The organism is Amycolatopsis sp. CB00013 (assembly GCF_001905755.1).
GTDB classification, from domain to species: domain Bacteria; phylum Actinomycetota; class Actinomycetes; order Mycobacteriales; family Pseudonocardiaceae; genus Amycolatopsis; species Amycolatopsis japonica.
Genome location: NZ_LIWC01000007.1, coordinates 167692 through 223994 on the forward strand (window position 1 = coordinate 167692; position 56303 = coordinate 223994).

Annotated in this window: 56 protein-coding genes and 1 riboswitch (2 of these 57 only partly in view); of the genes, 31 read left to right on the forward strand and 25 right to left on the reverse strand. The window is 69.5% G+C overall.

What is annotated here, in order from left to right; genetic code table 11:
* The 9 genes from ileS to AMK34_RS37690 form a co-directional block, all read left to right on the forward strand.
* On the forward strand, positions 1–829 hold the end of the coding sequence (gene ileS, locus AMK34_RS37650) for an isoleucine--tRNA ligase (RefSeq protein ID WP_038510454.1). Its footprint begins 2333 nt before the window's first position; only the last 829 of its 3162 coding nucleotides appear in the window; the start codon falls outside the window, past its left edge; the stop codon is at positions 827–829.
* 214 nt (positions 830–1043) lie between these two features.
* Positions 1044–2645, forward strand: coding sequence for a penicillin-binding transpeptidase domain-containing protein (locus AMK34_RS37655; protein WP_073848522.1), 1602 nt, complete (start codon positions 1044–1046; stop codon positions 2643–2645).
* A gap of 43 nt (positions 2646–2688) precedes the next feature.
* A complete protein-coding gene (locus AMK34_RS37660) occupies positions 2689–3372 on the forward strand; it encodes an ArsR/SmtB family transcription factor (protein WP_037344921.1) in 684 nt (227 codons plus the stop codon).
* Positions 3373–3484: 112 nt separating this feature from the next.
* A complete protein-coding gene (locus AMK34_RS37665) occupies positions 3485–4963 on the forward strand; it encodes a potassium/proton antiporter (RefSeq protein WP_073848523.1) in 1479 nt (492 codons plus the stop codon).
* A 131-nt stretch (positions 4964–5094) separates the two neighbouring features.
* On the forward strand, positions 5095–5778 hold the full coding sequence (locus tag AMK34_RS37670) for a M23 family metallopeptidase (RefSeq protein ID WP_073848524.1): 684 nt from the start codon (positions 5095–5097) through the stop codon (positions 5776–5778).
* A gap of 128 nt (positions 5779–5906) precedes the next feature.
* Positions 5907–6021: riboswitch (SAM riboswitch) on the forward strand.
* 32 nt (positions 6022–6053) lie between these two features.
* On the forward strand, positions 6054–7397 hold the full coding sequence (locus tag AMK34_RS37675) for an aminotransferase class V-fold PLP-dependent enzyme (protein WP_038510469.1): 1344 nt from the start codon (positions 6054–6056) through the stop codon (positions 7395–7397).
* A gap of 19 nt (positions 7398–7416) precedes the next feature.
* Positions 7417–8004, forward strand: a complete 588-nt coding sequence (locus AMK34_RS37680) for a hypothetical protein (RefSeq protein WP_073848525.1) — start codon at positions 7417–7419, stop codon at positions 8002–8004.
* A gap of 24 nt (positions 8005–8028) precedes the next feature.
* Positions 8029–8592 (forward strand): signal peptidase II, encoded by a 564-nt coding sequence (lspA, locus tag AMK34_RS37685; protein WP_037344928.1) that lies wholly within the window; start codon positions 8029–8031, stop codon positions 8590–8592.
* Positions 8589–9515, forward strand: a complete 927-nt coding sequence (locus AMK34_RS37690) for an RluA family pseudouridine synthase (RefSeq protein WP_038510474.1) — start codon at positions 8589–8591, stop codon at positions 9513–9515. Before lspA ends, AMK34_RS37690 begins: the two co-directional genes overlap by 4 nt.
* Before the next feature lie 317 nt (positions 9516–9832).
* On the opposite strand, the gene AMK34_RS37695 is transcribed toward AMK34_RS37690, so the two are convergent.
* Positions 9833–10819 carry an AsnC family protein gene (locus AMK34_RS37695; RefSeq protein WP_073848526.1) on the reverse strand — a complete coding sequence of 329 codons (987 nt, stop codon included), beginning with the start codon at positions 10817–10819 and terminating at the stop codon, positions 9833–9835.
* A gap of 125 nt (positions 10820–10944) precedes the next feature.
* Between AMK34_RS37695 and AMK34_RS37700 the strand changes: the two genes are divergently transcribed.
* The 4 genes from AMK34_RS37700 to AMK34_RS37715 all read left to right on the forward strand — a co-directional run bounded on the left by AMK34_RS37700 (position 10945) and on the right by AMK34_RS37715 (position 16757).
* Positions 10945–14256, forward strand: coding sequence for a DUF885 domain-containing protein (locus AMK34_RS37700; RefSeq protein ID WP_073848527.1), 3312 nt, complete (start codon positions 10945–10947; stop codon positions 14254–14256).
* An 80-nt stretch (positions 14257–14336) separates the two neighbouring features.
* Positions 14337–15377, forward strand: coding sequence for an LLM class F420-dependent oxidoreductase (locus AMK34_RS37705; RefSeq protein WP_038510482.1), 1041 nt, complete (start codon positions 14337–14339; stop codon positions 15375–15377).
* Between the two features lie 204 nt (positions 15378–15581).
* A complete protein-coding gene (locus AMK34_RS37710) occupies positions 15582–16538 on the forward strand; it encodes a Ppx/GppA phosphatase family protein (RefSeq protein ID WP_038510484.1) in 957 nt (318 codons plus the stop codon).
* 39 nt (positions 16539–16577) lie between these two features.
* A complete protein-coding gene (locus AMK34_RS37715; protein WP_038510487.1) occupies positions 16578–16757 on the forward strand; it encodes a hypothetical protein in 180 nt (59 codons plus the stop codon).
* Between the two features lie 6 nt (positions 16758–16763).
* On the opposite strand, the gene AMK34_RS37720 is transcribed toward AMK34_RS37715, so the two are convergent.
* Genes AMK34_RS37720 through AMK34_RS37730 form a run of 3 tightly spaced genes read right to left on the reverse strand, consistent with a single transcriptional unit; the run spans position 16764 to position 20457 of the window.
* Entirely contained in the window at positions 16764–19064 is a 2301-nt protein-coding gene (locus AMK34_RS37720; protein ID WP_143202759.1) for a glycoside hydrolase family 65 protein, read from the reverse strand.
* A 56-nt stretch (positions 19065–19120) separates the two neighbouring features.
* Positions 19121–19855 (reverse strand): HAD family hydrolase, encoded by a 735-nt coding sequence (locus AMK34_RS37725; RefSeq protein WP_073848529.1) that lies wholly within the window; start codon positions 19853–19855, stop codon positions 19121–19123.
* A gap of 44 nt (positions 19856–19899) precedes the next feature.
* Positions 19900–20457 carry a TetR/AcrR family transcriptional regulator gene (locus AMK34_RS37730; protein ID WP_241832948.1) on the reverse strand — a complete coding sequence of 186 codons (558 nt, stop codon included), beginning with the start codon at positions 20455–20457 and terminating at the stop codon, positions 19900–19902.
* 71 nt (positions 20458–20528) lie between these two features.
* Here AMK34_RS37730 and AMK34_RS37735 point away from each other — a divergent pair, with 71 nt between their 5' ends.
* Complete coding sequence (locus tag AMK34_RS37735) at positions 20529–21035, forward strand: PaaI family thioesterase (RefSeq protein ID WP_016335907.1); 507 nt, start codon at positions 20529–20531, stop codon at positions 21033–21035.
* On the opposite strand, the gene AMK34_RS37740 is transcribed toward AMK34_RS37735, so the two are convergent.
* The 3 genes from AMK34_RS37740 to AMK34_RS37750 all read right to left on the reverse strand — a co-directional run bounded on the left by AMK34_RS37740 (position 21032) and on the right by AMK34_RS37750 (position 23569).
* Entirely contained in the window at positions 21032–21385 is a 354-nt protein-coding gene (locus AMK34_RS37740) for a nuclear transport factor 2 family protein (protein WP_073848530.1), read from the reverse strand. The two genes, AMK34_RS37735 and AMK34_RS37740, sit on opposite strands and share 4 nt — an antisense overlap.
* A gap of 44 nt (positions 21386–21429) precedes the next feature.
* A complete protein-coding gene (locus tag AMK34_RS37745) occupies positions 21430–22632 on the reverse strand; it encodes an ROK family transcriptional regulator (protein WP_037344942.1) in 1203 nt (400 codons plus the stop codon).
* 208 nt (positions 22633–22840) lie between these two features.
* On the reverse strand, positions 22841–23569 hold the full coding sequence (locus tag AMK34_RS37750) for a zf-HC2 domain-containing protein (RefSeq protein WP_073848531.1): 729 nt from the start codon (positions 23567–23569) through the stop codon (positions 22841–22843).
* A 58-nt stretch (positions 23570–23627) separates the two neighbouring features.
* Between AMK34_RS37750 and sigC the strand changes: the two genes are divergently transcribed.
* The 4 genes from sigC to AMK34_RS37770 all read left to right on the forward strand — a co-directional run bounded on the left by sigC (position 23628) and on the right by AMK34_RS37770 (position 28495).
* On the forward strand, positions 23628–24197 hold the full coding sequence (gene sigC / locus AMK34_RS37755; RefSeq protein ID WP_073848532.1) for an RNA polymerase sigma factor SigC: 570 nt from the start codon (positions 23628–23630) through the stop codon (positions 24195–24197).
* Positions 24198–24377: 180 nt separating this feature from the next.
* Complete coding sequence (locus AMK34_RS37760; protein WP_073848533.1) at positions 24378–26630, forward strand: xanthine dehydrogenase family protein molybdopterin-binding subunit; 2253 nt, start codon at positions 24378–24380, stop codon at positions 26628–26630.
* Between the two features lie 26 nt (positions 26631–26656).
* Positions 26657–27112: a (2Fe-2S)-binding protein gene (locus AMK34_RS37765; protein ID WP_073848534.1), complete on the forward strand. Its 456-nt coding sequence runs from the start codon at positions 26657–26659 to the stop codon at positions 27110–27112.
* Between the two features lie 141 nt (positions 27113–27253).
* On the forward strand, positions 27254–28495 hold the full coding sequence (locus tag AMK34_RS37770; RefSeq protein ID WP_037344945.1) for a PucR family transcriptional regulator: 1242 nt from the start codon (positions 27254–27256) through the stop codon (positions 28493–28495).
* On the opposite strand, the gene AMK34_RS37775 is transcribed toward AMK34_RS37770, so the two are convergent.
* Genes AMK34_RS37775 through AMK34_RS37790 form a run of 4 tightly spaced genes read right to left on the reverse strand, consistent with a single transcriptional unit; the run spans position 28492 to position 32514 of the window.
* Complete coding sequence (locus AMK34_RS37775; RefSeq protein ID WP_073848535.1) at positions 28492–29667, reverse strand: MFS transporter; 1176 nt, start codon at positions 29665–29667, stop codon at positions 28492–28494. The genes AMK34_RS37770 and AMK34_RS37775 overlap by 4 nt on opposite strands.
* A gap of 53 nt (positions 29668–29720) precedes the next feature.
* Positions 29721–30479 carry a class I SAM-dependent methyltransferase gene (locus AMK34_RS37780; RefSeq protein ID WP_073848537.1) on the reverse strand — a complete coding sequence of 253 codons (759 nt, stop codon included), beginning with the start codon at positions 30477–30479 and terminating at the stop codon, positions 29721–29723.
* A gap of 44 nt (positions 30480–30523) precedes the next feature.
* Positions 30524–31558: an L-glyceraldehyde 3-phosphate reductase gene (gene mgrA / locus AMK34_RS37785; RefSeq protein ID WP_037344950.1), complete on the reverse strand. Its 1035-nt coding sequence runs from the start codon at positions 31556–31558 to the stop codon at positions 30524–30526.
* Entirely contained in the window at positions 31555–32514 is a 960-nt protein-coding gene (locus tag AMK34_RS37790) for a helix-turn-helix transcriptional regulator (RefSeq protein ID WP_241832949.1), read from the reverse strand. Before AMK34_RS37790 ends, mgrA begins: the two co-directional genes overlap by 4 nt.
* 62 nt (positions 32515–32576) lie before the next feature.
* Between AMK34_RS37790 and AMK34_RS37795 the strand changes: the two genes are divergently transcribed.
* Genes AMK34_RS37795 through AMK34_RS37805 form a run of 3 tightly spaced genes read left to right on the forward strand, consistent with a single transcriptional unit; the run spans position 32577 to position 36274 of the window.
* A complete protein-coding gene (locus tag AMK34_RS37795; RefSeq protein WP_073848538.1) occupies positions 32577–34022 on the forward strand; it encodes an MFS transporter in 1446 nt (481 codons plus the stop codon).
* Positions 34023–34043: 21 nt separating this feature from the next.
* A complete protein-coding gene (locus tag AMK34_RS37800; protein ID WP_073848539.1) occupies positions 34044–34925 on the forward strand; it encodes an AAA family ATPase in 882 nt (293 codons plus the stop codon).
* Positions 34922–36274 (forward strand): vWA domain-containing protein, encoded by a 1353-nt coding sequence (locus tag AMK34_RS37805; protein WP_038510526.1) that lies wholly within the window; start codon positions 34922–34924, stop codon positions 36272–36274. The genes AMK34_RS37800 and AMK34_RS37805 overlap by 4 nt, the downstream gene beginning before the upstream one ends.
* Here the strand turns inward: AMK34_RS37805 and AMK34_RS37810 are convergent.
* Positions 36271–37092 (reverse strand): lytic transglycosylase domain-containing protein, encoded by an 822-nt coding sequence (locus tag AMK34_RS37810; protein WP_228694909.1) that lies wholly within the window; start codon positions 37090–37092, stop codon positions 36271–36273. The genes AMK34_RS37805 and AMK34_RS37810 overlap by 4 nt on opposite strands.
* 274 nt (positions 37093–37366) lie before the next feature.
* On the opposite strand from AMK34_RS37810, the gene AMK34_RS43655 reads away from it, so the two are divergent.
* Positions 37367–38791 carry a cellulase family glycosylhydrolase gene (locus AMK34_RS43655; RefSeq protein ID WP_073848540.1) on the forward strand — a complete coding sequence of 475 codons (1425 nt, stop codon included), beginning with the start codon at positions 37367–37369 and terminating at the stop codon, positions 38789–38791.
* 70 nt (positions 38792–38861) lie between these two features.
* On the opposite strand, the gene add is transcribed toward AMK34_RS43655, so the two are convergent.
* Complete coding sequence (add, locus tag AMK34_RS37820; RefSeq protein ID WP_073848541.1) at positions 38862–39836, reverse strand: adenosine deaminase; 975 nt, start codon at positions 39834–39836, stop codon at positions 38862–38864.
* A 142-nt stretch (positions 39837–39978) separates the two neighbouring features.
* Here add and AMK34_RS37825 point away from each other — a divergent pair, with 142 nt between their 5' ends.
* Positions 39979–40197 (forward strand): antitoxin, encoded by a 219-nt coding sequence (locus AMK34_RS37825; protein WP_038510531.1) that lies wholly within the window; start codon positions 39979–39981, stop codon positions 40195–40197.
* Here AMK34_RS37825 and recQ read toward each other — a convergent pair.
* Together recQ and AMK34_RS37835 are read right to left on the reverse strand one after the other, a co-directional pair.
* Positions 40194–42026 carry a DNA helicase RecQ gene (recQ, locus tag AMK34_RS37830; RefSeq protein WP_038510535.1) on the reverse strand — a complete coding sequence of 611 codons (1833 nt, stop codon included), beginning with the start codon at positions 42024–42026 and terminating at the stop codon, positions 40194–40196. The genes AMK34_RS37825 and recQ overlap by 4 nt on opposite strands.
* Positions 42027–42067: 41 nt before the next feature.
* On the reverse strand, positions 42068–42409 hold the full coding sequence (locus AMK34_RS37835; RefSeq protein WP_037344963.1) for an ArsR/SmtB family transcription factor: 342 nt from the start codon (positions 42407–42409) through the stop codon (positions 42068–42070).
* Between the two features lie 99 nt (positions 42410–42508).
* On the opposite strand from AMK34_RS37835, the gene AMK34_RS37840 reads away from it, so the two are divergent.
* On the forward strand, positions 42509–43021 hold the full coding sequence (locus tag AMK34_RS37840) for a mycothiol transferase (RefSeq protein WP_073848542.1): 513 nt from the start codon (positions 42509–42511) through the stop codon (positions 43019–43021).
* Between the two features lie 57 nt (positions 43022–43078).
* Positions 43079–43633, forward strand: a complete 555-nt coding sequence (locus tag AMK34_RS37845; RefSeq protein ID WP_241832950.1) for a hypothetical protein — start codon at positions 43079–43081, stop codon at positions 43631–43633.
* Here the strand turns inward: AMK34_RS37845 and AMK34_RS37850 are convergent.
* A complete protein-coding gene (locus tag AMK34_RS37850; protein WP_038510543.1) occupies positions 43630–44499 on the reverse strand; it encodes a hypothetical protein in 870 nt (289 codons plus the stop codon). The two genes, AMK34_RS37845 and AMK34_RS37850, sit on opposite strands and share 4 nt — an antisense overlap.
* 187 nt (positions 44500–44686) lie before the next feature.
* Here AMK34_RS37850 and AMK34_RS37855 point away from each other — a divergent pair, with 187 nt between their 5' ends.
* Complete coding sequence (locus tag AMK34_RS37855; RefSeq protein WP_073848544.1) at positions 44687–45637, forward strand: hypothetical protein; 951 nt, start codon at positions 44687–44689, stop codon at positions 45635–45637.
* Here AMK34_RS37855 and AMK34_RS37860 read toward each other — a convergent pair.
* From AMK34_RS37860 to pdxR, 5 genes are all read right to left on the reverse strand, one after another.
* A complete protein-coding gene (locus AMK34_RS37860; protein ID WP_073848545.1) occupies positions 45627–46253 on the reverse strand; it encodes a TetR/AcrR family transcriptional regulator in 627 nt (208 codons plus the stop codon). The two genes, AMK34_RS37855 and AMK34_RS37860, sit on opposite strands and share 11 nt — an antisense overlap.
* A 93-nt stretch (positions 46254–46346) precedes the next feature.
* On the reverse strand, positions 46347–46655 hold the full coding sequence (locus AMK34_RS37865; protein WP_073848547.1) for a cupin domain-containing protein: 309 nt from the start codon (positions 46653–46655) through the stop codon (positions 46347–46349).
* A gap of 36 nt (positions 46656–46691) precedes the next feature.
* Positions 46692–47720 carry a polyprenyl synthetase family protein gene (locus AMK34_RS37870; protein ID WP_241832951.1) on the reverse strand — a complete coding sequence of 343 codons (1029 nt, stop codon included), beginning with the start codon at positions 47718–47720 and terminating at the stop codon, positions 46692–46694.
* 84 nt (positions 47721–47804) lie between these two features.
* Complete coding sequence (locus AMK34_RS37875; protein WP_037344974.1) at positions 47805–48248, reverse strand: single-stranded DNA-binding protein; 444 nt, start codon at positions 48246–48248, stop codon at positions 47805–47807.
* Between the two features lie 154 nt (positions 48249–48402).
* A complete protein-coding gene (pdxR, locus tag AMK34_RS37880; RefSeq protein ID WP_073848550.1) occupies positions 48403–49824 on the reverse strand; it encodes a MocR-like pyridoxine biosynthesis transcription factor PdxR in 1422 nt (473 codons plus the stop codon).
* Between the two features lie 81 nt (positions 49825–49905).
* On the opposite strand from pdxR, the gene AMK34_RS37885 reads away from it, so the two are divergent.
* On the forward strand, positions 49906–51111 hold the full coding sequence (locus tag AMK34_RS37885) for an MFS transporter (RefSeq protein WP_073848551.1): 1206 nt from the start codon (positions 49906–49908) through the stop codon (positions 51109–51111).
* On the opposite strand, the gene AMK34_RS37890 is transcribed toward AMK34_RS37885, so the two are convergent.
* Positions 51089–51499, reverse strand: coding sequence for an NUDIX hydrolase (locus tag AMK34_RS37890; protein ID WP_073848552.1), 411 nt, complete (start codon positions 51497–51499; stop codon positions 51089–51091). The genes AMK34_RS37885 and AMK34_RS37890 overlap by 23 nt on opposite strands.
* Before the next feature lie 60 nt (positions 51500–51559).
* Here AMK34_RS37890 and AMK34_RS37895 point away from each other — a divergent pair, with 60 nt between their 5' ends.
* On the forward strand, positions 51560–52717 hold the full coding sequence (locus AMK34_RS37895) for an epoxide hydrolase family protein (protein WP_073848553.1): 1158 nt from the start codon (positions 51560–51562) through the stop codon (positions 52715–52717).
* On the opposite strand, the gene AMK34_RS37900 is transcribed toward AMK34_RS37895, so the two are convergent.
* Both AMK34_RS37900 and AMK34_RS37905 read right to left on the reverse strand, forming a co-directional pair.
* Positions 52710–53756 (reverse strand): winged helix DNA-binding domain-containing protein, encoded by a 1047-nt coding sequence (locus AMK34_RS37900; RefSeq protein WP_073848554.1) that lies wholly within the window; start codon positions 53754–53756, stop codon positions 52710–52712. The two genes, AMK34_RS37895 and AMK34_RS37900, sit on opposite strands and share 8 nt — an antisense overlap.
* The gene (locus AMK34_RS37905; RefSeq protein WP_073848556.1) at positions 53753–54739 is read right to left on the reverse strand and encodes a cation diffusion facilitator family transporter; all 987 of its coding nucleotides are present in this window, start codon (positions 54737–54739) and stop codon (positions 53753–53755) included. The genes AMK34_RS37900 and AMK34_RS37905 overlap by 4 nt, the downstream gene beginning before the upstream one ends.
* 75 nt (positions 54740–54814) lie before the next feature.
* Between AMK34_RS37905 and AMK34_RS37910 the strand changes: the two genes are divergently transcribed.
* The 3 genes from AMK34_RS37910 to AMK34_RS37920 are packed head-to-tail and all read left to right on the forward strand — an operon-like array spanning position 54815 to position 56213.
* Positions 54815–55186, forward strand: coding sequence for an ArsR/SmtB family transcription factor (locus AMK34_RS37910; protein WP_037344985.1), 372 nt, complete (start codon positions 54815–54817; stop codon positions 55184–55186).
* A 19-nt stretch (positions 55187–55205) separates the two neighbouring features.
* Positions 55206–55577 carry a DUF6153 family protein gene (locus AMK34_RS37915; protein ID WP_073848557.1) on the forward strand — a complete coding sequence of 124 codons (372 nt, stop codon included), beginning with the start codon at positions 55206–55208 and terminating at the stop codon, positions 55575–55577.
* A gap of 48 nt (positions 55578–55625) precedes the next feature.
* Complete coding sequence (locus AMK34_RS37920; RefSeq protein ID WP_073848559.1) at positions 55626–56213, forward strand: DUF305 domain-containing protein; 588 nt, start codon at positions 55626–55628, stop codon at positions 56211–56213.
* Between the two features lie 24 nt (positions 56214–56237).
* On the opposite strand, the gene AMK34_RS37925 is transcribed toward AMK34_RS37920, so the two are convergent.
* Positions 56238–56303: the final stretch of a helix-turn-helix domain-containing protein gene (locus tag AMK34_RS37925; RefSeq protein WP_038510583.1), read on the reverse strand. Its footprint extends 315 nt past the window's final position; the window shows 66 of its 381 coding nt (coding positions 316–381); the start codon falls outside the window, past its right edge; it ends in the stop codon at positions 56238–56240.

Consider the following 56303-nt stretch of genomic DNA (forward strand, 5'->3'; position numbering starts at 1 on the left):
GGTGGTGGCGCCGCTGCTGCCGCTGACCACGGAGGTCGTCTGGCGCGGGCTGACCGGCGGCCGTTCGGTGCATCTGGCCGACTGGCCGAACGCGCTCGACCTGCCCGCCGACGCGGCGCTGGTGACGGCGATGGACCGGGTGCGCCAGGTGGCGTCTTCGGCGCTCTCGCTGCGGAAGTCGAACAAGCTGCGGGTGCGGCTGCCGCTGGCCAAGCTGGTCGTCGCCGCGCACGAGGCGGACTCGCTGCGCGACTTCACCGACATCCTGCGCGACGAGGTCAACGTCAAATCCGTCGAGCTGACCACGGACGTCGCCGCGCACGGCGGTTTCGAGGTCGCGGTGAACGCCCGTGCCGCCGGACCGCGGCTGGGCAAGGACGTCCAGACGGTGATCAAGGCCGTCAAGGCCGGTGAGTGGACGACGTCCGAGAGCGGCGCCGTCGTGGCGGCCGGGATCGAGCTCGTCGAAGGCGAGTACGACCGCCGTCTGGTCGCCAAGGGCGGCGGCGCGGCCGCGGAACTGCCGGGCGGGGCCGGACTGGTGCTGCTCGACACCGAGGTGACCGACGAGCTGGCGGCCGAGGGCCTGGCCCGCGACCTGGTGCGGGTCGTGCAGCAGGCCCGCCGTGACGCCGGGCTCGACGTCGCCGACCGCATCGCGCTGACGGTGGACGCGCCGGAGGACGTGGTCACGGCCGCGAAGACGCACGAGGAGTTCATCGCTTCGGAGACGCTGGCGACTTCGGTGGCGTACGGCGCCGTCGCCGACGGCTCGGCCGGGACGGTCGGTGAGGGCACGAAGGTGACCGTGGCGGTCACCAAGGCCTGACCCTCGCGAGCGCTATGAAAGGTCCTTTCCTTGCAAAATTTGCGAGGAAAGGACCTTTCATTGCATTCCGGGGCGGGGTCTCGATCACCGGGATCACGAAACGGATTCGGAACCGTCGCTTTCTCGCCGTCGCCCCGCCTTGCGCGGGGGAAATCGGCAGGCTGGCGCCCGGGGGCGCGCGAGGGTGCGCGCCGTATGGGGGGAGAGCGAATCCATGAGTCCTGCCCGGAAAAGAGGGATCCTGATCGGCGCCGCGCTGGCGGTGGTCGCCATCGTGGTGGCCGCGGTGGTGCTGCTGGTCAGGGAGGATCGGGCGCCGGCGGCCTCCGGCGGTGGCCAGGGGGATTCCACCGAGAGCGCGCAGGAGAGCCCGGCGCAGGTCGCCGGCCGGTTCCTGCGGTTGTTCGACATGGGCGACCTGAACACCGCCCCGGTCGATGATCCGGCGGCGGCCACGACGGCCCTGTCCGGGACGCGCGCGGCGCTCAACGGGGCGTCGGTCAGGACGTCCCTCGGCGAGGTCCCGACGACGCCGGGCAACGCGACCACGACGTCGGCCACGTTCCACGTCGCGTGGACGTTCGCGGGCAACAGCGTCTGGAAGTACGAGGGCAAGCTCGAACTGGTGCGCAACGCCGGGAAATGGGTGGTCCGCTGGGCGATGTCGGTGATCCATCCGAAGCTCGAAGCCGGGCAGAGGCTTTCCGTCGCCCCCGTTTCGGCCAAGCCGGTCGTGGCCGACCGCGACGGCAAGGCGCTTGTCGGCGGTGACGCGACGGGGGTCGCGCCGATCCTGCAGGGAGCGTTGTCCAAGGTCGCCTCCGGGGAGAGCAGCGGCGCCGGAGCGACCGTCACCGTGTCGCGCGTCGACGTCTCCGGCAAACCGGTCGAGACGCTCTTCGGGCAGGCCGCCGAGACCGATAAGCCGCTGGTTTCGACCTTGAGCGTGGCGTCCCAGAACGCCGCTCAGAAGGCCGTCGACGGCTTCGGGGGACCGGCGATCATCGTCGCGATGAAGACCTCGGGCGAACTCCTGGCGGTCGCGCAGAACGGCGCCGCCGGGAACCAGCCGAAGGCGCTCAACGGCCTGTACTCGCCGGGTTCGGCCTTCAAGATCGCCACGGCGACCGCGGCGCTGCAGCAGGGTGGCGTCTCCGCCGACTCCCAGGTGGCGTGCCCGGGCAGTGAGCAGATCGGGACCCGCACGCTCAAGAACGACAACGGGTTCGACCTGGGGACCGTCTCGTTGAAGACGGCGTTCGCCGCGTCGTGCAACACGACCTTCGGACGGCTCGCCGGGCAGTTGCCCGCGGACGGCCTCGCGAAGGCGGCGACGCAGCTCGGCCTCAACGCCGACTTCGAAATCCCGGGCCTGTCGACGGAGGCCGGGAAGGTGGAGCCGTCGGGCAGCGGTGACGAGCAGGTCGAGGCCGGGATCGGCCAGGGCAGGGTGCAGGTCAGCCCGCTGGGCGCGGCGCTCATGGCCGCGACGGTCGCGACGGGAAAGCCGGTCGTGCCGAAGCTGTGGCAGGGGCTGGAGACCAAGGTCAACGCCGGGTACCAGGCTCCGCCTGCCGGGGTGCTGAACCAGGTCCGCGCGATGATGCGCGAGGTCTGCACGACGGGGACCGCGAAAGCGTTGAAGGGCAGCGGAGCCGTCTTCGGCAAGACGGGTACGGCGCAGTTCGGCTCGGGCGCCGACGCCAACGGCTGGTTCGTCGGCTATCGCGGTGACGTCGCCTTCGCCGTCATGCTCGAAGGGTCCAACGACTCCAAGCCCGCGGTCCAGCTGGCGGCGAAGTTCCTGGCGGGCTGACGCTTCGGCCGCCGCCGAACCGTGCGTCTTCTACGGTGAAGGCATGGAAACGATCGCACTGGCCGAGGTCGCGGCCGTGCTCGCCGATCCGAGCCGCGCGTCGATGTGTCTCGCGCTGCTCGACGGGCGCGCCTGGACGGTGACCGAGCTGGCGGGTGCGGCCGAGGTGGCCGCGTCGACGGCGAGCGAGCACGTGACGAAGCTGACCGATGCCGGTTTCGTCGTGCGGGTCAAGCAGGGGAGGCACAGTTACGTCCGGATAGCCGACCCCCGGGTGGCCGAGCTGATCGAGCATTTGGCCCAGCACGCCGAACACCGGCCGGTGAAGGGACTGCGGTCTTCCGTGCGGGTGAAGCGGCTCGAATTCGCCAGGACCTGCTACGACCACCTCGCCGGGACGGTCGGTGTCGCGCTGCGGGACGGGATGCTCGCCACCGGGCTGATCGACGACGCCGGCGGTTTGACGCTGACCGGGCGCGGGCGCGAGGTGCTCGACACGCTGGGGGTGGAGATCGACGGCGGCCGCCGCCCGATGCTGCGCGACTGTCTGGATTGGACAGTGCGCCGTGATCATTTGGCGGGCCGGGTCGCCGCGGCGTTACTGTCTCACGGAGTGAGCGCCGGCTGGTTGTCCCGTGAGGGCAACCGCGCGGTGAAAGTCCTTCCCGCGGCGGAAGAACCGTTCGCGGAACTCGGTGTCGACCTGGTGGCCCTGCGCAGTCCGTAGTGGACAGTCTGTAACACAGGTTATCCGGACGCTTTTCGACCGGTACACGAACGTGTGACGATCACCGCCTCACTATTCTGGAGCCCTCACGGCGACCGGAACGGGAGGCGACATGGAGCAGCTCCCGCTCATCCTCGGCACCGGTGGTGCGGTGCTCCTCGTCGCCGTCATCGCCGTCCGGGTGTCGATCCGCGTCGGCCTTCCCTCGCTGCTGCTGTACCTGGGGATGGGTGTCCTGCTCGGCGAAGCCGGGTTCGGCATCCAGTACGACAACCCCGAGCTCACCCAGTCGCTCGGCCTCGCCGCGCTGGTGATGATCCTGTCCGAAGGTGGCCTCACCACCCGGTGGACGGCCGTGAAACCCTCGCTGGGCATCGGAATCGCACTGTCCACAGTGGCCGTCGCGGTGAGTATCGCGGTCACCGGCGCGGCTTTGCACTGGTTGCTGGGCCTGGACTGGCGGATGGCGTTGCTGTGGGGCGCGGTCCTCGCTTCGACCGACGCCGCCGCGGTCTTCTCCGTGCTGAGATCGGCGGGCATCGGGAAGCGGCTCGTGGGCGCGCTGGAGATCGAGTCCGGGATCAACGACGCCCCGGCCTACATCGCGGTCGTCGTCCTCGCCGAGGGTGCGACCGTCGACTGGTCGCTCCCGCTGCTGGTGGTCTACGAACTCGCCGCCGGGTTGGTGATCGGCCTGGCCTTCGGCTGGGGCGGGGCGTTCGCGCTGCGCCGGGCGGCGCTGCCCGCCACCGGTCTGTACCCGCTGGCCACCGTCGCGGTGTGCGTCGTGGCGTACTCGAGCGGGCAGCTCGCCCACGCGTCGGGCCTGCTCGCCACTTACGTCGCGGCCCTGGTGCTGGGGAATTCGAAGCTGCCGCACCGGTCGGACACGCTTTCCTTCGCCGAAGGGCTCGGCTGGCTCGCGCAGATCGGCCTGTTCGTGCTTCTCGGCCTGTTCGCCTCGCCGGGCAGGATCTTCGAGAGCCTGGTCCAGGGCCTGGTCGCGGGAGCGGTCGTGTTGCTGCTGGCGCGCCCGTTGTCGGTGCTCCTGTCGGCGCTGCCGTTCAAGATCCCCTGGCGAGAACAGGTGTTCCTGTCGTGGGCCGGGTTGCGCGGTGCGGTCCCGATCGTGCTCGCGCTGATCCCGCTGTCGTCCGGGGTGCCCGGCGCGCAGGAGCTGGTCGACGCGGTGTTCGTGCTGGTCATCGTGCTGACGCTGCTCCAAGGGGCGACGTTGACCCCGCTCGCGCGAGCGCTCGGGCTGGCCCAGCACGCCGAAGCGCACGAGATCGACGTCGACTCCGCGCCGCTCGACGAGATGGGCGCGGAACTCCTGCAGGTCCGGATCAACACCGGGTCGAAGATGCACGGCGTCTACCTGGCCGAGCTGCGCCTGCCGGTGGGGGCGACGATCAGCCTCCTCGTCCGCGACGGCACCGGCTTCACGCCGAACAAGAACACGCGGCTTCAGGAACGCGACCAGTTACTCGTCGTGACCACCTCCGAAGCCCGTGACGCGGCCGAACGACGCCTGCGGGCCGTCGACCGCGCGGGCCGTCTGGCCAGGTGGAAGGGCGAATCCGGCCAGTAGGTCACGAACCGGCACCAGCTGTTCGTCGGTTGATCTCAGAAAATTCTTCCCTTCTGTACTCCTTTTGGATTACTTTCCCCGCAATCGACTCCATCGAATGGGTGAGTGTCACGGGGTAAGGAGTACGCAAGGTGACGAAACTTCCTGCGCGGTTCGCCGGTCTGGGGGCCTCGGTGGCACTCGTCGGGGTGGTTCTCGCCGCCCCGACGGCCACGGCGGCCGGTGCCTTTCCCGCGTTCGGGCTGCCCTTCGAGACGGGCCAATCGGTCTACTCGGCGGGGATCCACTCGGACAACGGGAACTCCGGCGTGAAGAACGCCATCGACTTCAGCCCCGGCGACAGGACCGTTCGCGCCCCGCTGGCGGGCACTGTCCGGATCCAGCACTGCTCCGGCGGCGACTGGGTGACCGTCGACCACGACGGCGGCTGGCGCACCGGGTACTACCACATGGAGAACATTTCGGTCACCGACGGACAGAAGGTCGTCCCCGGCGACGCCCTCGGCCGGACCGGCAACGCGCTGCCCTGCGGTGGCAGCAGCACCGGCGCCCACGTGCACTTCACCTTGTGGACCCTGCCCACGGCCGCCGCGCAGGGTGGCGACTCGCGCGACTTCGGGGTCGGCGCCGGCAACTGGAACGGCAAGTCCTACGACGAGGTCTCGACCACGGTCGCCGAGGCCTACGGCGAGGCGGTCGACGGCAAGACCTTCGGCGGCTGGCAGTTCACCGCGGGCACCGATCAGTACTCGGGTACCGCGACCGAGGTCTCCTCCCGCGCGACCATCGGACTGCCCGGCCGTTTCCGGGTCTGACCTGCCGTTGCCCGGCGCGGCGCGGCGCCGGGCAACGGCTCTTCCCGCTTGCGGAGTACGTGAGCGGCGTCTCAAGATGCGGACGAGGGCTGGCTCGATCGCCCGCCCATCCGCTAACTTCGTCCGTAGGTCACGAGTGTCAGCGTCAAGCCCCGGCTAGCTGACCGGCAACCCTCCTTCCGCGGTGGGGTGCCCCGGGTGAGGACCTGGCTCGTCGCGTGGTGCGACGGGCAAGCGCGGGATCCTCGTCGGGTCCCCTGGCCCGGAGGATGATGATGACTCTCGCTCTCGAACGCACCGGCACCCCTGCTGAAACCGTTGCCACGCAAGAAATCCCGACGGTCGCGGGTGCCGGTCTGCGGGTTCCGCTGGTCACCGGCGGCGACATCGGTTATGCCAACCTCGATCACGCGGCGAGCGCCCCCTGCCTGGACAAGGTGCGGGCCGCGGTCGACGAGTTCCTGCCCTGGTACGCCAGCGTGCACCGCGGGGCCGGGTTCGCCTCGCAGGTCTCCACCAAGCTCTACGAGCGCACCCGCGGAATCCTGCGAAACTTCGTCGACGCTCGATCGACCGACACCGTCGTGTTCACCCGCAACACCACCGATTCCTTCAACCTTCTCGCCCGCAGCCTGCCGAAGCACACGTCGGTCGTCGTGTTCGACACCGAGCACCACGCCGCGCTGCTGCCGTGGAAGGGGCCGAACGTTCGCCGGATCGAGACGCCGCGCACCCGCCTCGCCGCGGTGTCCGCTGTGGACGAAGCGCTCGCGGACTGCCCGCAGGGGCCGCGGCTGGTCGTGCTCACCGGCGCGTCCAACGTGACCGGGGAACTGTTGCCGGTCAAGGAGATCGCGGCCGTCGCGCGGCGGCACGGCGCCCGGATCGCGCTCGACGCGGCGCAGCTCGCGCCGCACCGGAAGATCTCGGTGCGCGAACTGGACGTCGACTACGTCGCGCTGTCGGGCCACAAGCTGTACGCGCCTTTCGGTGCCGGCGCGCTGATCGGCCGCGCCGATTGGCTGCGCGCGGCCCAGCCGTACCTCGCCGGCGGCGGAGCGACGAAGCTCGTCAGCCGTGACTCCGTGGTCTGGAATTCCGGACCTGAGCGGCACGAAGCCGGTTCCCCCAACACTGTCGGCGTCTACGCGCTCGGTGTCGCCTGCGAGACGCTGGCCGCGAACTGGGACGGCGTCGTCGCCCACGAAGAGGAACTGCTGGCGCGGCTGCGTCGCGGTCTCGCCGCCATCCCCGGCTTCGCCGAACTGCGGCTGTTCGACGCGCCGGTCGACCGCGTCGGCACGCTCAGCTTCGTCGTCGACGGCTTCGACCCTGGCTGGCTCGCCGCGGTCCTTTCCGCGGAGTACGGCATCGGCGTGCGGGACGGCGCGTTCTGCGCGCACGTGGCGACCAAACGGCTGATCGCCGTCGCCGGTTCGACGGGCCAGCAGGCCGTGCGCGTGAGCCTCGGCCTGGGCAGCACCACCGAACACGTGGACCGGATCGTCCTGGCGTTGCGCCAGATCGTCGCCCGTGGCGCCCGCTGGCAGTACGAGAAGCCGGAAGGCCGCTGGGTGCCGGAAAACGATCCGCGCGAACTGCCCCCGTTCTGCGCCTGACCCACTACCCTCACCCCGCATGGGGAACGAGCGACCGCGTTACTGGTTTCCGCTGGCGCTGCTGGGATTCGCCCAGCTGGCCGTGGTGGCCCTGTCCGTCGGCACGCGCCGGTCCGAAGGGTGGTTCGCCTACGTGCCCAACGGGGACGGCGGCATGTTCGGCTCCGTCCAGAACGCGGGGACGCCCCTGACCGCGGTTTCGTCCGGGGCCATCGGCAGGATGGACAACTGGCTGTTCGCCGTGTTCGCGGTCTACCTCGGCACGGTGCTGTTCTACGCCCTTCGGACGAAGACCATGCCGTGGTGGAAGGTCGCCGCGATCGCGGTCGGCGGACTGGTCGCCATCGCGCTGGCCGACCTGGTCGGCCACTGGGAATTCGATCTCGACGGCGACACCCGGAGCGCGATCCTGCTGACGATCGGCCTGGTGCTGCTGGCCTGGCTGGAACGCAGCGTGCTGGTGCTCGTCGTGGCGGCGGCGTTCGTGGTCTGCGCGGTCGTGCCGCCGCAAGGACAGCTCGCGCTGGTGCTGTCGTCGCTGGTCGCGCTCGCCGGGGCGTTCGCGGCCCTGCTGAGCAGGCCGAAGGCGGCCGCCGAGGAGGCCTGAACCCGCTCAGTGGACAATGGGGGAGTGAGTACAGAGCCCGAAACCGCGCCACCATCGCCGCCGCTGCCCAAGAAGCGCGTCGCCGTGGTGTTCGTCGTCGCCGCGGTGCTGTGGGGGATCGACCTCCTCACCAAGCAGATCGCCGTGTCCACGCTCGAGGGCAAGCAGCCGGTCGAGTTCCTCGGCGGGCTCGTGTACTTCCAGCTGGTGCGCAACCCCGGTGCCGCCTTCTCGATGGCGACCGGGCTGACCTGGGTGCTCGCGCTGGTCGCGATCGCCGTCGTGATCGCCATCGTCTGGCTGTCGCGGCGGCTGCGCTCGGTCGGCTGGGCGATCGGCCTCGGCCTGGTGCTGGCCGGAGCGCTCGGCAACCTGACCGACCGCATCTTCCGTGCCCCCGGCCCGCTGCAGGGGCACGTGGTCGACATGATCTCCGCCTTCGCGCCGAACGGGCAGGGCTGGGCGATCTTCAACGTCGCCGACTCCGCGATCTGCGTCGGCGGCGTGCTCATCGTGATCCTTTCCTTGCTGGGCAAGGACTACGACGGAACATCCACAAAGGACAAGAAGAAGGCGGCGACCGAATGAGCGCGCGCATGCTGCCCGTCCCCGACGGGCTCGACGGAATGCGCGTCGACGCGGGGCTGGCGAAGCTGCTGGGACTTTCCCGCACCGTCGTGGCGGAACTGGCCGAATCCGGCGAGATCCACCTCGACGGCAAGCCCGCCGGGAAGTCGGACCGGCTGACCGCCGGCGGACTGCTCGAAGTGACCCTGCCCGACCCGGCTTCGGCCGTCGAGGTCGTCGCGGAACCCGTCGAGGGCATGAAGATCCTGCACGACGATGACGACATCGTGGTGATCTCGAAGCCGGTCGGCGTCGCCGTACACCCGAGCCCCGGCTGGACCGGGCCGACCGTCGTCGGCGGGCTCGCCGCCGCCGGGCTGCGGATCGCGACCTCCGGCGCGGCCGAACGCCAGGGTGTCGTGCACCGGCTGGACGCCGGGACCACCGGCGTGATGGTCGTCGCGAAGAGCGAGCACGCGTACACCGTGCTGAAGCGGGCGTTCAAGGAACGCACCGTCGACAAGGGCTACCACGCCATCGTGCAGGGCCACCCGGACCCGACGCGCGGCACCATCGACGCGCCGATCGACCGGCACCCCCGGCACGACTACAAGTTCGCCGTCGTCCAGGGCGGGCGGCCCAGCGTCACGCACTACGAGGTCGTCGAGGCCTTCCGTGCCGCGTCACTGGCCCAGATCAAGCTGGAGACCGGCCGCACGCACCAGATCCGCGTGCACTTCTCGGCGCTCAAGCATCCGTGCGTCGGCGACCTGACCTACGGCGCCGACCCCGTGCTGGCGCGCAAGCTCGGGCTTTCGCGGCAGTGGCTGCACGCGAAGACGCTCGGCTTCGCGCACCCGGCCGACGGGCGCTGGGTCGAGTTCGAGTCGGAGTACCCGGACGACCTGGCGAACGCGCTGCGGATCCTGCAGGACGAGAACTAGCCCCTTTCCGCATTTAGTCCTCTGAATGCGGGCGGGTACGTGAAGGACCCCTTCATTGCGTCTAGCGCAGTGAAGGGGTCCTTCACGTACTTGTGAGGCGACAGAATCGGTGCCGGATGTCATGAAAGGGCCGTTCAGGACGAAATGTGTCCTGAACGGCCCTTTCATGACATCCGGGCAGCTGCGAAGGCCGAGTCCGCTTGTCCGTGAAGGCCTCCTTGAGGGACCCAGAGTCCCTCAAGGGGGCCTTCACTGCCGTTGCCTCGCCGTGACCTGAAGAGCCGCATTTAGTCCTCTGAATGCGGAAAGGGGGCGCGCTAGTCCTCGATCGACCAGGTCAGCGTGCGCTCGTCGGGTTCCGGCCGCGGCGACCAGCGCACGGCGACCACGCGGGTGGCGTCCGGCAGCACGTAGACGGTGTGCCCGCCGAGGGTCTCGCCGGGCCGGACGCCGATCTTGTGCGGCGGCCGCGACGTCAGGGAGACCGGAGCCTTCGCGATCGGCTTGCCGTCCGCGGTGAGCAGTTCGAGGTAGTTGTCCGGAAGCGACACGAACGGGATGTTCCCGCGGTTGGTGATCTCGGTGTGCACCACGACCGACCGTTCCCCGGCCTCCAGTGAGTAGCCCGCCGCGCTGAACAGGTAGTCCGCCGGGTCCTGGACCTCGAGCAACTGGACCGTGAGCTGCTCGCCCTCCAGGCCCTGGGTCTCCATCACGTCGCCGGTCCGGCCCTTCTTGCCCTCCGGGGCGGCCTGCGGGGTGACCTGCTGTTCGTCGCCGCGCGCCCAGGACGCGGTCTGGGGCACACCCCAGGTGCTCATCACCGGGTCGGCGGGCGCCGTCGGCGGCGGGGCGAACTGCTGCTGCGGCGGAGCGGGCGGACGCGGCGGTGGCTGCGGCGGCGCCATCGGCTGGCGCAGCGGGGCCGACGGCGGACCGGGGTAGCGGCCCGAAGGCGTGCCGTGCACGTTGTACGCGCCCGAAGGCGTCCCCTGGACGTTGTACGGCCCCGAGGGAGTGCCCTGGATGTTGTGCGGCCCGGAGTGCCCCGGCGGACGCTGGGGTTGTTGAGGGGGCTGCTGGGCCCAGGAGGGCGGCGAGCCGGCGATGGCGGAGCGTAGCCCGTTCGGGTCGCTCTCCACGCCCACGAGCAGGGGCAACCCGCTGCCCGAGAGGGCGACCAGGCGGTACGCGACCTCGCGCGGATCCATCCCGACCTTCGCCGCGAGTTCGTGTACGGCCGCCTTGCCCAGGTCCGCGAGGGCGGCGAGCAGGCGGATGTCCACGGGATCGGTCACGGCCACGTCGGGGAACGCTACCGTCTCGCCTCCGGCGCCGCGGGGAGAGGCCGCAAATCCCGGCTTCGGTAGTACTCGCTCTCCATTAGGGTCGGGGATACCGCCTCCAACGACCACTGGGGAAAGAAAACATGAGCGAAGTCTCCGCCCTCGCCGACGAGTTCGTCGAAGCCCTCTTCGACGCCGAGCCGGTCATGCCCGCTTTGCAGGGCTTCCGTCCGGAATCGACCGGGCTCACCGATCTCAGCGAGGCCGCGGGGGACGCTTTCCGCGCGCGGCTGGCCGGGCTTGCCGAGCGGGCCGAGGCACTCGCCACCGACGGTTTGAGCGCGGAGGAGAAGACCACCCGTGACGTCCTGATCGCGATGGCGCGGGCGAGGATCGCCCTGCTGGACTCGCGGTTCGTCGAGTTCACCATCAGCGACCTGTTCATCTCGCCCGCCGCCGAGGTGCTCACCGTGCTGCCGATGATGTCGGTCGGCACGGACGCGCAGGCGGAGGCCCATCTCGGGCGGATCGCCGCGATCCCGGAGTACCTGCGGCAGGCCGCGCAGCGGCACCGGGACGGCGTCGCCCGCGGCCTGGTCCCGGTCGCGTACCTGGTCGACGCCGCCGTCGCGTACCTCGACCGCCACCTCGCCGAGCCCTCGGCCGATCCGCTGCTGCGCCAGCCCGCGCCGAACGAGGACTTCGAGACCCGCCGCGCCGACCTGCTGCGCGACACCGTCCGTCCCGCGATCGCCGAGTACCGGGAGGTGCTGGCGAAGGAGATCGCGCCGCACGGCCGTCCCGAGGACAAGCCCGGCGTCTGCTGGCTGCCCGACGGCGAGCGCCTCTACGCCCTGCTCGCCGAGATGCACACCACGACCGTCCGCACCCCGCGTGAGCTGCACCAGACCGGTCTCGACGTGATCGCGGGCCTCGCCGGCGAGTACCGCGAGTACGGCTCCCGGGTGTTCGGCACCAGCGACCTCCAGGAGATCTTCACCAAGCTCCGCACCGACCCGGACCTGCGCTGGTCCAGCGCAGACGAGATGCTCGACTCGGCCCGCGCGGCCATCACCAGGGCCGAGGCCGAGGCGCCGAACTGGTTCGGCCGGATCCCGCCGCAGCCGTGGACGGTCGAGGCGGTCCCCGCCGAATCCGCGCCCGGCGCGCCCGCCGCGTACTACATGTGGCCCGCGGTCGACGGCTCCCGCCCCGGCATCTACTTCGCCAACACCCACAAGGCGGAGGAGCGGTTCCGGCACGCGGCCGAGGCGACGGCCTTCCACGAGGCCATCCCCGGCCACCACTTCCAGCTGAGCCTCGCGCAGGGGCTCACCGAGCTCCCGTTGCTGCGCCGCATCGGCGACTTCACCGCGTACGCCGAGGGCTGGGGCCTGTACACCGAGCGCCTCGCCGACGAGATGGGCCTGTACTCCGACGACATCGCGAAGCTCGGCATGCTGACCATGGACTCGATGCGCGCCGGACGGCTGGTCGTCGACACCGGGTTGCACGCGCTGGGCTGGAGCCGCCGCCAGGCCATCGACTTCCTCACCGAGAACACGCCGATGGCGCTCGTGGAGATCGAGTCCGAAGTGGACCGGTACATCGCCTTCCCCGGCCAGGCGCTGTCGTACATGGTGGGACGGCTGGAGATCCAGCGCATCCGCGCCGCGGCCGAGCTGACGCTGGGCAGCCGGTTCGACATCAAGGCGTTCCACGACGTCGTGCTCGGCGGCGGTTCGCTGCCGCTTTCGGTGCTGGACGGTGTGGTCCGCGACTGGGTGAAGGGCCTCGGCGACACCCCGAACGGCCTCGCCGAGGAGCTGATGGAACTCAAGTTCGAGGAGCTTCCGCTGTGGCGCTCCCTGCTCGGCCTCCCTGGCGACGAAGGCTCCTTGCCGGACCCGAGCGCGGAGGCGGCTGCCGCTCAGCGCGCGTCGGCGGTCGCCATCGCCGAGCGGGCCGAAGCCCTTGCCACCGAAGGACTTTCCCCGGCCGAGGCGGTCACCCGCGAGGTCGTGATCCAGCAGGCGAAGGCGATGGTCGACGTCATCGATTCGCGCGCCGCGGAGTTCTCGGTCAGCGACGGGCTGGCCTCGCCCGCGCTGTTCCTGCTCAACGAACTCGCGGTGCTGTCGCTGAACGACGAGGAGAAGGTCCGCGGTTACCTGAAGCGGCTGGAGGGCCTCGGCGCCTACCTGGACGCCCTGATCGTGCGCCAGCGCGCGGCCGCGGCCGACGGGCTGGTCCCGCCCGGCTTCCTCGTCGAAGGCGGGATCGCTTACGTGGAGCGCTATCTCGGCGACGAGGCGGGCGATCCGCTGGCGCTCACCGCGTCCGTTTCCGTGGAGGGCTACGAGACCGAACGGGACCGGTTGCTGGCCGAGGTCGTCCGGCCCGCCTACACCCGGTATCGCGACTTCCTCGCCACCGAGCTGCGTCCCGTGGCGAAGTCCGAAAAGGAGCCGGGTCTCTGCGCGCTTCCCGGCGGGCAGGAGAAGTACGCCGCGCTGATCCGGGCGCACACGTCCACCGAGCGCACGGCGCAGGATCTGCACGACACCGGCCTCGGCATGATCGCGAAACTGGCCGACCAGTATCGCGAGCTGGGCGAGAAGATCTTCGGTACCAAGGATCTCGACGAGATCTTCGAACGGCTGCGTACCGACCCGGCGCTGCGCTGGCGAGACGGCGACGAGCTGCTCACCGCCGCGCGTGATGCCATCCTGCGTGCCGAAGCCGTCGCGCCGGAGTGGTTCTCGACCGTTCCCGAGGAACGGTGCGAGGTCGAGCCGGTCCCGCCCGCGGAGGCACCCGGCGGCACGCTGGCGTACTACATCGAGGCGTCGCTCGACGGTTCGCGGCCGGGCACCTACTACGCGAACACCTACGAGGCCGAGCAGCGCCCGAAGCACACGAGCGAGGCGATCGCCTTCCACGAAGCCGTTCCGGGGCACCATTTCCAGATCTGCATCGCGCACAAGCTCAAGGGCCTGCCGATGTTGCGCGGACACGCCGACGTCAACGCCTACGTCGAAGGCTGGGGTCTCTACTCCGAGCGCCTCGCCGACGAGATGGGCCTGTACTCGAGCGACCTGACCAGGTTCGGCATGCTCACCCAGGATTCGATGCGCGCCGGGCGGCTGGTCGTCGACACCGGGATGCACGCGCTCGGCTGGAGCCGTCAGCAGGCCGTCGACTACCTGGCCGAGAACACGCCGATGGCCAGGGTGGAGATCGAGGCCGAGATCGACCGCTACGCCGCCGTTCCGGGGCAGGCGCTGTCGTACATGGTGGGACGGCTGGAGATCGAGCGGATCCGCGCCGAGGCCGAGGCCGCGCTCGGGGACCGGTTCGACATCAAGGGCTTCCATGAGGTCGTGCTGAGCAACGGCATCCTGCCGCTGCGGGTCCTGGACGACGTGGTGAAGGAGTGGGTGGCCGCGCAGTGAGCCGGAACACAGGCGAAGTGCGTGGTCCCGGCGCATACTGTCGCTAAGCGAGCGCTCAGTAACTTCACGAGGAGATGCGGATGAGGATCGGGACCGCGATCAGCTACGCCGGCGGGTTCGCCGAGAGCGTGGCCGACATCGTCGAGCTGGAGAAGGCCGGGCTGGACATCGTCTTCGTCCCCGAGGCCTATTCGTTCGACGCGGTCAGCCAGCTCGGCTACGTCGCGGCGAAGACCGATCGCGTCCAGATCGCGTCGGGCATCTTCCAGATCTACACGCGGACGCCGACGCTGACCGCGATGACCGCCGCCGGGCTCGACTTCGTGTCCGATGGCCGGTTCACGCTCGGCATCGGCGCCTCGGGTCCGCAGGTCATCGAGGGTTTCCACGGCGTGAAGTACGACGCTCCGCTCGGGCGCACGCGCGAGATCATCGACATCTGCCGTCAGGTGTGGCGGCGGGAGAAGGTGGTGCACTCCGGTACGCACTACTCGATCCCGCTGCCACCCGAGCAGGGCACGGGGCTCGGCAAACCGCTGAAGCTGATCAACCACCCGGTGCGCGAGCGGATCCCGATCCTGCTGGCGTCCATCGGCCCGAAGAACGTCGCGCTCACCGCCGAGCTCGCCGAGGGCTGGGAGCCGATCTTCTTCCACCCCGAGAAGGCCGCCGACGTCTGGGGCGCGTCCCTGGCCGAGGGCAAGGCGAAACGTGACCCGTCGCTGGGCGAGCTGGACACCTTCGTCGGCACAGCGCTGGCGATCGGTGACGACGTCGAAGGGATGCTGGACCACCTTCGCGGCATGCTGGCGCTCTACATCGGCGGTATGGGCGCGCGCGGCAAGAACTTCTACAACAGTCTCGCCCAGCGGTACGGCTACGAGGCCGAGGCGAAGCTCATCCAGGACCTTTACCTGGACGGAAAGAAGGAAGAAGCCGCCGCGGCGGTGCCGAAGGAACTGATCAGGGCGATCTCGCTGATCGGTCCCGAGGGTTACGTCAAGGAGCGGCTGGCCGCCTTCCGCGAGGCCGGTGCGACCACGCTGGTGGTCAACCCGCTGCTGCCCGGCCGAGAGGCCCGCGTGGCGCAGGTTTCGAAGCTGCGCGAACTCGTCGACTAGGCGCGCAGGGGGGAGGCGAACCTCTCACCTGTATCGATACGGTATACTTGACCTGCGCCGGTGTACCCCCTTCGTGGTCAAAAAACGGCCTCCCGGTGGAAAGAGAACGTGAATCACGCCTGAACGGCGGGGAAATCCGCCATTATCAGGAGTGAAAGCGAGACCTCGGGGGAATCCGTTCGCGACGAAGGTGAGGTGCCTCGCGTGCGCAAGCAGATCGGCGAGCCGTCCGCCGCGGTCCTGGACGTCGGGTCGTTCAGTGCACGGTTGGTCGTCCTGGCCAAGGGTGGTTCGCCACTCGACCCCGTGCTGAGCCACCAGACGCGGCTGCGGCTGGACCGGGAACTCGACGATGACGGGAACCTGACCCGGCGCGGCATCGACGCGGTCTCCTCCGCGGTCGAGGCCGGGATGACCATGGCCGCCAAGCACGGCGTCGAGGACGTTTACCCGCTCGCCACGTCGTCGATCCGCGACGCGGCCAACGTGAAGCAGGTCGTCTGCGATGTCGCGAAGGCGACCGGGGTCAAACTGCGCTTCCTCACCGGCCGCCGCGAGGCGGAGTTGGCTTACGTCGGCGCGCGCCGCTGGTACGGGGCTTCCGCCGGAAGGCTGCTCGTGCTCGACATCGGCGGCGGGACCGTCGAACTCGCCGCGGGGGACGCCGAGGAGGCCGGGTTCGCGCATTCGTTGCCGCTCGGCGCGCGCTCGCTGACCCGGGACTGGTTCAGCACCGAATGCCCGTCACCCAAGGTCGTGCGGGCGATGCGGGAACACGTGCTCGACGAGGTCAGCGACGCTATGCGGGACGTCCTGCCGCAGATCCGCGACCATCACGCCGTCGGCTGCTCCAAGGTGCTGCGGCAGCTCGCCCGGCTCGCCGGCGACCGGCCGTCCCGCTCCAGGGAACTGCACCTGGACGACCTCCGAGCGTGGATCCCGCGGCTGGCGAAGCTGCCCGCGAAACGCCGCGCCGAACTGCCGGGCATTTCGCGCCAGCGTTCGCATCAGGCGCTCGCGGGCGCGATCGTCGCCGAGGCGTTGCTGACGCTTTCGGGTGGTCAGGTCGCCATCTGCCCGTGGTCCACCAGGGACGGACTGCTGCTCGGCATGCTCGACGGGCTGGTCACGCTGGACGGCAAACCGGCGAAAGCCGCCTGAAGACTGGCGCATCCGGCCGCGAACGGGTACCCCGGACACATGAGGGAAAGCAAGAAGAGCTTCGGGCAGGACGACGAAGAAGACCTCGACGACCTCCGCGGGATCCAGCCGAAGACCGACGTGCCGAGCGCGCCGAACCGTGACGTCGGGCCGCACGGCACCAAGGAGGTCGACGACGTGCCGGGTGGCGGCGAGGCGCCGATCGAACCGCCGGACTGACGGGTATCACGCGTCCTTCGGTTGCCTCCTCGCCGGAGCGCGGCCCGCGGGCTGTGTCGGCGCCGGGCCCGGGTCGATCGCCGGGATCGGCAGCCGCACCGGTTCGTCGGTGACCGTGAACGTCTCGCCGTGGTGCGCCAGTTCCAGTGGTTCCCCGGTGATCACGTGGTAGGTCGCGCTCTCGCCGTCGATCTCGACCTGGAACCGGGTGCCGCGGAAGGTCAGCCGGAACGCGATCCGCCGCAGTTGTGGCGGCAGCCGCGGCGCGAAGGTCAGCCGCCCGCCGTGGTCACGCAGCCCGCCGAATCCGGCGACGGTGCCTTGCCACGCGCCGGCCAGCGAGGCAAGGTGCAGTCCGTTGCGGACGTTGTTGTGCACGTCGTGCAGGTCGGTGAGCGCCGCCTCGGCGAGGTAGTCGTAGGCCAGTTCGAGATGCCCGACCTCGGCCGCCACCACGGCCTGCGTTCCCGCGGACAGCGAGGAATCCCGCACGGTGATCGCCTCGTAGTAGGCGAAGTCGCGCGCTTTCTGTTCAGGGGTGAAGGAATCCCCGCACAGATGCAGCGCCAGCACCAGATCGGCCTGTTTGACCACCTGCTTGCGGTACAGGTCGAAGTACGGGAAGTTCAGCAGCAGCGGGTAGAAATCCAGGTCCGTGGCCGCGAAATCCCACTCGTCGTGCTCCAGGAACCCTTCGGACTGCGGATGCACGCCGAGGTCCTCGTCGTAGGGCACCAGCATCGCGTCGGCGGCCTTGCGCCACAACGCGACCTCGTCCTCGCCGACCTCGAACCGCCGGGCGATGTCGTCGTGCTGGCCGACGATTTCGGCGGCGTAGAACAGATTCCGGCGGGCCATCAGATTCGTGTAGACGTTGTTGTCCGCCACCGCGGAGTACTCGTCCGGCCCGGTGACCCCGTCGATCCGGAACCGGCCCCGCCGGTCGAAATGCCCCAGCGAAACCCACAACCGCGCGGTTTCCAGGAGCAGTTCGGCGCCGCAGGTCCGCATGAACTCGTCGTCGCCGGTGGCGTTGAGATACCGCACGACGGCGTCGGAGATGTCCGCGCTGACGTGGAACGCCGCCGTGCCCGCCGGCCAGTACGCCGAGCATTCCGCGCCGTTGATGGACCGCCAGGGGAACGCGGCCCCGCGTAAACCGAGCTGCGTAGCCCTTTCCCGCGCTTTGTCCAAAGTGGAGTGACGCCAGCGCAGGGCGTCGCGGGCGGCGTCCGGGATGCTGTAGGTGAGCACGGGCAGGACGAAGGTCTCGGTGTCCCAGAACGCGTGGCCGTCGTAGCCGGGGCCGGTCAAACCCTTGCCCGCCAACGCCCTCGTCTCACCGCGGGCCCCGGCCTGCAGGAGATGGAAGAGCGCGAACCGCACGGCCTGCTGCAGTTCCGGGTCGCCGTCGATCTCGATGTCCGAGGTCTCCCAGAAATCGTCGAGGAACTCCTTCTGTTCGGCGAGCAGTCCCTTCCAGCCGGTCTGCCGGGCCCCGGCCAGCGCGGCCTCGACCTGGGCGCGCACCGCGGGCACCGAACGCTGCGCGGACCAGCCGTAGGCGAGGAACTTGGTGATCCGCAGGCGGCCGCCCTTGGGCACGTCGACGGCGATGGTGAGCCGCGCGAGGTCGTCCTCGGCCTCGATATGCGTGCGCACGCCGTCGGAGACGTCGATCTTGTGGTCCATCGCGGCGGCCATCCGCAGCCCGGATCGCCGGGTCTGGTGCACCAGCACCGCGTGATACGCCTCCGCGTGGTGGTATTCGCCGACCAGCGGCGATTCGAGTGCCGCGGCGACCCGCGGATCGCGCGTGTCGGACTCGATCGGTTCGTTCGCCAGCAGATCCGACTGCACCACCAGCTGGAGATCGTCGTCGAGCGGTTCGACCTCGTACCGGATCGCGGCGACGGCGCGCTGGGTGAACGAGACCAGGCGCTCGGTCTTCACCCGGACGCGGCGTCCGGTCGGCGAGGACCAGACGGTGTCGCGCGCGAGGGTGCCCTTCCGGAAGTCGAGCACGCGGTCGTGTTCGGTGGCCTGGCCGTAGCGCATGTCGAGCGGTTCGTCCTCGACCAGCAGCCGGAGGATCTTGCCGTCGGTCACGTTGACGACGGTCTGGCCTTCTTCGGGGTAGCCGTAACCGGTTTCCGCGTACGGAAGGTCGTGCTGCTCGTAGAAACCGTTGAGATAGGTGCCCGGCAGGCCGCGCGGCTCCGCCTCCTCCAGTGTGCCGCGCAGGCCGATGTGCCCGTTGGACACCGCGAACGCCGATTCGGTGCGCTGCAACGCGTCGACGTCCATCCCGTGCCAGCGCAGCTCCCAGGGCGCGACCTCGTAGCCGCGGAAAAGCGCTTCGCTCACTTGTGGTCCTCCAGGAGTTCGGCGAGGTCGTCCACCACGACGTCGGCGCCGTGCGCGAGCAGCTCGCCCGCCTGGTGCGCGCGGTTCACCCCGACCACGTAACCGAAACCGCCGTCCTTGCCCGCCTGCACGCCCGCGAGCGCGTCCTCGAAGACGGCCGCGTTCGCCGGTGCGACATCGAACGCCTCGGCGCCGGCGAGAAAGGAGTCGGGCGCCGGTTTGCCGCGCAGGTTCTTCTCGGCGATCACGATCCCGTCGATCCGCGCTTCGACGAACTTGGTCAGGTCGGCGGCGTCGAGCACCTTGGCGCCGTTGGCCGACGAAGTGACGACGCCGATGCGCAGTCCCGCCGCCTTCGCCGCTTCCAGATACCGGACGGAACCGGGGTACGGCGTCACACCCTCCTCGTCGATGATCTTCAGCACCAGCTGGTTCTTCCGGTTCCCGACCCCGTTGACGGTGGCGGCGTCGATGTCGTCGTCGGGGTTGCCTTCGGGCAGTTCGATCCCGCGTGAGGTGAGGAAGGTGCGGACGCCGTCGGCCCTCGGCCTTCCGTCGACGTAGGCCGCGTAGTCGGTGTCGGTGAACGGCGAGAACGCGTCACCGTCGCGGGCGCGCAGGAACTCGTCGAACGTGCGCTTCCACGCCGCGCGATGCTGGGCCGCGGTTCCGGTCAGCACGCCGTCGAGGTCGAAGAGACAGGCCGTGATGGTGTCGGGCAGACCGATCATGCCTGGCAACGCTACCCGCGCTCGCCGGTGGGCGCTCGGCTTCGTCAGGCGGCACGGACCACGAGCGCGACGTGCCGCGCGGCCCTCTCCAGCGGTTCCGGCGACCGGTGGACCCGGCTGACCAGCAGGGCGCCTTCGAGGTTGTTCATGATGGCCGTCGCGACGTCTTCGGGATCCTCGACGTCGCCGAGCAGCTCGACGAGTAGCTTGTGCCAGGCGGCGAACGCGTCCTGGCACGCCTTGGTGATCGCGGGGGAGGCGTGCGCCATCTCCAGCGTGATCGTGGCGAGCGGGCAGCCACCGCGGTAGTCGTCGGCGGCCAGTGCTTCACCCGCCTTGCGATACCACCAGGCCACGGCGTCTTCGACCGTCTCGTTGCGCTCGAAGGCTCGGCGGACCGTCTTCGCCACGACGGCGGTGCCGAGTTCGATCGCGGCGACCGCGAGTTGCTCCTTGCCGCCGGGGAAGTGGTGGTATGCCGACCCCCACGGCGTGCCCGCCTGCTCGACCAGCCGCCGCCACGAAGTCGCCTGGTAGCCCTCACGGCGGAAGAGCGTCATCGCGGTCGAGATCATCCGCTCGCGGGTGGTGGTGTCGGACACGTGTCCAGCATAGTCCTTGACTAGGACGACCGTCTTAGGAAAGCCTAGGACGATCGTCTTAGGAGGCAGCCATGACCATCGACGTCACCGGACAGACCAGGCAGAAGACCGTGACCTGGCAGGATCCGCTGCCCACCGCCCGGCTCGGCCGGGAACTGTCCGGGCTCGACTACCTGACCGGTATCGCCGAGGGCCGGATCCCGCCCGCGCCGATCTCGGCGCATTTCGGCATGCGCTGGGTGAGCGTGGCCGAGGGTGACGTCGTGATCGCCGCGACGCCGGACGAGTCGCTCTACAACCCGATCGGCACCGTGCACGGCGGCGTCGCGGCGACCCTGCTGGATTCGGCGGTGGCGTGCGCGGTGCACTCGACCCTGCCCGCCGGTGTCGGCTACACCTCGGTGGAGCTGAAGGTGAACTACCTGCGCGCGATTTCCGGTTCGGTGGGCGAGATCCGCGCGCACGGCTGGATCGTGAAGGCCGGTTCGCGCGTCGCGTTCGCCGAGGGCGACATCCGCGACGGGCAGGGCAAGGTGCTCGCGACGGCGTCGAGCACCTGCCTGATCATCAAGCCCTAGAACATTTCGGCGCCAGGCGGTACCGGCTGCTTGACGTCCCAGTGCTCCACGATGAGCCCGTCCGCCACGCGGACGATGTCGACGACGGCGGCACCGGGTTCCTCGCCCGGCCGGACGACGTGCAGGTGGACGACGACGTGCTCGTTGTCGGCGATCACGCGTTTCACCGCGACGTCCGCGTCCGCCATCGGTGAATTCCGCATGGCTTCGACGAAAGCGTCACGGCCCGAGGGGAAACCCGGGCTGTGGGTGACGAAATCCGGGTGCACGTTCGCGCCCGCGGCGACGAAGTCCTTGTGCACGAACATGTTCTCGAAGCAGTCGAGGACGATCTTCTTGGCTCTGGTCATAGGAACAGCGTGCACCCGCTGTCGATTACCGCGGAGGTAATGCCTCAGGCCGCGCCCACCTTGCGTTCGAAGACCAGCCCCTCGGCGGCGCGCAACCCGACGCTGATCGCGCCGGTCAGCACGCCGTCGTCGCCCAGTTCGCCCTGGACGACCGAGGGGACCAGGGGGGTGAACGAGCGCAGGGCACGGTCGATCGGGTCGAGCAGCAGATCGGCCGCGGTGCCGATGCCGCCGCCGAGCACGATCAGTTCGGGGTCGATCACCGCCGCCACCGACGCCACGGTGTACGCGAGCCTGTCGGCCTCCGCCTCGACGGCGCGCAGGGCGAGTTCGTCCCCGTCGCGGGCGAGGCGGAAGACCTCGCGGGCCGATTTCGCCGTGCCGAGGCCGAGTTCCCGCGCGCCGCGCACGACGGACTGCGCCGCCGTCGCCTCTTCGAGGTGGCCGCGGACCGGCGGGGCGTCCTCGCCCTCGCTCGCCGCGTGCGACTGGCCGTAGGGCAGGTAGCCGATCTCGCCCGCCGCGCCCGTCGCGCCGCGGAAGACCTGGCCGTTGACCATCACGCCCATCCCGACGCCGGTGCCGATGGTGATGCAGCCGAACACGGACGCGCCGCGCGCGGCACCGCGTTCCCATTCGCCGACGGCGGTGAGGTTCGCGTCGTTCTCGACCATGAGGTCCGGGCCGAGGACGCCTTCGAGTTCGTCGAGCAGGCCCGCCTTGCCCCAGCCGGGCAGGTTCGGCGCGTGCCGGAAGCAGCGTTTGTCGGGGTCGGCGACGCCGGGGGAGCCGAGGACGCGCACGACGATGTCCGCCTGCGACAGTCCCGCTTCGCGCACCGTCGCCGCCGCGAGGGCGCCGACGGCGCTGACGAGCGCGGTGCCCGAACGCGAGGTGTTCCGCTCGTCACGGCGGGCGACCACGGTGTGGCCGAGATCCGAGACGGCGACGCGGAGGTGCTCGCGTCCGATGTCGACACCGAGGACGTAACCCGCCGTGGGATCCGCTTCGTAGAGGACGGCGGACCGGCCGGTGCCGGTCGAGGTGTGCCCGGTCGCCCTGGCGAGACCGGCCGCTTCGAGGGCCAGTAACGCTTGGCTCACCGTGGGTTTCGAAAGACCGGTGTCCTTGGCGACTTGGGGCCGCGTCGCCGGGCCGCTGCGGCGCAGGAGGTCCAGCACGGCGCGCTGATTGATCTTCCGCATCCCGGCGGGGGTGCCGACGGGTGGGTTTTCTGCGCCAACCACGAGCTTCGCCTCCTGTCGAACCAAGGTGTTCCACCAAAGTTATCCGCCTCCGGCCCGAAATGGGCAAGAAGGTTTACATTCGGTGGTCCCAGGCGACGATAAACGTGCCCGCGCCGCGAATCGCGCACGCCGCGCGCGAAAAACCGCGATTCACCCGGTATCCGGACGCGTGCTCCCAGTGACCGGTAATGGTCTAGACCAGATGGCGTCAGGCGACGTGGCGGCTCGCCGGCCGCCGGAATCCCCTGTGCTGCCGGGGTCGATCGGGGGCTTCGCCGGTCTCGTGGCCGGTTTCCGCGCTGTGGGAACCCGGATGGTCGGCCGTCGTCGCCGGGCTGGGGCGGTTGCGGAGCCGGTGCTGCCGGTTCACCACGTACAACAACAGCAGTCCGGCGACGACCAACCCGTGCGTGAGCACGCGTCCGGCGGTCACCTGACCGGTGACGAGGTCGCCCGCCGACAACGCCAGCAGAAGCGCGACGAAACCGGTCAGCGCGGGCAACTGCCCGGACGCCGCCTTCGTGCGGAAGGCCGCCCAGCCGAGCCCGACGCCGACGGCGAGGTTCCACGCGCTGCTTTCGTGGGAAAGGTGCCCGATCAGGGATTCCGTGCCGTGTCCCGCGGTGTGGTCTTCGACGCCCAGCAGCTGGGCGAAGGCGAGGCCGAGCTGCGCGATCGCGACCAGGGCGAGCGCGATCCTGGCCGGCCAGCCCTCACTCGGCGGGGCGGGGGTGCGTTCGAGGATGACGGCGGTGAGGTCCGGGACCGGGGGCGCCGGACGCAGCAGCAGCGTCCGGTGCAGCCGTTCGGCGCGCGAGAGCCACGACCGGCAGGCGGCGCAGCCGGCCACATGCCGGTCGACCACCTCGGGCGGGGCGGGTTCGGTTTCGCCGTCGAGCCGGGCCGACAGGGCCTCGCGGCAGGTCTCGCACTTCACGTCTCACTTGTCGGGCGCGGGCCTGCCCCGGTTCCCGGGACGCTGCTACGTTTCTCGTATGGCCGGGGCGCGCAACCACGACGACGAGCGGGTGACCGAGCTCGCTCTCGCCGCCGCCCGCGGCGACCGGCGGGCGCTCGAGGAGTGGGTGCGTGCCACCCAGGCCGACGTCTGGCGTTTCGTCGCGCACCTCGCCGACGTCGCCGCCGCCGACGATCTCACCCAGGAGACGTACCTCCGCGCGTTCGGCAGCCTGCGCCGGTTCGCCGGCCGGTCGTCCTCGCGGACCTGGCTCCTGTCGATCGCGCGCCGGGTGGTCGTCGACCGTATCCGGGCGGCTTCGGCGCGCCCGAAGCTCGCCGACGTCGACTGGGAGGCCACCGCCGAACGTCGCGGCGCCCGCCAGGCCGAGGGGGTCGCCGGGTTCGAAGACCTGGTGGAGCTGCGGATGCTGCTCGACGGGCTCGACCCGGAGCGGCGCGAGGTCCTCGTGCTCACCCAGGTGCTGGGCCTCTCCTACGCCGAGGCCGCCGAGATCTGCGGCTGCCCGGTCGGCACCGTGCGTTCGCGCGTCGCGCGCGCCCGCGAAGACCTGCTCGAAGCGGGCCGGGAGCGCGACTCCATCTGACGCCCGCCTGTGGCGCGTCACACATTTGAGCCCTTCCGCTGTCACCTCGTCACACAGATGGGGCGACACGACTACTCCGCGTTGACTAGGCCGAATGCCGATGCCTAGCGTGTCGCCATCCAACCCCAGGCCGCGCGAGGGTCCCCGCCTGCTCCGCGCGCTCTCGAAGGGATCTTCCCGATGGCCAGTCCCACCACCGCTGAGGGCCACGGCAGCGAGGCTCCGGACCCCGGAGGCCTCGGCCGCCGCCGGTTCCTGACCTTCCTCGTCGCCGCGCCCACCCTCACGATCGCCACGAAGATCGGCATCGACACCGTCGCGCCCGAAGAAGCCGAAGCCGTCATCCCCACCCCGCCGGGGCCGGCCGAGATCCTCGACCTCGGCGACGTGCTGATCCTGTCGAACGCCCCGACCGCGAACCTGCTGGTCCTCGAAGTCCGCGAAGACGGCCGGGTCCGGCTGGAACTGCCGCGGACCGAGGTCGGCCAGGGCATCACCACGGCGAACGCGATGCTGGTCGCCGAAGAAATGGACCTCCCGCTCGACCAGGTCGACGTCGTCCTCTCCGACGCCCGCTCGGAACTGCTGTTCAACCAGCTGACCGGCGGCTCCAACACGATGCGCTCGCTCTACACCCCGGTGCGCACCGCGGCGGCCGCCGCCCGCGCCCGCCTGGTCGCGACCGCCGCTCAGCAGTGGGGCGCGAAGGCAGACCGGCTGTCCACAAGGGACGGTGCGGTGATCGCCCCCGACGACCGCCGCGCGGACTACGGCGCATTGGCCAAGCCGGCCGCCCGCGCCGACCTCGGCAAACTCACCGCGACCCCGAAGGCGGAGTCCGCGCACAAGCTGATCGGCACGCCGCAATCGCGCAAGGACGCCCGCGCGATGGTCACCGGGCAGCTGAAGTACACCCTCGACCTGGACATCCCCGGCGCGAAGCCGGTGATGGTCCGCCGCCCGCCGACGATCAACGGCACGGTCGCGAAGGTCAACAACGAGGCCGCCGTGCGCGCGATGCCGGGCATCATCGACATCGCGGTCATCAAAACCGGTGTCGCGGTGATGGCCGAGACCTTCGGCCAGGCGCTGGACGGCAAGAACGCCCTCGACGTCAGCTGGAACGGCGGCACCGTCGACGGGGAGAACAACGCGACGATCAAGAAGAAGCTGCAGGCCGCGGCGCTCCCGTTCGTCGTTCCGCCGCTGCTGACCCAGTACGTCGACGGCGAGTTCGACTTCGCCTTCGCCAGCCACGCCCCGCTGGAGACCAACTCGGCGGTCGCCGACGTCCGCGAGGACGGCGCGACCATCTGGTCCGGGATGAAGGTGCCGATCCTCGCGAAGCAGAACATCGCGCAGGAACTCGGGCTGCCCGAGAACAAGGTCGTCGTGCACGTCCAGCAGGCGGGCGGATCGTTCGGACGGCGGCTGTTCTCCGACGGCGCCATCGAGGCCGCGCGCGCCTCCAAGGCGTTCAAACGGCCGGTGCGGCTGATGTGGAGCCGCATCGACGACATGCGCCACGGCCGTGCCCGCGCCGCGAGCCACCACAAGATCCGCGCCACCTTCGCCCTCGGCCAGGTGCTCACCTTCGAACACCGCGTCGCCAGCGTGGAGACCGACTGGAGCCACGGCCTCGGCGAGGTCCTGACCGCCTTCGCCGCCGAACTCCCGGTCGGCGGCAACCTGAGCTTCGCGCAGACGGTGTTCCTGCTGACGGTCAAGTCGCCGTACAACTTCGGCGTCACCACGCAGCTGCTCAACGAGGTTCCGGTGGACTTCCACACCGGTGCCTGGCGGTCGGTGTACTCGTCGAGCACGCGCGGCGCGGAAGAGATCATGGTCGACGAGATCGCCGCGAAGCTCGGCAAGGACCCGGTGGAGTTCCGGCGCGAGTTCATCAAGAACGACCGGCAGCGTGCCGTGCTGGACAAGGTCGCGGAACTCGGCGAGTGGGGCAAGAAGATGCCCAAGGGTTTCGCACAGGGTGTCGCCGTGCACGGCGAGTACAAGTCGTACACCGCGTGCCTCGTCGAAATGGACGCCCGCGACCCGAAGAAGCCGCGTGTCACCAAGGCGACCATCGCGGTCGACGTCGGCAAGCCGATCAACCCGCGCGGGATCGAGGCGCAGATGCTCGGCGGCCTGACCGACGGCATCTCCACCACGCTGACCGCGGGCCTGCACATCGACAAGGGGCTGCCGCTGGAGGGGAGCTACTCGCAGTTCCACTACGCGCGGCAGAAGAACTCGCCGATGGACGTCAAGGTGTTCGTCATGCCGGAGACGGGCGAGATCGGCGGTGCCGGGGAGCTCGGCGTGCCGGCGCCGGTCGGCGCGATCGGGAACGCCTACGCGCGGGCGACCGGGATCAAACCGCGCAGCTTCCCGATCAACTTCCCGATCGACTTCGACCCGTTCCCCCGCTGACTTTCCTTCCCCGCCAAGGAGTTCCGATGCCCAACTACACCTTCACGGTGAACGGGAAGACCGTCACCGTCGACGCGCCCGCGGATCTGCCCATGCTGTGGGCACTGCGGGACAAACTCGGCGTCCGCGGGCCGAAGTACGGCTGCGGGATCAACGTCTGCAAGGCCTGCACCAGCCACCTCGACGGCGAGGCGTTCAACCCGTGCGTGACGCCGGTGTCCGACTGCTCGGGCAAGGACGTCACCACGATCGAAGGCCTCGCCGACGGTGACGACCTGCACCCGGTGCAGGAGGCCTGGCTGGAGCAGGACGTCGCGCAGTGCGGCTACTGCCAGCCGGGGCAGATCATGGCCGCGGTGGCGCTGCTGAAGAAGACGAAGAACCCGACGGACGCCGAGATCGACGCGATCCAGAACGTCTGCCGGTGCGGCACCTACTTCCGGATCCGCGAAGCCATCAAGAGCGCGGCCGCGAAGATGTGAAAATCCCGCTGGTGCGGCGGGAATCCCGGTTTCCCGCCGCACCAGCGGAGTCTTTCCGCTTCGACAGGCCACCTCCGGACAAGTCGTGTTAGATGACGGCCCCAGGGACTCGACGAGGAGTCCCTGCCCCGGAGGACGTCCATGCACTACGAAACTGTGCTCCGCGAAGGCTCGGCCGTCATCGTCGCCGAACTGGCGGTCGAGGTCGAAAAACAGCTGCCCGGACTCATCGACGGCACCGTCGAGCAGATCCGCGCCGAAATGCCGGTGTACCGCGACGCGCAGTTCGTCACCCTCGCCGAACTGCGGACGTCGGTGCGGAACAACCTCGAGTTCGTCATGCGGACCCTGCGCGGCACGGAGGAGCCCGACCTCGCGCAGGCGCGGGCGACCGGGCGCGCACGGGCGCTGCAGGGCGCTCCGCTGCCGGAACTCCTGCGGGCCTACCGCATCGGGCTCACCGAAGTGTGGAACCGGTTCGTCGAACTGACCGCTTCGGGCGAGCATCAGGACCTCCGCGGCCTCGTCGCCGCGACGTCGGCGATCTGGGCGCTGATCGACGACTACGCCGAGGCGCTGACGACGACCTACCGCGACACCACCGCCGAAGTGATGCTGGCGCACCAAAGCAGGCGCTCGGCGTTGGTCGAGGCGCTGTTCGCCGGCGGCGCGGCCACCGAAGGCACACTGTGGGACATCGCGCGCGTCCTGGAACTCTCGCTCGACGGGACCTACGTGGTCGTCGCGGCGGAGACCCCGCGCGTCGGGCACGAACCGTTGCCGCAGATCGAAAACCGGCTGCGCGAACGGCATCACGCGTCCGCCTGGCGGCTCACCCCGGACCTGCAGGTCGGCGTGGTCTCGATGCGGGATCCGGCGGCGTCCCAGGTGATCATCGGGCTGCTGCGGGAGAACCAGACCGGCCGGATCGGCGTCAGCCCGGTGTTCACCGGTCTCGGGAACACCTCCCGCGCCCTGCACCTCGCGCGGGTCGCGCTCTCCAGCATGCTGCCGGGGACGACGGGAATGGTGCAGTTCAACGAATCCCCGCTCGCCGGCCTCGTCGCCAGCGCGCCGGAGGCGTCGGTCCAGCTCGCGCACCACGTGCTCCGGCCGATCCTCGACCTGCCCGGCGACGACCGGAACGTGCTGCTGCTGACGTTGCGGGCGTGGTTCGAATGCCAGGGCTCCACGAAACTGACGTCGGAGCGGATGTTCTGCCACCCCAACACGATCCGGCACCGCCTGAAGCGGATCTCCGAAGAGCTCGGCCGTTCGCTGACCGACCCGGCCGACATCGCCGAACTCGGCGCGGCCCTGCGCGCGCTCCACATGTTCCCGGACACTTCGCATCTGCCCTCGCCGCGGGACCCGCTGCGCTAGCGCGCCGGGCACACGGGGGAGCGGAGCCGCGCCATGGCGATCACGCCCAGTAGCGGCCCGACGGCCAGTACAGGGGCGGCCGCCCGCCAGCCGACGGCGTCCGCGAGCACCGGCAGGCCCTGGATGGTCAGCGCGCTGAGCAGGAAACCGATCGCGGTCTGCGCGGTGAGCGCGGTACCGACGTAACGGGCGTCCGCGGCCTCGCTCAACGCGGCGGAGAACTGGCCGGAGTCGGCGATCGCGGCGATACCCCAGACGAACAGCAGTGTGCCCAGCATCGCGGGGTGACCGCCGAAAACGAGGGCCGAGACCAGACAGCACGTCCCGCTGACGGCCAGCGCCGCGAGCGCGACGTCGATCCGCCCGAACCGGTCCGACAGCGCGCCGCCGAGCAGGCAGCCGATCGCCCCGCCGACGCCGATGACGGTGAACGCGAGCAGGCTCACCGTGCCCGGCGAGGTCTTCGACGCCGCGGCCGCGTAGGCCGGGATCCAGGTCCAGAACGCGTAAAGCTCCCACATGTGGCCGAAGTAACCGAACGCGATCAGCCGCTGACGCCGGTCGCGCGCCATGGTGAGCAGGTACCGCGGTTCCCACGGCGGCGAACGCCGGGCGGCTGGGCCGACGCGGACGAAGAGCACGGCCAGCACCGCCGCGCCGAGAGCGAGAAGGGACGCGACCACGAGTACCGTCCGCCACCCCGGGAGGTTCCCGGCCAGCAGATGGGGTGATGCCGAGCCGAGCGCGAGCGCGGCCAACAGAACACCGAGGGCGAGCCCGCGGCTGTTCGGAAACCACGAGACGACGATCTTCATCCCGACCGGGTAGACCCCCGCCAGTGCCATCCCGGTGCCGAATCGCAGCAGTACCGCGAGCCAGAACTGGTTTCCGCACAAGGGAAAGAGCAACGTCAGCAAGGCGCCCGTCGCGGCGCTCGCGGCCAGCAGACGCTCGGGCCGGAGCCGGTCCGCGAGATTGGCGACGGCCGACACCAGCGCGCCCGCCGCGAAGCCGACCTGCACCGAAGCGGTGAGCAGCACAGTGCCCTGAGTGGACAGTGCCCACTCGCCGCGCAAAGCGGGGACGACACTCGACGCGGAGAACCACAGGCCCATGGCGAGGATCTGGGCCGCGGAGGTGAGCGCCAGCTGGCGCGGTGCGGAGCTGGACACGCCCGCAGGTATCGCACCCGCGAGCGCGTCCACTCAAGACATCGAGTCGGTGATCACCCGAACGTGTGGCCGGGCTTGACGGCCTCCACGAGCACCCGCCGCGAGTGCGCGACGAACTTCCCGTCGGTCTCGATCATCCGGTGGAGTTCCGCGAGTTCGTCGCGGTACTTCCCGACCTCGAACCCCGGCACGATCCAGATCACCTTCCGGAGGAAGTGGACGATCGCGGCGAGGTCGAAGAACTCCATCCGCAGTTTCGCCGGTTCGAGCCGCTCCACCCGGAGTCCGACGGCTTCGGCCTCGACGCGCAGCACGTCGGGCGTCCAGTCGCCGTAGTCCTGCGGGCCGAGGAAGAACTCCTTCAGTTCCCGCACGGTGCCGGCGCCGATCTGCTGCGACAGGAACGTGCCGCCCGGACGCAGCACGCGGGCGATCTCCCGCCACGGATTCGCGATCGGATGACGGCTGCTCACCAGATCGAAGGACTCGTCGGGGAAGGGCAGCGGCGCGTCGTACTCGGCCTCGACCACCTGTCCGCCGAGGGGCGCGAGAGTCTTCCGCGCCACCTCGACGTTCGGCGCCCAGCCTTCGGTGGCGGCGAGGACCGGCGGCGGCTTCGGGATGCCCGCGAGCACCTCGCCGCCGCCGGTCTGCAGATCCAGCCCGGCGGCGGCCGCCGCCATCCGCTCGCCGAGCAACCGCGAATAGCCCCACGGCGGCCGTTCCTCGGTGGCCCGGCCTTCGAACCACGAGAAATCCCAGCCGTCGACCGGGACGGCTTCTCCTTCGGCGAGCTGATCTTCGAAAGTCATTCCCGCAGTCTCGGCTCCCCGGCCCGGTGGGGCAACGCGATTGGCTAGCCCGCGTCGGTCGAGCGCTTCCAGAGGTTGATGTCGGCCTCGGTGGCGTAGCGGTCGATCTCGGCCAGCTCCTCGTTCGTGAAGTGCAGGTTCTTCAGCGCGCCGACGTTGTCCTCCAGCTGGGCGACGCTGCTCGCGCCGATCAGCACGGACGTCATCCGCGGGTCGCGCAGGCCCCACGCGAGCGCGAGCTGCGCCAGCGTCTGACCGCGCCGCTGGGCGATCTCGTTCAGCGCCCGGATCTTGCCGAGGGTGCTCTCGGTGATCGTGTCCGGGTTGAGCGACTTCCCTTGTGCCGCACGGGAATTCTCGGGTACACCGTCGAGGTAGCGGCTGGTCAGCAGTCCCTGCGCCAGCGGCGAGAACGCGATGCAGCCCGCGCCTTCGGTTTCGAGCGTGTCGAGCAGCTTGTCGCCTTCGAGCCAGCGGTTGAACATCGAGTACGACGGCTGGTGGATCAGCAGCGGGGTGCCCAGTTCGCGCAGGAGCCGGGCGGCCTCGGCGGTCTTCTCCGACGAGTACGACGAGATGCCGACGTACAGCGCGCGTCCGGACCGGACGGCGGTGTCGAGCGCGCCGACCGTCTCTTCGAGCGGCGTCTCGGGGTCGAAGCGGTGTGAATAGAAGATGTCGACGTAGTCCAGGCCCATCCGGCCGAGCGATTGGTCCAAAGAGGACAGCAGGTATTTGCGCGAGCCCCATTCGCCGTACGGGCCGGGCCACATGTCGTAGCCCGCCTTGGTCGAGATGACCAGTTCGTCCCGGTACGGCTTGAAGTCCGACGCCAGCAGCCTGCCGAAGTTCTCCTCCGCCGAGCCGTAGGGCGGGCCGTAGTTGTTGGCGAGGTCGAAATGGGTGATGCCCAGGTCGAACGCGCGCCGCGCGATGTCCCGCTGCGTGCCCAGCGGCTTGTCGTTCCCGAAGTTGTGCCACAGGCCCAGCGAGATGGCGGGCAGCTTCAGGCCGCTGCGCCCGGTGCGGCGGTAGGGGATGCTCTCGTATCGGCCCTCGGCCGCGACATAGGTGCTCACGGCCCGATGCTAGCCGTCTTGAAGAGGGCGGCGACGGACGCGAGGTGGTCTTTGAACGCCGAGGGGCTCTCGACCTCGAAAGGCGCGCCGATGGCGGCGAGGATCAGCACGGGCCAGTCGAAGGTGTCGACGTTCATCGTCAGACGGCAGGACGTCCCGTCGATCGCTTCGAGCGCGCCGCCGAGGTACCGCACCGCCGCTTCGACCCGGTCCTTCGGCGCTTCGACCCGGACCACCAACGTATGCGTGGTCGGCCTGGCCTTGATCTGGGCCTCGACGAACTTGACCGCGTCGCCGCCCGGGATCTCGCGTGGCCGGTAGCGGGCGCCGGTGGTGCGCGGCTCGCTGAGCCTGTCGACGCGGAAGGTGCGCCAGTCCACCCGGTCGAGGTCCCACGCCACCAGATACCAGCGCCGTCCGAGTGAGACGAGCCGGTGCGGCTCGACCAGCCGCGCGGACTCCTCGCCGCCGCGTGCCGCGTAGTCGAACTTCAGCCGCTCGTCGTCCCGGCACGCCTGCGCGATCACCGTCAGGCTGGCGGCGTTGACGCGAGGGCCCGTGACGGCCGCCGGAGTCGTGTACGCCTGGAGCGCGTCGACCCGTCTGCGCAGCCGCGGCGGCATCACCTGGACGACCTTCGTCAGCGCCCGGACCGACGTCTCCTCGATGCCCTCCACCGAACCGCTCGCCGCCGTCCGGAGGCCGACCGCGATCGCCACGGCCTCCTCGTCGTCCAGCAGCAGCGGCGGCATGACCGTGCCCGACCGAAGCTGGTAGCCGCCCGCGACGCCGCGGCTCGCGTTGACCGGATAGCCCAGCTCGCGGAGCCGTTCGACGTCGCGCCGCAGCGTCCGTTCGCTCACTTCGAGCCTGTCGCTCAGCTCGATCCCCGACCAGAAGCGGTGTGTCTGCAGAAGGGAGAGCAACCGCAGCATCCGCGCACTCGTGTTCGCCATGAATCCAGGTTCGCTCGCATTCCGGTCAGAAAGTGGCCGGAATTGACTTTAGCGTTGTTCCCATGACGATGACACTGGACACCCCGAGCGGTGTGACCTCGGAAAACACGCCCTCGGCGAAGCCGTACCGCTGGCGCTGGCCCGCGCTGTTCGTGATCCTGACCGGCTCGGTGATGGAACTGCTCGACATGACGGTCACGAGCATCGCCGGACCGGTCATGCGGGCGTCGCTCGGCGGCGGCACGGCGATGATCCAGTGGCTCGGCGTGGCCTACACCCTCGCGATGGTGTCCGGTCTGCTCACCGGCGGACGGCTCGGCGACATCTTCGGCCGCAAGCGCATGTTCCTGATCGGCGCGATCGGTTTCGTCGCCGGCTCGCTGTTCTGCGCGGTCGCGGTGAACCCCGAGATGATCATCACCGCACGGGTGGTGCAGGGTCTCTTCGGCGCCGCGATGGTGCCGCAGGGCCTCGGCATGATGAAGGAGATGTTCGCGGGCAAGGAACTCCAGTCCGCGTTCGGCATGTTCGGCCCGGTGATGGGGCTCGCCGCGGTCGGCGGCCCGATCCTCGCCGGCTGGCTGGTCGACGCGGATCTCTTCGGCACCGGCTGGCGGATGATCTTCCTGATCAACCTCCCGATCGGCGCGCTGGCGGTACTCGCCGCGATCAAGTTCCTTCCCGAGTCCCGTCCCGGCGGTTCGCTCACCCTCGACATCCCCGGTGCGCTGCTCGCGACGACCGGCGCGCTGCTGATCGTCTTCCCGCTGGTGCAGGGGCGTGAGTACGGCTGGCCGTTGTGGACGTTCGCGATGATGGCCGCCGCGGTCGTGGTGTTCGGCGTGTTCGCGTGGTTCGAGAAGCGCAAGAGCCGCCGCGGCGGCGACCCGCTGGTCGAGCCGAGCCTGTTCCGCAAGCGCAGCTTCCTCGCCGGGATGGCGACCGGCACGATCTACTTCGCGGCGTTCTCCGGTTTCGGTCTGGTGTTCACGCTGTACCTGCAGCTCGGGCTCGGTTTCTCGCCGCTCAAGGCCGGGCTGACCGGAGTGCCGATGTCGCTGGGGATGATCGTCGGGATGGGCCTCGTGCAGGCGGTGCGCAAGCACGGCCGCAAGGTGCTGCACACCGGTGCGTTGATCATGACCGTCGGAGTGATCGCCCTGCTGCTGCTCCTCGGCCCGGAGACGGGTCCGTGGCAGATCGCGCCGGCGTTGCTGGTGGTCGGGATCGGCTCCGGGCTGATCATGGGGCCGTACTTCGAGATCGCCCTGTCCGGAGTGGAACCGGCCGAGGCCGGATCGGCGTCGGGCGCGCTGACCTCGCTCCAGCAGGTCGGCGGCGCGCTGGGGCTCGCGTTGCTGGGCACGGTGTTCTTCGACGCGGGGACCGCCGACCCGACCGCCGCCGCCCAGCGGACGTTCTGGGTGGTCGCGGTGATGGTGATGCTCACCTTCGCGGTCGGGTTCCTGCTGCCGAAGCGGATCCGCGACGTAGAGTCGGCCGGGTAGGCGATCGAGCTGGGAGGCCGCGTGGCTGGGACCGGGTACTTCACATCCGTCGAAGACGTGACGGCGAAGCTCGCCGACACCCGCTACCTGGCCTCCGCGGCCGTCGCCACCACGGTGTTCCTCGCGGACGCCCTCGGCAAGCCGTTGCTGATCGAGGGCCCCGCGGGGGTCGGCAAAACCGAGCTGGCGAAGGCGGTCGCGCAGGCGAGTGGCTCCCGGCTCGTGCGGCTGCAGTGCTACGAAGGCGTCGACGAGTCCCGCGCGCTGTACGAGTGGAACCACGCGAAGCAGCTTCTCCGGATCACCGCCGGCAAGGACGAGACGTGGGACGAAGCCCGCAACGACATCTTCGGTGAAGAGTTCCTGCTGGCCAGGCCGCTGCTGACGGCGATCAAAGGCGACGAGCCGACCGTCCTGCTCATCGACGAGACCGACAAGGCCGACGTCGAGATCGAGGGACTGCTGCTGGAGGTGCTCGGCGACTTCCAGATCACCGTCCCGGAACTCGGCACCATCACCGCCGGGCGCAAACCGTTCGTGGTGCTGACCTCCAACGCGACGCGGGAGCTTTCCGAAGCGCTGCGGCGCCGGTGCCTGTTCCTGCACATCGACTTCCCCGACGCGGCGCTGGAGCAGCGCATCGTGCGGCTCAAGGTGCCGGGCGTCGACGACGCGCTCGCCGCGTCCGTGGTCAAGGTGATCACCGCGTTGCGGGCGATGGAGCTGCGGAAGGCGCCGTCGGTCGCCGAGACCATCGACTGGGCGCGGACCCTGCTGGCGCTCGGCGCGGACAGCCTCGGCGAGGACGTCGTCCGCGCGAGCCTCGGCGTCATCCTCAAACACCAGGACGACGTCGTGAAGGCGGACGCGCGGCTGGAACTCGGCAAGGTCCTCGACTCGTGAGCGGTGTGCCGGGCAGGCTCGTCGAATTCGTGGAAGCGTTGCGGGAACACGGAATCCCGGCGGGACCCAGCGAGACGGTCGACGCCGCCGCGGCACTGGAAGTGCTGGGCCTCGACTCCCGCGAGCAGATGCGGGAAGGGCTCGCGGCGGCGCTCGTCCGGCGCGGCGGCCAGCGCGCGGTGTTCGACGCGACCTTCGACATCTACTTCCCGCTCGGCGTCGGCGCGCCGTCGCAGGACCCCGTCGACGATCTGGCGGCGCTGCGCGACCGGCTCGCCACGGCGCTCGCGGCGAACGACCAGCCGGAACTGACGCAGCTGGCCGGGCTCGCCGTCGACATGCTGGGGGAGTACGGCGGCACGGCGGGCAGCGGCGGCTGGTCGGCGCATCAGACGCTCGAACGGCTTCAGCCGCAGACCCTCGTGGTCCGCGTGCTCGAAGCGATCCGCGCCGGTTCGCCGCCAGAGGATTTCACCGACCGGCTGGACCGCGACGACGTCCGGCGCCGCGTCGAGGGTTTCCGCGGTCTCGTGCGGACCGAGGCACGGCGGCGCGTGGCGGAAGTCCGTGGCAGGGAACGGGTTTCGCGGCATGCCGTGCCACCCGCCGCCGACCGCGTCGACTTCCTGCTCGCCAGCCGGGCGCAACTCGCCGAACTCCGCCGGGTCGTGCAGCCGTTGTCACGCAAGCTCGCCACCCGGCTGGCCGCGCGGCGACGGCGGCACGCGCGCGGGCACATCGACCTGCGGCGGACACTGCGGCGCTCGCTGTCCACCGGCGGCGTCCCGATGCGGCCGTCGTACCGGCGGCACCGGCCGGGAAGGCCGGAAATCGTGCTGCTGTGCGACATGTCGGGCTCGGTGGCCGGTTTCGCGAACTTCACCATGCTGCTGGTGCAGGCCCTGCGTGACCAGTTCAGCAAGGTGCGGGTGTTCGCGTTCATCGACGCCTGCGACGAGATCACCCACCTCGTCGACACCGGCGCCGCCGATCCCGAAGACCTCGGTGCGCGCATCCTCGCCGACGCGGAACTGACCCGGTGGGACGGGCACAGCGATTACGGGCACGCGCTCGGCGAGTTCGTCGAGCGCTACTCGGACGCGGTGGGCCCCAGGACGTCCATGCTCATCCTCGGTGACGCGAGGACCAACGGCGGCGACCCGAACCTCGACGCGGTCCGCGGGATCGCTTCCGCGGCAAGGCATACGTACTGGCTCAACCCGGAGCGGACCGCGCTGTGGTCCACCGGCGACTCCGAGGCGCACGCGTACGCGGAGGTCGTCGAGATGTACGAATGCCGGAACGTGCACCAGCTGACCCGGCTGGTCACGCGGCTGTTGCCCGCCTAGGGCTTCAGCGCGGCTTTCCCATAGGCGTCGGCGTTGCTGAACACTTCCTGCCCGTACTGGGTGGAGTTGTTGTAGGTCAGCACCGCGGTCCACCAGCCGGAGGGATCGCCGAGGTCGCCGCCCCGCGCGCACATGTACCGCGCGGTCGTCAGCGCCGCGTCGTCGATGTTCTGCGGGTCCGGCGCGGCGCCGTCACCGCTCGCGCGGACGCCGTACCGCTTCCAGGTGGCGGGCAGGAACTGCATCGGACCGACCGCACGGTCCCATTTCGGGTCGCCGTCGAGCGCGCCCTTGTCGGTGTCGACGACCGCCAGCACGCCGGGGGAGCCGTCGAGCGGGATGCCGATGATCGGCGGCGTCACGATGCCGTCCTCACCGGCGCGGGAACCGTCGTGCCGGGCGTGCTGGGACTCGGTGCGCCCGATCCCGGCGATGGTCGCCCAGGTGATCTCGCAACGCGGAGTGGTCTTCGCGGTCTTCTCGGCAGCGTTCACGTACGCCCGCAGCGTGCGCGAAGGGATGTCCGTGTTCTCCGACACCTTCGCGATCCAGGCGTCCTTCGCGGGCTCCGCGGGCAGCGGTCCGGCGTCACCGGGGATCGCCGAACGTGGGGCGGGCTTGAGCGAGGGGACCACGAATTCCGGCTTGACCGGCACCGGCTCACGGTCGTTGAGGCTGATCACGACCCAGACGGCACCGGCGACCAAGGCGCCCACGACCAGCAGAACGAGCATCACGCAGCCACGCGGGCCGCGTTTCGGGGGCGGCTGCTGCCACTGATCCATCAGGTCCAGGGTCGAAGGGGACGAAGCGGTCACCGGTTCCACGGTACGTGACGAATGTGGAGAACTTGTGTGGCCCGCCGTCCGGGTGATGCGGGCCACGACCCGCGTTTCGTCCTCTGAATGCGGTCCTTGCGCGTGCAACTACCGCAAGTAGAGGACCGACTGCGGGGCGCGATCGCCCCCTTTGCCCTGTTGACAGCGCTTCATCCCGATGGTGAGACTAGTCCGCGTTAGGAAGGTTTCTTAACAAGGGCTCGCCGCGCCCCTGCTCCACGGAACGCAACGATGCTTCTGAAGGAGGCACAAAGTGGTACGCCCAAGATGGCGGGCGGCGCTGGTCACGGTGCTCGCGGCCGCCTCGGTCCCGATCTCCGCCCAGGCCGCTTCCGCGGCTCCCGTCCAGTACGAATCCGAGGACGCGACGATCTCGCGCGGCGTGGTCGAAGCCAATCACACCGGCTTCACCGGATCCGGCTTCGTCAACTACGACAACGTCACCGGTAGCTACGTCGAGTACACCGTCAACGCGGCGCAGGCGGGGCAGCACACGCTGACCTTTCGCTACGCCAACGGCACCACCGCCAACCGCCCGCTCGACGTCACCGTCAACGGGGCCCTCGCCGTCGACGACCTCGGGTTCGCCGGCACCGGCGCGTGGACGACCTGGCGCACCGTCACTACCACCGTGAACCTCGCCGCGGGCAGCAACAAGATCCGCACCACCGCCGTCACGGCGAACGGCGGCCCCAACGCGGACTCGCTGTCGGTCGAAGGCGGTGGCGGTTCGAACACCGGGACGCCGGTGTCCATCAACGGAAAGCTCCACGTTTGCGGCGTCAAACTCTGCAACCAGTACGGCAAGCCCATCCAGCTGCGGGGCATGAGCACGCACGGGATCCAGTGGTACAGCCAGTGTGTGAAGACCGCTTCGCTGGACGCGCTGGCCAACGACTGGAAGGCCGACATCCTGCGGGTCGCCATGTACATCCAGGACGACGGTTACGAGAGCAACCCGCGCAAGTTCACCGACATGGTGCACAACTACATCGAAGAGGCGACGAAACGCGGGATGTACGTCCTCGTCGACTGGCACCAGCTCGACCCCGGTGACCCGAACGAGAACACCGACCTCGCCAAGACCTTCTTCGCCGAGATCGCCCAGCGGCACAAGGACAAGGTCAACATCATCTACGACGTCGCGAACGAGCCCAACGGCGTCAGCTGGGCGGACGTGAAGCGATACGCCGAGGAGGTCATCCCGGTGATCCGCGCCCAGGACCCGGACAGCGTCGTCTTCCTCGGTACGCACGGTTGGTCGACCTTCGGCATCTCCGACGGCCGCGACGAGAACGACATCCTGGACAACCCGGTGAACGCGACCAACATCATGTACACGTTCCACTTCTACGCGGCGTCGCACCAGGACGAGCATTACGACGCGCTGGCGCGGACCGCCGACAAGATCCCGGTGTTCGTCACGGAATTCGGCACCCAGACCTACACGGGTGACGGCGGGAACGACTTCACGTACTCGCAGAAGTACCTGGATCTGCTGGCCGCCAAGAAGATCGGCTGGACGAACTGGAACTTCTCCGACGACTTCCGCTCCGGTGCCGTGTTCAAGACCGGAACCTGCGCCGGGAACTCCTTCACCGGCACTTCGATGCTGAAGCCCGCCGGTGTCTGGGTGCGGGACCGCATCCGCACGCCGGACGACTTCCCCACCGGCTGATCCCCTCGCGTTTCGTCCTCTGAATGCGGTACTTGCACGCGCAAGTACCGCATCCAGAGGACTAATTGCGTTACGTGAGCCAGGCGTCGATCTCCGCGTGGAGGGAGCGCTTGAGCTCGGCGGGCGCGAAGGACGCGTCGACGGAAGCGCGGGCGAGCCCGGCGAGCGCGTGATCGTGGTAGGCGAACGCCTCCCGGGTGCGCAGGAACTCGTCGGTCAGTGTCGTTCCGGTGATCGACGGGACGTCGGTGCTGAGGGTGACCACGAGCCCGGCGTCGACCAGCCGGGGGAGCGGGTGCTCCTCGAACGACGGCACGAGCCCGAGCGTCACGTTCGACGAGGGGCAGACCTCCAGCGCGATTCCGCGTTCCCGCACTTCGGCGACCAGCGCGAGATCCTCCAGGATCCGGATGCCGTGGCCGATCCGTTCGCTGTGCCCGACTTCCAGCGCCTCGCGGATGCTGGCCGGGCCGGCGTCCTCCCCGGCGTGGTGGATCAGGTGCAACCCGGCCTCCTCGGCCTCGTCGCAGATCCCGCCGAACGGCGCGAGCGGGTACTTCTCCTCGCCGGCGAGCCCGATCGCGAACACCCCGTCCGGGGCGTACCGGCGGGCGAGATCGAGGGTGAGCCGGGCACGTTCGACCGGACGGCGGCGCGAATGGTCCAGGATCACCCGCCAGTGGAGCCCGTGTTCGGCGGCGCCCGCCGACAGTCCTTTGAGGACGGACTCCAGCGGCATGTCCGGCTCGCCCAGCCGTTCGCCGTGCGAAGCCGCCGTGAAGGTGACTTCGGCGTAGCGGACGCCGTCCGCGACCTGGTCCTCGCAGAACTCGCGGGCCACCCGTTCGAAGTCCTCCGGTCTCCGCAGGCAGGACCGGATCAGCCCGTTGTAGTCACCGAACGCGCGGAATCCGTCGAACACGGGTTGTTCCACGGGGACGGCGATGCCGTTCGCCTCGCCGATGTCACGGAGCGTGTCCGGCCGGATGGTGCTTTCGAGGTGGACGTGCAGATGGGCCTTGGGCAGCAGCGAAAGATCCCGCATGAGCACGAATTTAGTGGCCGTGACCCTCGGCGCGCGCCCCGTTTTCCGGCGGAATGAGTGATTCGGCACGCCGCGGGGAACCCAGGAGCCATCACCGGTCGTTGAGCAGGACAACCAGACGACCCCGACGAAAGGGACCACCGTGGCTCTACTGCGGAAGTTGACCGCCCTGGCCGGCACCGCCACGGCCGTGCGCGCCTACGTGCGGAAGAACCCCGAGAAGGTCTCCAAGGCCGTGAACAAGGCCGCGACCTTCGTCGACCACAAGACCAAGGGCAAGTACCACAGCCAGATCGACGGCGCGGTGCGCAAGGTCGACGGGATGACCGGACGCCCGCCGCACCGCCCCTACGAGCACTAGGCGTCCGCGAGCGTCTCGAGGATCTGCTCGCCGTACTTCGCGAGCTTGTTCTCGCCGACGCCGCTGACCGTGCCCAGCTCCTGCAGCGTGGCCGGCCGTTTGGTGGCGATCTGGCGCAGGGTCGCGTCGTGGAAGATCACGTACGCGGGCACTCCCTGTTCCTTCGCCGCCGCGGCCCGCCACGACCGCAGCAGTTCGAACACCGGCGCCGCCTCGGCGGGCATGTCGGCGGCCGCGGCCTTCTTCGCGCTCGACCGGGCCGCGGCCTTCGCCGCCCGCTCCGGCTCGCGCCGCAGCTGGACCTTTCTCGTCCCGTTCAGCACCTCGGCGCTGCCCTCGGTCAGCACCAGCGAGCCGTAGTCGCCCTCGACCGCCGCGAGCCCCTGCGCCAGGAGCTGCCGCACGACGGCCCGCCACTCCGGCTCCTTCAGCTCCGTGCCGATGCCGAAGACCTTCAACGAGTCGTGCCGGTGCTGGGTCACCTTCGGGGTCGTTTTGCCGAGCAGGATGTCGATGATCTGCCCGGCGCCGAACTTCTGCCGCCGCTCGTTCTGCAGCCGGACGATGGTCGAGAGGAGCTTCTGCGCCGGGATGGTGCCGTCCCAGGTCTCCGGCGGCGCCAGGCAGGTGTCGCAGTTGCCGCAGGGCTCGCTCCGTTGCCCGAAGTAGCTCAGCACCTGCACACGGCGGCATTCGACCGTCTCGCACAGCGCCAGCATCGCGTTGAGGTGCGCGCTCAGCTGCCGTTTGTGCGCGTCGGATCCCTCCGAGGTGTCGATCATCTTGCGCTGCTGGACGACGTCCTGGAGGCCGTACGCCAGCCACGCCGTCGACGGCAGCCCGTCGCGGCCCGCGCGGCCGGTCTCCTGGTAGTAGCCCTCGACGGACTTCGGCAGGTCCAGATGCGCGACGAACCGGACGTCCGGCTTGTCGATGCCCATGCCGAAGGCGATCGTCGCGACGACGATCAGCCCGTCCTCGCGCAGGAACCGCGACTGATGCTTCGCGCGGGTGCGCGCGTCGAGGCCGGCGTGATAGGGCACCGCCGGGATCCCGTTCTCCACCAGGAAGTCCGCGGTCTTCTCGACCGAGTTCCGCGACAGGCAGTAGACGATCCCCGCGTCGCCCTTGTGCTCGGTGCGCAGCAACTCCAGCAGCTGCCGCTGCGGCGAGTTCTTGCCGACGATGCGGTACTGGATGTTCGGCCGGTCGAAGCTCGCGACGAAATGCCGCGCGTCCTCCAGGTTGAGCCGGGAAGCGATCTCGGCGTGCGTCGCCTTCGTGGCGGTGGCGGTGAGCGCGATCCGCGGCACGTCCGGCCAGCGCTCGTGCACCGCGGACAGCATCAGGTAGTCGGGACGGAAGTCGTGACCCCACTGGGAGACGCAGTGCGCCTCGTCGATCGCGAACAGCGAGATCTTGCCGCGGTCGAGCAGCCGCACCGTCGATTCGACCGAAAGCCGCTCGGGCGCCAGGTACAGCAGGTCCAGCTCGCCGGAGAGGAACGCGGCCTCGACCCGGTTGCGCTCGGCGTAATCCTGCGTCGAGTTCAGGAAACCGGCACGCACGCCGAGGTTGCGCAGCGCGTCGACCTGGTCCTGCATCAACGCGATCAGCGGCGAGATCACCACGCCGACACCCGGCCGGACCAGCGCGGGGATCTGGTAGCACAGCGACTTCCCGCCACCGGTGGGCATGAGGACGAGCGCGTCACCGCCTGCGATGACGTGTTCGACGATGGCGTGCTGGTCGCCGCGGAAGTCGTCGTAGCCGAAGACGCGGTTCAGCGTTTCAAGGGCTTCCGAGGTACCGATGTCGGGGGCTGCCACCCGGACGATTCTAGGGGCGGGGTCCGACAGTCCCCGCGCGCCTAGTCTTCGGCCGCCTTGCGGCGTTCCCGGCGGCCTCGGGCGATCTCGGTGGCGAGCGCGTCGAGCGGCCCGGCCCAGAATCGCCGGTACTGCTCCAGCCAGCCGTCGATCTCCTTGAGCGGGCCCGGATCGACCGAGTACAGCCGCCGCGCGCCCTCGGCACGGACCGTGGTGAAGCCGTTTTCGCGCAGGACGCGCAGATGCTGGGAGACCGCGGGCTGCGAGATCCCGAACTCGGCGCGGACCACGGTGGTCACGTCGCCGGAACTCTGTTCCCCGCCCGCCAGCAGTTCCAGGATCCGGCGGCGTACCGGATCACCGAGGACGTCGAACGCGTGCATCCAGCAACTATCACGGCCTGGGCTTATATAAGTCAAGGTTGTAAGGCCGGGGTCACCTCGCGGTGGCATCGTGGGCCGGAGACGCAGGAAGGGGAATCGATGAAACTGGCCGAAGTGGTGGCCGACGGGTTCGGCCGCGTCCAGGAAGTAGTGCACGCCGCCGTCGAGGGCCTGAGCGCCGATCAGCTGATCGCGAGCCCGGCACCGGGCGCGAACACGATCGCGTGGCTGGTCTGGCATCTGGCCCGGGTGCAGGACGACCACGTCGCCGATCTGATGGGCACCGAGCAGCTCTGGACCGCGCAGGACTGGGTCGGCCGCTTCGGGCTGCCCTTCCCGGCGTCGGACATCGGGTACGGGCATCGCCCCGAGGACGTCGAGGCGGTCCGTGTCGGCTCCGCCGACCTGCTGACCGGGTACTACGACGCGGTGCACGAGGCGACGGCGGCCTGGGTCGCCGGACTCGGTGAGGCCGATCTCGACCGTATCGTCGACGAGGCGTGGGATCCGCCCGTCACCCTCGGGGTTCGCCTGGTCAGCGTGCTGTCCGACGATCTCCAGCACGCCGGGCAGGCGGCGTACGTCAGGGGGCTCGTACTCCGCGATACGTAGGCGAGGTGCCGCTCCACGACGGACGACGAGAGCCTCGCCCGCGGAAACACTGGTCGCATGAGTACTTCCACAGTGCGGCGACCGCTCACCCCGCGGTGGCGGAAACTCGTCCTCGTCGTCCATGTCGTTTCGTCACTCGGCTGGCTCGGGATCACCATGGTGAACGCGGTCCTGACCTTCACCTCCGTGTTCACCGACGACGCGCGGCGCCAGCACGCCGCCATCCTGATGATGGAGCAGATCGGCGGCTACCTGCTGCTGCCGGTCAGCCTGACCGCACTGGTCAGCGGGATCGTGCTCAGCGTCGGCACGAAATGGGGACTGATCCGGTACAAGTGGGTCGCGATCAAACTCGTGCTGACCCTGATCGCCGCCGGGCTGACGTTGTTCTCGCTGCTGCCGGGGATCAGGGAGCTGGTGGTCGCGGCCGAGTCCACTATGGACGGTGTGTTCGTGGAAGCGGGCCGTCGCGTGGACGGGTTCTATCCGATCATCGTGTCCACGACGATGTACGTGACCATGACGGTGCTGTCGGTCTACAAGCCGGGCGGCAAGACGCCGTACGGACGCCGTGTGACCGCGACGCGCGTTCGTGACCGGCAGCCTGCTTAGAACTGTTCGAGGGCTTCGTCGATTCGTGCCGCCTCGGCGCGTAGATCGTCCAAGACGGTCTGCGCGGACGCGGTCTCGCCGTTCGCCGTCTCTTCCTCGAGTTCGGCGTCGGCGAGGCGCCGCCGGAGGTCGTTCGTCTTCTCCGTGACCTTCTCGGCCCGGCGTTCGGCGCGGGAAAGATCGATCTCGGCCTGCTTGCAGGCCTTCGCGAGATCGGCCGCCTCGCGCCGGAGCCGGTTGAACTCCGCCACCCGCTTCTGTTCGCGTTCGGCCTCTTCGCGGGCCTTGTCGATCCGCTCCTGTTCGGCCTTTTCGGCGGCCGCGCGTTTGGCCTTCCGCCGATCGTCCAAATGCGACACGGTGGCCGGCTTTTCGCGCTCAGGCGCGGGTTTCCGCTTCGGCTGCGGGGTGAAGCCACTGGTCAGCCATTGGTCGCCGGTGCTGTCCGCGCCGCTGCTCAGCCGTCCGGCGAGGGCGAGCGCCGCCACCTCGGGATCGGCCACGACGGCTTCGAGGGTGGCTTCGACGTCGCGGCTGACGGACTCGCTCATCGAACGTTCGTCCCGCAGGATCCGGTTCACCAGCTCCTGGCGCCGCTTGGCGAGTTTGCGCAGGTCTTCACCGGCCAGCGCCGAATGCGCCTTGCGGAGCTCGTCGCCCAGCTTGGCCAGCTCCGCCAGCTCGGGGGAGCCGGCACGGCGATTGAGGATCGTGGCGGCGAGCGTCGGTTTCCGCAGGGCGCGGATACGCTCGGCCAAGGCCGCGTCACCCGCCGCCTTGGCTTCTTTCGCCCGTTGGTTGCGCACCGCGACGAACTCGGCCGGATCGCCGGCGTAGAGCTCGTCCGCGACCTCGTCGAAGTCCATCGCCCTCCGCAGGTTCAGTGGCCGTACACGTCCGCCGATGATCCCACGAGACTCCGCGGCTTTCACCTTTTCGGAGTTACCCGGAGCCGGTCGGAGCAAGGGTGGATCGGCACTTTGGAGGTGGCGCGACCCGGACATCGCAACAACGATGAGCAGCGGGGGAAATCATCAGCCGCTGGAGGTACGAATGTCCGTGACCGAACGCGCTCCTGTTTCCCCTCAGACGAATTTCCTGGGCTCAGGCCCCTATCCGGAACACAAAGGGCGCATCGTCCTCTGGTCCGTCCTCATCGGCTTCGCGCTGACGGTGATCTGGTCGGCACCCTTTGTGGACAGTGTGATCGGCGACAGCGTCGCCAACACCCTCCTGGGACACGACGCCAAGGTGACCCCGATCGGCGGGGTGCTGGCCGGAACGTTCTTCGCCTTCGTTTCGGGCCTCGCCGGTACGTTCACCGCGTGCAACATCGCCGCCTTCGGTGCCGTCGCCCCGCTTGTCGGCGGGGGAACCGCCGGACGGCCCAAGTTCACCCACACCTTGAAGCCGCTGGGCTGGATCGCGGCCGGAATGCTGACGGTTTCCGTGGTGTACGGCGTCATCGTCGCGCTCGTGGGCACCCGGATGCCGCAGTTCTCGACCGCTTCGTCGCCGGGTGGGCTCACGCCGCGGAACATCCAGTCGATGATCGTCTACGGCGTGATCGGGATCGTGTTCATCGTGCTGGGCCTGGCTTCCGTCGGTCTCGTCCGCAACCCGATCGCCGGTCTCACCCGCCGGTTCCCGCCCGCGCCGCTCGTCCTGATGGGGGCGCTCATCGGCGGGTTCCTGATCGGGAGGCCGTTCCCGCTGTTCCGGATGATGTTCCGCAGCGCGGCCGAAAGCCGTAACGTCTTCTACGGCGCCGCCGCGTTCGCCCTGCAGTCGGTGGGCAACATCCTGGTGATGGCGCTGTTGTTCCTGGTGCTCACCCACGGCACGGGCGGGCGGCTGCAGCGATGGATGCTCGCGAAGCCCACCAGGATCGCCGTGGTGACCGGTGCCGCGTTGCTGGTCGCCGGCACGTTCACGCTGCTGTACTGGGACCTGCGGGTACTCGGCCGGACCGGCGTCATCTGGTATCCGACCATCAAGTGGTGAACAGCCGCGCCAGCACCTGCTCGACCGAGTCCTGAAGGCACCTCGCCGCGTCCTCCCGGCCGGCGAGGTGTTTCAGCAGACCTTGCTGGAACAGGCCGTCGAAGAGCGCGTACGTCGTCGAGGGCGCGAAATCCGCCGGCTTGCCCAGCAGCTCCGCGTACCGGGACACGACCCGCCAGATCATCAGTTCGAGTGCCTCGTCGATGGCCAGCACCTCGGCCTGGAACAGTTTCTCGAACAGGCTCTGGTTGCGCAGGTCGTACCAGAGCCTGTGCAACCGGGCGTTTTCACACAGCGTGGCAGCGGTCGCGGCACCGAAGGCCGCCTTCAGTTCTTCGGCCGTCTCCGCGGTCTCGACCATCCGGTCGTACCGGGTGACGCATTCGGCCTTGTACTGCTTGACGCAGTAGGTGATCAGCTCGGCCTTGTTGCGGAAGTAGTAGTGCAGCACCCCGTGGGAGAACTCGGAGTTCTGCGCTATCTCCCGCAGGCTCGTGCGCGCGTAGCCCAGTTCGGACAACGTGACCAGCGCCGACATCGCCAGCTGCGCGCGTCGTTGGTCGAATCTGTCCACCTGGCGGGTTTTGTCACCACTGCGGTCCGCCACGTCGGTCACGATTCCCGGTTCCCGTCGCCTCGGGTGCCCGCCCGTCCACGAGCACGTCGTCGGATTCTAGACCGGGAAAGGGTTTTCTGGCGTCCGACAGAATTACTCGAGCCATTCGGTGATGAAACGGTCGCTTTCGTGGATGTGGACGGCTTCGTAGACTTCCGGGCCGATCACGGCGAACTTGTGCGGGGTCTCCGCCGGCACGACCAGGACGTCGCCCGCCCCGCCTTCGCGCTCGGAGTCGCCGATGGTGAACCTGGCCCGGCCGTGGATGATGACGAAGGTTTCGCGATACGGATGCTGGTGCAGCTTCGGTCCGGAACCGTCGACGTCGGTCCGTTCGCGGATGATCGAGACTCCGGAGCCGATGTCGCGGCCTTCGACGTTTTCCAGGGTTTCGGTGGTCATTCCGCCACTGTAACCCTGGTCGCGGGCACCGTGGTCCTATTCGCCGCGGTCGACCACGAACGCCGAAAGGCCGACGAGCAGCGCTCGGGCGGGCCGGTCGGGGAGGCTGAGCGCGAGGTCCTTCGCCTTGGCCGCGTACCCGTGTGCTTCGGCTAGGGCACGCACGACGCCGGCGGAGTCGCGCAGGAGCCCCAGCGCCTCCTGGCGGACCGCCGGATCGGAAACCGGCCCGTGCCCGATGATCTCGCGCAGGCGAGCCGCACCGGGCCCCTCGTCGTCGAGCGCGTGGAGCATCGGCAAGGTGACGATGCCTTCGCGGAGATCCGTGCCCGCGGACTTGCCGAGGTCGGTGGTGGACGCCGAGATGTCGAGGACGTCGTCGGAGATCTGGAACGCCACACCGATCAGTTCGCCGTACTGGCCCAACGTTTCGATGGTCCGCTCGTCCGCGCCCGACACCTGCGCGCCGAGCCTGCCCGCCATCGCGATCAGCGACGCGGACTTGTCGGCCATCACCTGGATGTGGTGCTCGTACGGCGCGTGACGGCCGCAGTCTTCGAACGGCCCTGTCGTCTCCAGGAACTGGCCGCGCACGAGCCTGCCGAACGTCTCCGCCTGCGAGCGCAACGCGTAATCACCGAGCCCGGCCCCGACCCGCGCCGCGCAGGCGAGCACGTAGTCTCCGAGCAAGACGGCCTTCTTGTTGCCCCACAAGGAGTTCGCGCTGGTGACCCCATGCCGCATCGGCGCTTCGTCCATGACGTCGTCGTGGTAGAGCGTCGCCACGTGGACGAGCTCGACGAGCACGGCCGCGGAGATCGCCTCGTCCCGCCCGTCGCCGAACGCGGCTCCGGCCAACGCCATCAACGGGCGCAGCCTCTTCCCGCCCGCGCGGACGAGATGAGTGGCGGCTTCGGTGAGTTCCGGATGACCTGGGCTGCGCAACACCTCCTGAAGTCTTTCCTCGACCAGGGTGAGCCCGGTGCGGAGTTCGGCGGCGAACCGCATGTGCCGCTCGAGGGCCGGGTCCAGCCCGAGTTCCGTGACGATCGTGGTCGTGTTCACGCCCTCCAGCATCCGAGCCGGAGGCGCGCGACCGCCTGACGCGCGGGAGGGAGATCGCTCCCTCCCGAGAGGGAAAGCGCCCGGTCAGAAGGGCGGCTCCGGATTTCCGGCGGCCACCGGCGTTCGCTCCCACGCGCCGTCCGACGGCGTGCCCGCCGAACTCCGGCCCGCCTTGTTTACCTTCGCCGTGGCATACCGCAACGACGGTCCGATCTCGTCGACGTCGAGCTCCACCACCGTGCGTTTCTCGCCGTCCTTGGTTTCGAACGATCGCTGTTTCAGCCTGCCCTGCACGATCACCCTGGTCCCCCTGGTGAGCGATTCGGCCAGGTTCTCCGCGGCCTGCTTCCACAGCGCGCAGCGCAGGAACAGCGGGTCTCCGTCACGCCATTCCCCGCTCGCGCGGTCCAGGACGCGGGGCGTCGACGCGACCGTGAAGTTCGCTACCGCGGCTCCCGACGGGGTGAACTTCAGCTCCGGGTCGGTCGTCAGGTTGCCGATCACCGTGAGCACCGTTTCTCCGGCCATGGGACTTCCTCCTCTGCTTCCGCGCGCGGCCCCGGACGGGCCCGCTGTCGCCTGGGAACAGGAGAGCACCGGGGTACGACAGTTTTCGGCGTCCCGCGGCGAACGGATGTCATGAAAGGGTCGTTCAAGACGGAAAGTGTCCTGAACGACCCTTTCATGGCATCCTGGCGGCCGAAACGCACTCGCCGAGCCGGGCGAGCCCTTCGTCGATACGGTCGGAACCGACCAGCCCGTAACCGATCACCAGCCCGCCGCGCGTTCCTCCGTACGTGGACAGGCTTTCGACGGCCACCCCGCCCCGAGCCGCTTCGGCGGCCGCACTGTCCACAGTGACCGTCGCTTGTGGAGAGACCGGCGCGCACAGATGGAGTCCGGCGCTGGAGGGGACGACCTCCAGCACGTCACGTAGTTCGTCGTGCACGAAGGCCAGGATCCGGTCCCGTCGCGCCGAATACTCTCGGGTGGCCTTGCGTACGTGCCGGGCGAGCAGTCCCTCGTCGATGAAACTCGCCAACGCCGATTGGGTGACGAGGTCGCCGTGCCAGTCCATGAGCTGCTTCGCCTGCCGCAGCGCCGGTCGCAGCGAGGCGGGTGCGACGAGGAAACCCAATCGCAGCAAGGGAAGCAGGGTCTTCGAGAAGGATCCGACGTAGAGCACCCTGCCGTCGTGGTCCAGGCTTTGGAGCGGTTCGAGCGGCCGATCCGAGAAGCGGTACTCGCTGTCGTAGTCGTCCTCGATGATCACCGCGTCGTTCCGTTCCGCCCACGCCAGCAACGCCGTCCTCCTGGCGAGTGACATCGGCGTGCCGAGCGGGAACTGGTGCGAGGGCGTCGTATAGATCAACCGGGTGCCCTTCGCGAGCGCGGCGACGTCGATGCCCTCGGCGTCCACCGGCACCTTCACGATCCGGGCTCCGTGGGCGGTGAAAAGCCGTTCGGCCGGGGGATAGCCGGGGTCTTCGACGGCGACACGCGTTCCGGGTTCGATCAGGACCCGGCCGATCAGGTCGAGGGCCTGTTGCGCGCCTTGGGTGACCAGGACGTCCTCGACGTCGGCTCGCACGGATCTGGCGGCGCCGATGTGCCGGGCGATCGCCACTCGCAGGGCTTCGAGCCCGGCGGGATCGGCGTACCCCGATGGCGGAAGCAGCGACGGCCGGAGCGCCTGGCTGACCAGCCGTCGCCAGGTCCGCAACGGGAACAGGGCCGGATCCGGAGTGCCGACCCGGAAGTCGAACGCGGGCCGGTCATCGCCGGGAGGGTCCGGCAGCGAACTCCACCGCGCGACGGGCCGCACCCCGGTGCCCGCGGGCGCGGCGCGCTTCGAACGCGCCACGAAGCCGGGGCTGACGAAGGTCCCGCGTCCGACGTGGCTTTCGAGGAAGCCTTCGGCGGTGAGCCGTTCGTAGGCGACCGCGACGGTATTGCGCGAGACGTCGAGCTCGCGGGCCAGTTCCCTGGTCGGAGGCAGGCGCTCCCCAGCGCGGAGGCGTCCGTCGAGGATGCCGTCACGGAGCTGGCGGTAGATCCGGGCGGCCAGATCGGTGTGGCCGTCGAGGCTGATGTGGAACGGCACGCGCCCGAGCCTATATTGGCCCAACGCGATCGGCGGATATTGGCGCTGGGATGTGGCCAATCCGGTGCTTAGTTTGAGCATATGAACCGACTGACCGCGGCCCAGCTGATCAGCTCCGTCGGCGACGGCGCCTACTACGTCAGCTCGGCCCTGTACTTCACGCTGATCGTCGGGCTTTCGCCCGCGCAGGTGGGGCTCGGCCTCACCGTGGGCTGGGCGGTCGGCTCGGTGGCCGGGGTCGCGCTGGGGCAACTGGCCGACCGTCGTGGGCCGAAGGGCACGGCCGTCCTGCTGGCATTGGGCACCGCCGTGTCGGTCACGGCGTTCCTCTTCGTGGACTCGGTCTTCGCGTTCGTGATCGCGGCCTGCGTCTACGCCTGTTTCCAATGCGGTCTCGGCGCGGCCCGGCAGGCGCTGCTCGCCGGCCTGATCGACCCCGCCGGGCGCACGACGTTCCGCGCCCGGCTGCAGGCGATGTCCAACGCGGGGATCGCGATCGGCGCGGCGCTCGGCGGGATCGCGCTGGCGATCGGGACGCGGGAAGCGTTCCTGACGGTGTTCGTCGTCGACGCGCTGGCCTTCGTCGCCGCGGCGCTCGTGCTCCGCAAGGTGCCTTCGGTGGCTCCGGTGCCGATGCGGGCGGGCGAGCCCTCCGTGGCCGTACTTCGCGACCGCCCGTATGCGCTTCTGGCGCTGCTCAACATGATCATGCTGCTCTACATGCCGCTGTTCAGCCTGGTCCTCCCGCTGTGGATCTCGACCCGGACCGCGGCGCCGAGCTGGCTGGTCTCGGCGATGCTGGTGCTCAACACGGCGAGCGTGGTGGTGTTCCAGGTGCGGGTGGCGCGCGGCGTGACCGGCCTGCGCGGCGCCTCCCGCTACGTCCGCCACGCGGGACTGCTGCTTTTCGTCTCCTGCCTGATCTTCTCGTTCTCCGCGATGGGCGATTCCGCGTGGGCGGCGGCGCTCGTGCTGCTCGCGGGGGCCGCGTTGCAGGTGGTGGGGGAGATGGCGCAGGCGGCGGGCTCCTGGGAGATCGGCTTCGGTCTCGCGCCCGACGGCAAACAGGGGCAGTACCAAGGACTTTTCGGTGCGGGGACGGCCATCGCCCGGATGCTCGGCCCGGTACTGCTGACCGGGCTGATCCTGGTCGGCGGGACGGTCGGCTGGATCGTGCTGGGCGGCTTGTTCCTGCTGGCGGGGACGCTCACCGCGCCCGCCGTCCGCTGGGCGGAGCGGACCAGGCCGGAGGCCGCCCTCGAAGTCAGTCCTCCAGTGCCCGCCTGAAGTGCTCCGCGAGATCGAGCTCCGCGGCTTCTTCCCGGTCACACCAGACGAAGGCGTCGTGTTCCTCGGGATCGAGCACGACTTCGCCCGGAACCTCCTCGGCGAGCGCGTACACCGCGGCGTGGATCCGCATCGGCCTGCCCGCGACGTCGTCCCAGCTGTGGGTGCCGCGTTCGCCGGTGACGTGGACGGCCAGCCCGGTCTCCTCGGCGAACTCGCGGACCACGGTCTCGGCCGGTCGCTCGCCGGGCTCGACGGTCCCGCCCGGCAGTTCCCAGCGGCCGCCCAGGAACGACGACGGCTGCCGCCGGATGAACAGGATCTTCCCGTCGCGGATGAGCCTGCCGTATGCCAAGTACTTGTCCGTCACGAGCGAATCTTCCCGCACTCGGAATACCTTCCCGATCGAGGACCGAACCTGTCCTCAATGGCTCGTAACGTGGGCTTTATGGAAAACACCGAGCTCCGTCCCTTCCGCATCGACGTCCCCCAGGCGCAGCTGGACGAGCTGCACGCGAAGCTCGACGGCACGCGCTGGCCCGCGCCGCTCCCCGGCGATGGCTGGGACACCGGAGTGCCGGTGACCTGGCTGCGAGGACTCGCCGAATACTGGCGCGACGGCTACGACTGGCGCGCCGCCGAACGCGAGATCAACCGTCATCCGCAGTTCACCACGGTCATCGACGGGCAGCGGATCCACTTCCTGCACGTCCGCTCGCCCGAAGCCGGCGCGACGCCGCTGATCCTCACGCACGGCTGGCCGGGTTCGGTGGTGGAGTTCCTCGACGTCATCGGCCCGCTCACGGACCCGAAAGCGTACGGCGGCGACCCGGCGGACGCGTTCCACCTCGTGATCCCGTCGCTTCCGGGCTTCGGCTTTTCGGGCCCTGTCTCGGATTCAGGGTGGACCATGCCGCGGATCGGCCGGGCATGGGCGGAACTGATGCGCCGGCTCGGCTACGAACGCTACGGCGTGCAGGGCGGCGACCTCGGCGCCTCGGTGTCGCCGGAAGTGGCGAGGTTCGCGCCGGACAAGGTGATCGGCGTGCACGTCAACGGCGGGCTGACGCCGATGCCCCCGATGTCGTTGTCGGACGAGGAACTCGCTTCGCTGACTGACATCGAACGCGATCGCATCGACCGGATCAGGGCATTCATGCGGGAGGAGTTCGGGTACATCGCGATCCAGTCGACGCGGCCGCAGACCCTCGGCTACGGGCTCGTCGACTCCCCGGTCGCGCAACTGGCCTGGATCATGGACAAATTCCGCGAGTGGACGCATCCGCGCCCCACGCTGCCGGAGGAGATCATCGGCAGGGACCGGCTGCTGACCAACGTCATGTTCACCTGGCTGACCGGAACGGCGGCTTCGTCCGCGTACGTCGGCTACGCGCAGGCAGAAACCTGGGGAGCCGTCGAGAAGAACTCCGGCGTGCCGACGGCGGCGCTGATCTTCGCGCACGACGTCGGGATCCGGCGGTACTCCGAGCACGCCCACACGATCGTGCGGTGGACCGACGTCGATCGCGGCGGGCATTTCGCGGCGCTGGAGGAGCCCGAGATCCTGGTCTCGGACGTGCGGGAGTTCTTCCGGTCCCTCAAATGACGAGGACGGCCGCCTCGCCGAGAAACCGGCCGTAATCGTCCACTTCGGACTCCAGGCCGGTGATGGCGGATCGCGAAAGCACGGCGAAGGGCTCCACGACGACCTTCGTCTGCTTCGCGGTCCGCTTGGTGTGCCAGGTTCCGGCGATCCGGCAGTCGACCAGTACGGTCGGCGCGATCATCCCGCCGCCGGCGTTGACGCGTTTCGCCTCGGCCGGGTCGAGGAGCAGAGCGCGGTCGCGGTAGCCCAGCAGGTACGTGTCGAAGGCGCCGAGCAGACGCGGAGGGCATGGGGGAGCGGACAATTCGGTCCGCACAAGGGCGAAGCCGTCACCGGCGGACACGAGTTCAAGCGCGGTGAAAGCCTTGCGGCAGAGGCCGAGTGGGAGCCCGGACCAAGCGACGAAGTCTTCGACGGTCGCGATGCCGTACGCGGTCAGGTATCGGTGGGCGAGTTCCGTATGCGGTTCCGCCGGATCGTGGCCTTCTGGGGCCCATTCGTCGAGAAGCACGTACGTCGGCTCCGCTCCGGCGTCGTGGCCTCGGCACAGCAGCCCGCGATTGGCCGCGTACGCCAGAAGATGGGCCGGTGCCTGGGACTTCGCGTCGAGCACGATGCCGTCGGCGGCCAAGCCGTCGAGGATCTCTTGCCGGGTGAGTGCCTTGCCGGGCAAGAGATCCTGAAGCTTCTCGAGCGCGCGTTCGCAGAGTTCGTCGGTGAGACCCAGCTGACGGCGGCGACCCTGCCCCGCCTGGACGTTCCGCGGACCGAACAGCCGGTTCAGCCAGCGGAGGTCCGCCGTCGGCACCAAGTGGAGCGTCTTGCGCATCAGCCAGGTGCGCGTCACCTCACGGGACGCGTCGACGTCCTGCGAGGTCAGGCCACGGCTACGGGCCCGGAACGCGAGCCGCGCGGCGGGCGTCGACTGCGCCTGGACGGCGGCGACGGATCCGGCGACGGTGAGCACGTCCGTCGCCGGAACGGTCAGCAGTTGCGCGCGGGCACGGACGGCGCGGATGTCGTTGTCGGACGGCGTCACCCGTTGACGATCTCATGGGCGTTCACCGGTTCGGTGTGCACGACCGCTTCCGCGAGCCGCGGGAGGACCTCGCGCAGCCTTGCCTCGACACGATGGGCGAGGCGGTGCGCCTCGGTGACGGTCAGCCCGGCCTCGACCGACACCGCGAGTTCCGCGCGCAGGCTGTGCCCGATCCAGCGCATCCGCAGGTCCCGTGTGCCGAGCACGCCGGGGACCTCGGCGGCCGCGCGTTCGGCGCGATCGACGTCGGCCGGGTCGACGGCGTCCATCAAGCGGCGGAAGACCTCCTTGGCCGCGTCGCGCAGGACGAACAGGATCGCGACGGTGATGGCGAGACCGACGATCGGGTCGGCCATCGGGAAGCCGAACGCGACACCGGCGGCGCCGAGCACGACCGCGAGCGACGTGAACCCGTCGGTACGGGCGTGCAGGCCGTCCGCGACCAGTGCGGCCGACCCGATCTCGCGGCCGACGGTGATCCGGTACCTGGCCACGAGTTCGTTGCCCGCGAAGCCGATGACACCCGCCGCCGCGACCACCCACAGATGCTGGACCGGACGCGGATCGAGCAGCCGCTGGACGGATTCGTACCCGGCGAGGAAGGCCGAGGCGGCGATGAGCAGGACGACGAGCACGCCGGCCAGGTCTTCGGCGCGGCCGAGCCCATAGGTGTAGCGGCGGGTGGCGGCGCGGCGGCCGAGCAGGAAGGCGATGCCGAGCGGAAGCGCGGTGAGCGCGTCGGCGAAGTTGTGGATCGTGTCGCCGAGCAGGGCGACGGAGCCGGTGATCAGCACGAGCACGAGCTGGGCGACGGCGGTGACGAACAGGGCGGCGAACGACCAGATCAGTGTCCGGACGCCGCGTTTGCTGGTCTCCAACGCGCTGTCGACACGGTCGGCGCTGTCGTGGCTGTGGGGAGTCAGGAGGTGCCGGAGACGGCTCTTCGCCGTCTGGTGGCCATGACTGTGTCCATGCCCTGGCATCTTCCACCTCACTGTCATGCTACCTGCGCAGTCATGCAGGTACGCAGGCAGAAGGATAGCGGCTATCCTCCTGGCATGCACGAGTCGGTTCCGGATTTCGAGATGCCCACCGAGGAGCAGGTCCACCTGGCCGCGGAGACGTTCCGGCTGCTCGCGGATCCGACGAGGGTGAAGGTCCTCTGGGCGCTTCTGCAGGGCGAGTCCTCGGTCGCCTGTCTCGCGGAGCTGGCGGGCGCGGCGCCGACGGCGGTCAGCCAGCACCTCGCGAAACTGCGGCTCGCGGGCCTGGTGAAGGGGCGGCGTGAGGGAACGTTCGTCTACTACTCGGCGGCCAACGATCACGTCCGCGGCCTGCTCGCGCAGGCGCTGTTCCACGCCGACCACATCGATCGCGACATCCCGGCACTGCATTCGGCGGCGAAACCCCACCGTCCGGCGGCGCACTGAATCCGGCTACGGTGGAGCCGTGACCCAGTCCTCGTGCCCGGCGGCTCTGCGGTGGCTGCTGCTGTGCGTCGTGGCGCTGGGGCTCGTCGGCATGCACCACGTCGTGGCCGAGTCCGGCCACGGCACGGGGCATTCCGCCGTCGCGATGGCGGATCCGTGTTGCGCGGACACGCCTTCGCACGACGACGGTGGACACAATGGACTGCATCTGTGCCTCGCGGTGCTCGCCGCGGGAGTACTGCTGATCGTCACCTGGCTGCTCGTCCGCAATGGACGGACGGTGACGACGTGGAAGTCGCGGCGGGCGGCAGGTTCGGCCTCCGGCCGTGATCCGCCGCGCTGGAGACCGGTACCGGAGAAGTTGTCCTTCCTTTGCGTGTTGCGGGTGTGACAGGCGGGTTCGTCCCGCCCTGCCCGAAACCGATTCGAGGAAGAAACCATGACCAGCAGGAAACTGGTCGGAGCGGCGCTCGCCGCTCTGGCCTCCTTCGCCGTGCTCACCGGATGCGCCAGTTCCGACACCGCTTCCACCGGGCACGACATGTCCACGGTGAAGGCGCCGGACCCTCAGCAGGCCGGCCACAACCAGGCCGACGTCACGTTCGCGCAAGGGATGATCCCGCACCACGAACAGGCGCTCGCGATGGCGAAACTCGTCGACGGCCGCACCCGCAACGCGAAGGTCGTCGACCTCGCCGCCCGGATCCAGAAGGCGCAGGATCCGGAGATCCAGCAGCTGAACGGATTGTTGAAGGGCTGGGGAGTGGCGCCGTCGGGTGAGCACTCCGGGCACGGCTCCGCGGCCGGCATGATGACCGAGGACGATCTCGCGAAACTCGGCAAGGCCAAGGACGCCGCCTTCGACAAGCAGTGGCTGGAGATGATGGTCAAACATCACGAAGGCGCGCTCGAGATGGCGAAGACCGCGCTGCAGCAGGGTAGTAACGCCGAAGTGAAGGCCTTGGCGCAGAAGGTGATCGACGGTCAGCAGGCCGAGATCACCGAGATGCGCGCGCTGCTCGGCTGAGTGGGACGGTGGCACGGGCCCGGATCAACCGGCCCGTGCCACCGCCTCCCGGAAGTGCGCGCACTGGGTGAAGTCGTCGTGCTCGCACCC

What these genes read in the sequence shown, in the direction of transcription:
- AMK34_RS37735 (WP_016335907.1), top strand. Translation starts at nt 20,529, where the DNA reads ATGACCATCGACGTCACCGGACAGACCAGGCAGAAGACCGTGACCTGG.
- AMK34_RS37770 (WP_037344945.1), top strand. Translation starts at nt 27,254, where the DNA reads ATGCACTACGAAACTGTGCTCCGCGAAGGCTCGGCCGTCATCGTCGCC.
- add (WP_073848541.1), bottom strand. Translation starts at nt 39,836, where the DNA reads ATGCGGGATCTTTCGCTGCTGCCCAAGGCCCATCTGCACGTCCACCTC.
- AMK34_RS37700 (WP_073848527.1), top strand. Translation starts at nt 10,945, where the DNA reads ATGAGCGAAGTCTCCGCCCTCGCCGACGAGTTCGTCGAAGCCCTCTTC.
- AMK34_RS37865 (WP_073848547.1), bottom strand. Translation starts at nt 46,655, where the DNA reads ATGACCACCGAAACCCTGGAAAACGTCGAAGGCCGCGACATCGGCTCC.
- AMK34_RS37690 (WP_038510474.1), top strand. Translation starts at nt 8,589, where the DNA reads ATGAGCGCGCGCATGCTGCCCGTCCCCGACGGGCTCGACGGAATGCGC.
- AMK34_RS37885 (WP_073848551.1), top strand. Translation starts at nt 49,906, where the DNA reads ATGAACCGACTGACCGCGGCCCAGCTGATCAGCTCCGTCGGCGACGGC.
- AMK34_RS37795 (WP_073848538.1), top strand. Translation starts at nt 32,577, where the DNA reads ATGACGATGACACTGGACACCCCGAGCGGTGTGACCTCGGAAAACACG.
- AMK34_RS37855 (WP_073848544.1), top strand. Translation starts at nt 44,687, where the DNA reads ATGTCCGTGACCGAACGCGCTCCTGTTTCCCCTCAGACGAATTTCCTG.
- AMK34_RS37760 (WP_073848533.1), top strand. Translation starts at nt 24,378, where the DNA reads ATGGCCAGTCCCACCACCGCTGAGGGCCACGGCAGCGAGGCTCCGGAC.
- AMK34_RS37910 (WP_037344985.1), top strand. Translation starts at nt 54,815, where the DNA reads ATGCACGAGTCGGTTCCGGATTTCGAGATGCCCACCGAGGAGCAGGTC.
- AMK34_RS37780 (WP_073848537.1), bottom strand. Translation starts at nt 30,479, where the DNA reads ATGACTTTCGAAGATCAGCTCGCCGAAGGAGAAGCCGTCCCGGTCGAC.
- AMK34_RS37655 (WP_073848522.1), top strand. Translation starts at nt 1,044, where the DNA reads ATGAGTCCTGCCCGGAAAAGAGGGATCCTGATCGGCGCCGCGCTGGCG.
- AMK34_RS37920 (WP_073848559.1), top strand. Translation starts at nt 55,626, where the DNA reads ATGACCAGCAGGAAACTGGTCGGAGCGGCGCTCGCCGCTCTGGCCTCC.
- AMK34_RS37835 (WP_037344963.1), bottom strand. Translation starts at nt 42,409, where the DNA reads ATGCACGCGTTCGACGTCCTCGGTGATCCGGTACGCCGCCGGATCCTG.
- AMK34_RS37705 (WP_038510482.1), top strand. Translation starts at nt 14,337, where the DNA reads ATGAGGATCGGGACCGCGATCAGCTACGCCGGCGGGTTCGCCGAGAGC.
- AMK34_RS37875 (WP_037344974.1), bottom strand. Translation starts at nt 48,248, where the DNA reads ATGGCCGGAGAAACGGTGCTCACGGTGATCGGCAACCTGACGACCGAC.
- AMK34_RS37720 (WP_143202759.1), bottom strand. Translation starts at nt 19,064, where the DNA reads ATGGACGTCGACGCGTTGCAGCGCACCGAATCGGCGTTCGCGGTGTCC.
- AMK34_RS37675 (WP_038510469.1), top strand. Translation starts at nt 6,054, where the DNA reads ATGACTCTCGCTCTCGAACGCACCGGCACCCCTGCTGAAACCGTTGCC.
- AMK34_RS37725 (WP_073848529.1), bottom strand. Translation starts at nt 19,855, where the DNA reads ATGATCGGTCTGCCCGACACCATCACGGCCTGTCTCTTCGACCTCGAC.
- AMK34_RS37765 (WP_073848534.1), top strand. Translation starts at nt 26,657, where the DNA reads ATGCCCAACTACACCTTCACGGTGAACGGGAAGACCGTCACCGTCGAC.
- AMK34_RS37715 (WP_038510487.1), top strand. Translation starts at nt 16,578, where the DNA reads ATGAGGGAAAGCAAGAAGAGCTTCGGGCAGGACGACGAAGAAGACCTC.
- AMK34_RS37790 (WP_241832949.1), bottom strand. Translation starts at nt 32,514, where the DNA reads ATGGCGAACACGAGTGCGCGGATGCTGCGGTTGCTCTCCCTTCTGCAG.
- AMK34_RS37850 (WP_038510543.1), bottom strand. Translation starts at nt 44,499, where the DNA reads ATGGACTTCGACGAGGTCGCGGACGAGCTCTACGCCGGCGATCCGGCC.
- AMK34_RS37905 (WP_073848556.1), bottom strand. Translation starts at nt 54,739, where the DNA reads ATGCCAGGGCATGGACACAGTCATGGCCACCAGACGGCGAAGAGCCGT.
- AMK34_RS37680 (WP_073848525.1), top strand. Translation starts at nt 7,417, where the DNA reads ATGGGGAACGAGCGACCGCGTTACTGGTTTCCGCTGGCGCTGCTGGGA.
- sigC (WP_073848532.1), top strand. Translation starts at nt 23,628, where the DNA reads ATGGCCGGGGCGCGCAACCACGACGACGAGCGGGTGACCGAGCTCGCT.
- AMK34_RS37740 (WP_073848530.1), bottom strand. Translation starts at nt 21,385, where the DNA reads ATGACCAGAGCCAAGAAGATCGTCCTCGACTGCTTCGAGAACATGTTC.
- AMK34_RS37665 (WP_073848523.1), top strand. Translation starts at nt 3,485, where the DNA reads ATGGAGCAGCTCCCGCTCATCCTCGGCACCGGTGGTGCGGTGCTCCTC.
- AMK34_RS37840 (WP_073848542.1), top strand. Translation starts at nt 42,509, where the DNA reads ATGAAACTGGCCGAAGTGGTGGCCGACGGGTTCGGCCGCGTCCAGGAA.
- AMK34_RS37895 (WP_073848553.1), top strand. Translation starts at nt 51,560, where the DNA reads ATGGAAAACACCGAGCTCCGTCCCTTCCGCATCGACGTCCCCCAGGCG.
- AMK34_RS37845 (WP_241832950.1), top strand. Translation starts at nt 43,079, where the DNA reads ATGAGTACTTCCACAGTGCGGCGACCGCTCACCCCGCGGTGGCGGAAA.
- AMK34_RS37660 (WP_037344921.1), top strand. Translation starts at nt 2,689, where the DNA reads ATGGAAACGATCGCACTGGCCGAGGTCGCGGCCGTGCTCGCCGATCCG.